This window comes from Photobacterium chitinilyticum (assembly GCF_004104355.1).
GTDB lineage: Bacteria > Pseudomonadota > Gammaproteobacteria > Enterobacterales > Vibrionaceae > Photobacterium > Photobacterium chitinilyticum.
In genome coordinates this window covers 1-57,671 of record NZ_RJLM01000014.1, presented here as the reverse complement: position 1 = coordinate 57,671, position 57,671 = coordinate 1, and the positions used below count along the sequence as shown (strand labels likewise).

Here is a 57,671-nt window from a genome sequence, read left to right as displayed (position 1 = left end):
ATTGAATCCGGGATTAATATTGGCGACCGTATTGTTGTGCAGGGGCTGGTTAATATGCGGGACGGAGCTAAAGTTGATGATTTAGCGGACCAGCAGCTACTTGCCTCGGGAGACCGTGCCTAATGTGGTTATCAGATGTCTCCGTTAAGCGTCCGGTTGTGGCTATTGTTTTAAGCTTGCTGCTGTGCGTTTTCGGTATTGTTTCTTTTACTAAGTTGTCTGTCAGGGAAATGCCGGACGTCGAAAACCCGGTGGTCAGTATTTCGACCAGCTATGAGGGGGCGTCGGCGTCCATAATGGAAAGCCGGGTGACGACGGTACTTGAAGATCAGCTGTCGGGGATCAGCGGGATTGACAGTATTACCTCGACGACCCGTAATGGTATCTCTCGGATCAAGGTGGAGTTTGAGATGGGGTGGAACCTGACCGAAGGTGTCAGTGATGTCCGAGATGCTGTTTCCCGCGCTCAGCGTCGCTTGCCTGACGAAGCCGATGATCCTGTGGTGTCAAAAGACAACGGCTCTGATGAACCCGCGGTCTACATCAATTTGACCTCAAGCACCATGGATAGAACTCAGCTGACGGACTATGCCGAGCGGGTTCTGATGGATCGATTCAGCCTGATCAACGGTGTCAGCTCGGTGCAATTAAGCGGAGCCCTTTACCGGGTTATGTATGTGAAGTTGCTGCCGGAGCAGATGGCCGGACGAGGGGTGACAACCAAGGATATCGTTGATGCACTCAATGATGAAAATGTTGAGCTGCCGGGTGGCGAAGTGCGTAATGATACCACGACGATGTCGGTGCGAACGGCACGCCTGTACCGCACGCCAGATGATTTTGCCTATCTGGTGGTACGGACTGCCGATGATGGAACCCCCATTTACCTGAAAGATGTCGCCAAGGTGTCGATCGGGGCCCAGAACGAAAATGCCACCTTCAAAAATAACGGAGTTTCTAACCTAAGTCTTGGCATGGTCACCATGACCGATGCCAACCCGTTGAATGTGGCTTCGGATGTGCATGACGAAGTTGAGCGTATGCAGCGGTTTGTTCCCGAGGGGACCTCGCTGTATGTCGATTATGACTCTACCGTGTTTATCGACCGTTCGATCAGTGAGGTTTACAGCACTCTATTTGTAACTGGTTTGCTGGTGGTGTTGGTGTTGTACATCTTCATTGGGCAGGCAAGGGCAACTCTGATCCCGGCCATTACCGTACCTGTCTCGCTGATCTCTGCCTTTATGGTGGCGTACTTCTTCGGTTTTTCGATTAACCTGCTGACCCTGATGGCGCTGATTTTGGCTATAGGCCTCGTGGTCGATGATGCCATCGTGGTGGTAGAGAATATCTATCACCATATTGAAAATGGCGAGCCACCCTTGCTGGCCGCCTATAAAGGGACGCGTGAAGTCGGGTTTGCTGTTGTGGCAACAACAGTTGTACTGGTAATGGTTTTTCTGCCTATTTCCTTTATGGATGGCATGGTTGGTCCGCTGTTTACTGAATTTTCGGTGTTGCTGGCGGTATCGGTTATCTTCTCGTCTCTGGTTGCCCTGACTCTCAGCCCGGTACTGGGTAGTAAGCTGCTGAAAGCCAATGTGAAGCCAAGCAAGTTTAATGTTTGGGTTGATGGCATGTTCGGCAGGCTGGAAGCGCGTTATCGTCAGGTGGTGACGTTTTCGGTGCGCTACCGATTTGTCGCGCCGCTGATTGTACTGGCATTTATTGGCCTGAGCTTCGTGCTGATGAAATCCGTGCCGTCTCAGCTGGCGCCGCAGGAAGATCGCGGGGTGATTTTCGCCTTTGTCAAAGGGGCTGAAGGAACCAGTTATAACCGCATGGTTGGTAACATCGAGGAAGTCGAGAGTCGACTGCTGCCGATGGTTGGTCAAGGTGTAATTAAATCGGTGTCTATCCAGACCCCGGCCTTTGGCGGCCGGGCAGGGGATCAGACCGGTTTTGTGATCATGCAGCTTGAGAACTGGGAAGATCGTAGCGTTGGGGCTTCCGATGCTCTGGGTATGGTACGCAAGGCGCTACAGGGGATCCCGGATATTCGGGTTTGGCCATTTATGCCAGGTTTCCGTGGCGGCTCTTCGGAGCCTATCCAGTTTGTTCTGAACGGGGCTGACTATGAAGAGCTCTTTCAATGGGCAAGCCAACTGATGGATATCGCAGAAGCCAGTCCGATGATGGAAGGCGCCGATCTGGATTATGCTGAAACCACTCCGGAACTGGTTGTGACGGTGAATCGTCAACGTGCGGCAGAGCTGGGTATTCCGGTGTCAGAAATTGCCGAGACACTTGAAATCATGCTGGGCGGTCGCAGCGAAACGACGTTTGTTGATCGCGGTGAAGAGTATGATGTTTATCTGCGTGGTGACGAAAATAGCTTCAATAATGCAACGGATCTAAGCCAGATTTATGTCCGGGCCCGTTCTGGCCAGCTGATCACTCTGGAATCCGTCGCAGAGGTTGAGGAGGTGGCATCCGCACAGAAGCTAAGCCATAACCAGAAGCAGAAATCGATCACCCTAAAAGCGAACTTAATGCCCGGTTATACCCTGGGTGAGGCGCTGGAGTTCCTCGATGCCAAGGCATTGGAAATGTTGCCGAGTGATATAGTGATTGACTATGCCGGAGAGTCAAAGGATTTCCGCGAAAACCAGAGCAGCATCCTGCTGGTGTTTGGTCTGGCATTGCTAGTGGCTTATTTGGTACTGGCTGCGCAGTTTGAAAGCTTCATTAACCCGATGGTAGTGATGCTGACGGTGCCGATGGGGATCTTCGGTGGCTTGGCGGGATTGTTGATCTTGGGCCAGAGCCTGAACATTTTTAGCCAGATCGGGATGATCATGCTGATCGGTATGGTGACCAAGAACGGTATCCTGATCGTTGAGTTCGCCAACCAGTTGCGTGATAAAGGGGTTGCTTTCGAGCAGGCGATTATCGATGCCTCCGAGCGTCGTTTGCGCCCGATTCTGATGACGGCCTTCACCACTTTGTTCGGCTCGGTGCCGCTGATCCTGTCGACGGGGGCGGGTGCCGAAAGTCGGGTTGCTGTTGGTACGGTTGTCTTCTTCGGTATGGCTTTTGCCACTTTCGTGACCTTGCTGGTGATCCCGGCAATGTACCGTTTGATGTCGGAGAAAACAGCATCGCCGGGCCATGTTGCCGAACAGCTGGAAAAGGCACTTCAGCACGATTATATCGGTCGTTCGAGTCATGGTAAGTTGCCAGCAACAAAAGAAATCTAATATTAGTTAGAAGCAGGCGCTTGTATGAAAGAAAACCGCCTATTGGGGCGGTTTTTTTCGGTATTAAACATAATTCCTTTTCCAGTACCCTATGGGATTGTTAGAATTAGAGGGTAATACCAAACTGAATAATTAACTGACCTTGATCGCGTTGCGAAACGCTCATTATAGAAGAACACCATGTCTCAAAATAAGCCTCAGATTTCAACTGACAATGCCGACCAGAATCAGGCAAAAGCAGTACGTTTAAACAAATTTATCAGTGATACGGGCTTTTGCTCACGCCGTGAGGCGGACAAGCTTATTGATCAAGGCCGAGTGACCATCAATGGCCAGGTGCCTGAAATGGGCACGAAAGTACAACCGGACGACGAGGTGCTGGTGGATGACAAGCCCCTGCGTGCCAAAGAGAAACCCATTTATATAGCGCTGAACAAGCCGACCGGCATTACTTGTACTACTGAGCGTCATATCCAAGACAACATTATCGACTTCATTGGTCACCGCAAGCGCATCTTCCCTATCGGTCGTTTGGATAAGCCGTCTGACGGCCTGATTTTCCTGACCAATGATGGTGACATCGTTAACAAAATCTTGCGTGCGGGCAACTCGCATGAAAAAGAGTATGTGGTGCGTGTTGATAAGCCTATCACTCAGGAGTTTATCGATAAGATGGCCTCTGGTGTTGAAATTCTGGATACAGTGACATTGCCATGCAAAGTCACCAAGGAAACCACCTATTCGTTCCGTATTGTGCTGACACAGGGCCTGAACCGTCAGATCCGCCGTATGTGTGAAGCTCTGAGCTATGATGTATTCAAATTGCGCCGTGTTCGCATCATGAACATCAGCATTGATGGGCTGCCAAATGGCAAATGGCGTTACCTGACGGATGCAGAGGTTGCTGAAATTCACAGCATGATTTCTGATTCGAGTGGTACGCAAGAAGCGTCACAGGTTGATAGCAAAGGCCAGTCAATCCAGAAAGCCACCGATGCCAAATTATTCGACAGTCGCCAGCAAGAGGCGGATGAACGTAACAACGGCAAGATCCAGTACAAGACCTATAAAGGCAAAGGCGAGTTTAACCGCAAGCGCCGTTCGGATGATCGTGACGAATCGCGTACCGGTGATCGTCGAGGTTCTCGTCCTAATCGTGGTAGCAAACCAAGCCACAGTAAGCCCGGCCACAGCAATTCTAGCCGAGAAAATAGCCGCGATAATGATTTCTCACGTAGTCAGAACTCAGGTTCGAGCGGTATCAAAAAGTGGAAATCTAAAAAAGAGTCTTAATACTTTTGCTGTGTTTGTGCTAGCGAGAGAAGGATCTCTCGCTATATCTATTCTTCATTCATATCCCGAACCAATACATATTTCCCGTACCATTGTTTTCGCGTTTCCGACGTCAGCTGCCTCCCGTTGCCCCAATCAGTATTAAGATAATTACCCCCTTGCATTCCCTGCGACTAATTTGCACTATGTACTCATTAACGAAGTCACAAATTTGCACATACCAGCTTGAAAAACGTGAGCGGGTATATAAGAAGCATCGGAAAAACACAGAGGAAGTAATGGCAGGCAATACGATAGGACAACTTTTTCGCGTCACTACCTTTGGTGAAAGTCATGGCTTGGCCTTGGGGTGCATCATTGATGGCTGTCCTCCGGGATTAGCGTTGACTGAAGCTGACATGCAGCATGATTTGGATCGTCGCCGTCCGGGCACTTCAAAATACACGACGCAGCGTCGTGAGCCGGATGAGGTCAAAATCCTGTCTGGCGTGTTTGAAGGACAGACGACCGGCACCTCGATTGGCCTGCTGATCGAAAATACAGATCAGCGTTCGAAAGACTATTCAAATATCAAAGATACATTTCGTCCGGGTCATGCTGATTACACCTACCATCAGAAATACGGTGTACGTGACTACCGAGGCGGCGGTCGTTCATCGGCCCGAGAAACGGCGATGCGTGTGGCAGCCGGTGCTGTTGCCAAGAAATACCTAAAGCAAGTGCATGGTATTGAAGTACGTGCCTATCTGTCTCAGATGGGGAATGTCACCATTGATAAGGTCGACTGGGATCAGATTGAGCAGAACGCGTTTTTCTGTCCGGACGCCGATAAAGTCGATGCATTTGACGAGCTGATCCGCAAACTGAAAAAAGACGGAGATTCAATCGGTGCCAAGCTAACCGTTGTAGCCTGTAATGTGCCTGTGGGGTTGGGAGAACCTGTTTTTGATCGCCTTGATGCTGATATTGCCCATTCACTGATGAGCATCAATGCAGTGAAAGGGGTTGAAATTGGTGATGGCTTTGACGTGGTAGAACAGCGCGGCAGCGAGCATCGTGATGCGATGACACCGGAAGGTTTCAAAACCAATCATGCCGGTGGTATTTTGGGGGGGATCTCTTCCGGTCAGGATGTGGTTGCACACATTGCCCTGAAGCCGACATCAAGTATTACCGTTCCGGGTGAAACGATTACCCGTCAGGGCGAGAGTACGGAAGTGATCACCAAAGGGCGCCACGATCCCTGTGTCGGCATTCGTGCGGTGCCTATTGCCGAAGCAATGCTGGCTATTACCCTGATGGATCATTTGCTGCGCCACCGTGGTCAGAATGCAGATGTGGTAACGGAAACACCAAAGATTTAAGAGCGAAGAACTCGATTCTAAATTCTGGTCGGTGAACCTATTCCACAGGATCAAGAAAAGCGAGAGGCTTTCACCTCTCGCTTTTTGTTTGTCTGATTGTTTCCAGTAAAATTTTGATGCTGGTTGTCAGGATTTTGAGTCGAGTTCTTTTGGCTCGGCTTTTACAATTTCTTCGAATTGAAATATCGGTAGCCTCCAGCCAAACTGAACAGCTGCGACACGTACCGTAAAGCCAACGACCAGAGTCACAATGGTCGTGATTGTTTCAGGTACGGCAAAATACATCATCGCGTAATATATTCCCCCGGCCATGAATGCAACAGATGCATAAAGCTCTTTATGCAAAACCATCGGTGGACGACGACAAATCAGATCTCGCAACAAACCGCCAAAGACACCGGTAACAACCGCTGCCACGATACAGATCAGTGGCGACAAATTCATATCCATTGCCACCCGGCACCCGATAATACTAAATACTATCAACCCTAGAGAGTCGAGCAGGATGAATACTTTATGGAAGCGAACGACCTGAGGGGCCACTATGGTTGTAAACAGACCTGCTAAGCAAGTAATAACAAGGTACTGGGGATTTGCAACCCAACCGAGCGGGTAGTGTCCAAGTAGTATATCTCGTACCGTTCCGCCGCCAATAGCCGTGGCGCTGGCAACCAGCATGACTCCAAACCAATCCATATGACGTTTGCCCGCAGCAAGCGCACCAGTCATTGCCTCGGCAGTAATACCAATAATATATAGTGTTGTTAAAAGCATGAGAAAAATCGATGTATGTAAATGAATGCAAGAGAAAGTGTGAGTTTAGTCGGCATATTATGCATCGTCGAATGAATTGTTTTATTCTATAGATGAATTGAATTCATGCTTCTGGTGGCGGTAATAAAAAAGAGAGTGCATATACATACACTCTCTCTATGGACGAGGCTAAAATCTAGTTTCTAGTTTCTAGTTTCTAGTTTCAGTCTGTCATTAAAACTTATAGTTCGCCTGTACACCGACTAGCCATATGTTGCCAGAGGTCTCACCTTTAAAGGTACTATCAGCGACTTTATCGCCATTTAGATCAAGCTCTTCTGACATAGAAGCATCTTTGGCGAAGATGTATGTGAAGCCAGCATCAAGCGTTAGGTTGTCTGACCACGCGTAACCTGCGCCAATACTTAGCCATAGACGGTCGGTTTCAGGGATTGTCTGGGTACGGTGCTCGTCACTAACTGCTGACGTATCGTATGCAATACCAGAGCGAAGGGCCAGCTTACTGGTATATTGATAGGTTGTACCTACTGCCAGGCGGTAGTTGTCTTCCCAGTTTTCTTCTTTGATTAGATCTGGCTTGGAAGAAACTGATGGGATATTCGCTTCAAGCTTCTCGAAACTGCTCCAGTCGGTCCAGTTGAAGCTTGCATGAACTGCTACTTTATCTGTGAGCTGGTGGAAGCTGGCAATCTCGGCAGTGGCCGGAAGCGTTAAGTCCAGGCTACCAGCATAATCTTTGCTAGGTGTTTTACCTTGCATAGCAGAGGCTTTATCATAGGCAAGGCCTGAAGCTTTGCCTTCAAGGGTTAGATCAACTGCAGAGCGGTAGTTTACACCAATACGGTGGTCCGGATTAATCTGCCAAGCAGCACCTAGCTGCCAGCCCCATGCCGTATCATCGCCTTCCATATATTTAAGATCAGCACCGCCGGCAGATTTTGGTAAAGCCGCACCGAAATGGCCTTCACCCATTACATAGCGAACACCACCACCAACACTGAATTGCTCATTAATTTTGTAAGCAAGGTTCGGGTTGATTTCAATTGTTTTAACCATTGCCTGGTTACCGAAAGCTGTTGCTTGGTAGTCGCCCCCTAGCTCTGTTTCCATGCCATAGTTAGTGCCAAACGCTAGGCCGATAACCCATTGGTCATTTACTTGGTGAGAGAGGTACAGGTTAGGGATAACAGCGGAGTTCGCAATATCACTTGCTTTAGTCTGGGCTACGCCATTCACTTTACCTTCGACATCAATATTCGGATCGACATAGATTGCACCGATAGAGATCTGAGTGCCTTCCAGGTACGTCATCATCGCCGGATTACGGAACTGTGCGCTGGCATTGTCGGCCATCGCAGCTTCACCGGCAAAAGCGCGGCCAAGGCCGGTAGCTGAGTATTCTGCAAGCTGGAAGCCTGCTGCCATTGCATTGGCGCTCATGCCTAGTGTTACTGCTGCTGCCAAAGAAAGCGTAATTTTGTTTTTATTCATCAGTCTATATGTTCGCTGAAATGTAATGTTGCGAATCATACGCTTTAGAGTAAAAGCTTTAAGTAAATCTTTATCACAGCTAGCTATAAAGTGTTTTATTTTGTTTTTGTGTTTTTTGGTGATTTTATATCTGGTAAAAAGTGACCTTGTTATTCTGGTCGGATGAGATTTCAGCGTACACTTGTATATGAATATGGCTGTTTCAGCGACGTGGTGTTCACTGAAAATAGCGAAGAGAAAATAGCTGAAATTAAGGATTGCTATAAATGACAGTGGATTAGAGTTAAAAGCAAAAAAGGGAGCCACTGGCTCCCTTTTATATAATCAAACGAAACAATTCGCTGAATTAGAATGAACGGCTGTACTGAATACCATATAGCAATGCGTTAGCACGGGTAGTTGCTGTAACGGTTGATATATTGCCAGGACCAAAAGGATTCGGTGTGCTTTCAGAGGCTGTTACATCTTCACCCATCAGGTAAGTAAGACCAAAATCAATGTTAGACTTGGAATCGATGTGGTAGGTGAAACCACCTGAGAACCACTGACGGTCTGAATCCGGAACAGAGATGGAAGTGACTTCATCCTGGGCACTGGTGTCATACATGTAACCGGTACGTAGCGTCCAGTCATTGTTTAGGTAGTAAGTGCCACCTAGAGCGTAGTGCCAGCCATCTTTCCACTCATAGTTATTGAGTTCTTTGCTACCGCTGGTTTCCAGCTTGTCAAACGTGCTCCAGCCAATCCACTGAACACTATAGTGGACCGCAAATTTATCGTTCAGTTTATGGAAACCAGAAAACTCAGCCATATCAGGCAGAGGTATCTTTAGTTTCTCGTTACTGATATTACCGCCGCCTGGCTGGTAGTGCATATCGCCTTCAGCTTCCAGCTCAGGGCTGTAGCGGTAAGAAAGTCCGAAGCGGTTATCATCATTCAGCTCGTAAACCGTACCGATGTTCCAGCCTAGGGCAAAACCGTCGGCATCAACATCTAGAAGAGGGCCGGATACGGTTGTTTTTTGCTCGATAGCACCTTCGATAAATTTGTCAGAACGCTTTAGCTTTCCAGAACCGTAGATTACATCCAGACCACCACCAACACTCCACTGTTGGTTGATACGGTAAGAGGCGCTCAGAGCAAAGTTGATGCTTTTCACATCAGTCATGCCGCCGTATTCATTGGCCGCGTAATCATTGCTAAATTCAGTTTTGGTTCCAAAGTTAGAATAGATGCCGGTACCAACCGCCCACTTGTCGTTGATTGGGTGGATATAATAGATATTTGGTACGTAAGAGGTATCGCCAACAGATTGATCACCGATAGAGCCTGACTGTTGGGTCAGCGCATTGGTGTACTTGGCATTTTTAACTTCAATATCAGTATCAATTGCATTGATACCCAGCGAGATTGCCGGTGCATCAAACAGTGACATGGCCGCAGCGTTACGGGCCATTGCCGATGCGTTATCAGCGATAACAGCATCACCGGCAAATGCACGGCCAAGGCCGGTTGCAGATTGTGCATTTAGCTGAAAGCCAGCAGCTAGAGCCTGCTGGGATGCCATGGTGATTGCCACAGCAACCACAGATTTTGTAAACAGACGCTTCTTATTCATATTTATTATTATTCCTAATCATATACTGCATTTATCTGCTATTTTTTGCAGATTGCGCACGATTGTAGGTGGGGAGCCTGAAGTATCAAATCAGACCAGTTACTAACTTATTGGTTGTTATTGCTAAGTTAATAACTCGGGAAGGATTTTATCGAATATCAGCACTGAAAAGGGATGAGAAAATACGAAATATGCAACCGAGGTAACAAATTAAATTGCTTTATTTTTCAGGGAAATAAAAGCGATCAATCCTATTATTTAGGGGAATGATCGCTTATTGGTGGTAAGAGGGCTAAATTTCCCAGTTAAGATCAGATTCTAGGCTCTTGGCAATTGGCGCGACGTTTTGGCCCTTTTCGCCAACGACAATTAAGCTTGCGTTTTGGATCGGCATAACGACCCCTTCCAAGCTATTGTCACTAAATGATGACATTTTTTGGCTGTGCTCTGGCACGACGAAAACCGTTACTTTCCCGTTCTCAGTTGCCATTACCATATGCAACGCATTCTTATCTCCAAAACCACAATGGTTCACATAGTAAACATGGCCGGGTAAATCTGTCAGCTCAGAGCCAAAGGGAGTTAACTTGGCATTAACCTGACGAAGAGAAACCGATTCATCAATACTGTCGACAAAAGGTGCCTCGGTATAAACATGATCCATTGCGACCTGGGCAATTTCACTGGTGGCGCTGGTCGGTACAATTTGCGAGTTAAACTGACCGACAAACAAACCAAAGACAAAAGCGACAGAGGCGGCTATAGCAAGGTGGAATCGCGTTTTATTCCGATTCTGCTCGGGCTGGCCGGACTGATGAAACAAAATACGATCTGCCAAATCGTCGGGTACATCGACTTTTAAAGTGCTTTCAAGTTTTGCATCGAGCTGTAATAGTTCATCAGATAACTTTCGGTTAGTTAGTGATGCATTTTTTGCTGTGATCATTTCCTGACTATTGTCGTTAGGATCTGCCAGGATACGACGACGGAATTCAAGATCGTCCATTTTGTTGGCCCCTCCGCTCGGATTGCTTTTCAATTTGCTCTTTTAATTGATTTCTGGCGCGGAACAAGCGTGTCATCACGGTATTGCGGTTCAAGTCGAGGATTTCGGCAATTTCATCACCGCTAAATCCTGCCATGACCTGCAAAACCAATGGCTCTCGGTACTCAGGTGTCAGCTTCATGATCTGTTTATGCAAGATCTGCTGCTCGACATCCATTTCGGCACCCTGATGCTTGGTATCTGCGATGGCATAGTCATCAATATTTACTAAATCCAGCTGCTTACGCTCAAAACGACGTGCGTTTTCCCTGCGTAGTATTGTAATTAGCCAAGATTTAGCGGCTTTGTCATCTTGAAGGCTATCGAGAGAGCGCCATGCACGTAAACAGGTTTCTTGCACCAAATCCTCGGCAATATGAGGATCGTGGCATAACCAGTAGGCGTAGCGGTATAAGTCCCGATGCCAGGCCCTGACAAGGGCTTCGTACCGTCTTTGCTTATTCATGTCTACAGAGACCGAGGCATCCGGCTTTTTCTTGCGAAAAAATTGCTTAATCATAAATTTGCCCATCAAAAAAGGAAATCGCTGTCTCGTTTTGGGTTTGTTTTATTCAGCGATTGCATGATTCATCGGATTATCAGCACTAAAATTGATCTGGTTCAAATTCTGTCCCCGTGAGGAAGCTATAGTAGTTCATGTCATCTGATAGTAAGCATTGATTTCGGCTCTGTGGAACAGGTCTGTTTTTTTTGAATACTATCTGTTGAGCAAGATGACAACTTCCTTTTGAAGGCTGACTTTACTTTCTCCTATCAGGCTATGCCTGATTTGCAATTGGCTTTATGTTAATTGACTTATACCTTGCATGGATTTTTATCCGTGTAAATTATAACCATACCATATCGGTATGGTTTTTTTTTGCAATTTTTCCGGTGATGAGCAACGTGTTGTTTATGTATGCTGATGATATAAAATTGCATTACCTGCCATAAATCTCCATATGCTTCTCGCTTCTTGTAAATACTTAAAACAATTGTTTGAAATAAGTAACAAGTTGATTACAATTGATGTGGTCAGACCTCTACCGTGCACACTGAGTGCCCTGCAAACCATAATAAGGAGTAGCGATGACACGTCTCCAGAATCTCACCACACATCAGGGTGAGCGCATCGCAGTTGTAAGTGGATTACGTACCCCGTTTGCCCGTCAGGCCACCGCCTTTAATGGCGTTCCTGCATTGGACATGGGGAAAATGGTGGTCAATGAAATGCTGCAGCAGATTGACCTTGACCCGCAAGTGATTGAACAGGTGGTATTTGGCCAGGTTATTCAAATGCCAGAAGCGCCTAATATTGCGCGTGAAATTGTCCTGGGCACCGGCATGAATATCGGTACTGATGCCTACAGTGTCACCCGGGCCTGTGCGACGAGTTTTCAGGCTGCGGCCAATGTTGCCGAAAGCATTATCTCGGGTACTATCGATATCGGTATTGCCGGCGGGGCCGATTCCTCTTCGGTATTGCCTATCGGAGTATCGAAGAAGATGGCGGCCACGCTGTTGGCATTGAGCAAGGCCAGAACAATGAGCAAGCGTTTAAAACTGCTTAGTAAGCTCAGTATGAAGGATTTGATGCCGGTTCCACCAGCCGTTGCCGAGTATTCAACGGGCATAAGCATGGGGCAAACCGCCGAGCAGATGGCAAAAACGCATGGTATTACCCGCCAGGAGCAAGATGCGCTGGCCCACCGTTCTCATACCTTGGCTGCGCAGGCATGGAAAGATGGTCTGATCCAGGGGGAAGTCATGACGGCTTTCCCGGAACCTTACCGTCAGTGGATCGATAAAGATAACAATATTCGTGAAGACTCTACCCTGGAATCCTATGCCAAATTGCGTCCGGCTTTCGATCGCAAGTTCGGCTCGGTAACCGCGGCCAATGCGACGCCGTTGACAGACGGTGCAGCTGCGATACTGCTAATGCGAGAGGGCAGGGCAAAAGAGCTTGGGTTGAAACCGCTGGGCTATATCCGCTCGTATGCCTTTTCTGCCATCGGCGTAGAAAAAGATATGTTGATGGGACCGTCTTATGCGACGCCAATGGCGCTTGACCGTGCTGGTTTGAGTCTGTCTGACCTTACTCTTATTGATATGCACGAGGCCTTCGCTGCGCAGGCCCTGGCCAATGTGAAGATGTTTGGTTCGAAGAAATTTGCCGAAGAAAAGCTGGGGCGTAGCCAGGCTATTGGCGAAATTGATATGGACAAGTTCAATGTGCTGGGGGGATCCATTGCTTATGGTCACCCGTTTGCCGCGACAGGGGCGCGTATGATCACCCAGACACTGCGTGAACTGCAGCGTCGTGGCGGTGGTATTGCATTGAATACCGCTTGTGCGGCTGGTGGCTTAGGTGCAGCAATGATCCTGGAGGCAGAATAATGACCCAACAAGAATCCGCATTTTCTCTATCTTACGGTGATAACGGTGTTGCTTGGCTGAAAATCGATGTGCCGGAAGAAAAAATGAATACGCTGCAGTCAGCGTTTGTCGAACAAGTTTCAGATGTATTGGCAGAGCTAAAAGGCCGACAAGACATCAAAGGCCTTGTCGTGCACTCTGGCAAGCCGGACAACTTTATCGCCGGTGCCGATATTCGCATGCTGGCGGCCTGCACGACAGCAGAAGAAGCACAGCAGCTGGCTGCCAAGGGCCAAGAACTGTTTGCCGAGCTGGAAGCACTGCCGTTCCATGTCGTCGCGGCGATCCATGGTCCATGTCTGGGGGGCGGCATGGAGCTGGCACTGGCCTGCCACAGCCGTGTTTGTTCCGATGATGACAAAACCCGTTTGGGCTTACCTGAAGTACAGCTTGGATTGTTGCCGGGCTCGGGCGGAACCCAGCGTTTGCCTCGTCTTGTCGGAGTGGCGAATGCGCTGGATATGATCCTGACCGGCAAGCAATTGCGGGCCAAGAAAGCAAAAAAACTAGGTGTTGTCGATGAGGCTGTCCCGCAGAGTATTTTGCTCGATATCGCCGAACAGCAGGCCCTGAAAGCCAAGCCGAGCCGCAAGCATTCGTTTCAGGATTGGGCGATGGGCGGTAATGCGCTTGGGCGCTCTTTGGTATTTGATCAGGCCGCAAAGAAAACCCGCGAAAAAACTCGCGGCAATTATCCGGCAGCAGATGCCATTCTTGAAGTCATTAAATTTGGCCTGCAGTTTGGGATGGAGAAGGGGTTACAGCAAGAAGCCAAACGCTTTGGCGAGCTGGTGATGTCATCCGAATCCGCAGCGCTGCGCAGCATTTTCTTTGCCACAACGGCGATGAAAAAAGAAACTGGCTCAGATGCTAAGCCGGGCACAATCAAACGAGTTGGTGTGCTGGGGGGCGGCTTGATGGGGGGCGGTATCAGTCATGTTACTGCGACCAAGGCAGGATATCCTGTCCGGATCAAAGATATAGCCAATGACGGTATTTTGAACGCCGTTGCTTATAACTATAAGCTGCTGGATAAGAAACGTAAGCGCCGCATCATCAGCAAAGCTGAGTTGCAAAAGCAGATGATGAGCATTACCGGGGGGATTGACTATACCGGTTTTAATCACGCCGATGTGGTGATTGAGGCCGTATTTGAAGATCTGAACCTGAAGCATCAGATGGTGAAAGAGATCGAGGAAAATGCAAAAGCGGAGACGATTTTTGCTACCAATACTTCTTCGCTGCCGATCCACCAGATTGCTGAGGCGGCTCAGCGTCCGCAAAATGTCGTCGGTCTTCACTATTTTAGCCCTGTCGAAAAAATGCCGCTGGTTGAGGTGATCCCCCACGCAGGAACGTCGCCTGAAACAGTTGCTACGGTCGTGGCATTGGCGAAGAAGCAAGGCAAAACACCGATTGTGGTGGGTGATAAAGCCGGCTTTTACGTTAACCGTATTCTTGCTCCTTACATGAACGAAGCCGCATCGGTGTTGCTCAGTGGCGAACCGATTGAGCACTTGGATACGGCATTGCTTGACTTCGGCTTCCCGGTCGGGCCAATTACCTTGCTTGATGAGGTTGGGGTCGATATTGGTGCCAAGATCATGCCTATTATGGTCGAGGAGCTGGGTGAACGATTCAAGGGGCCGGATGTATTCGATATCTTGCTCAGTGATGGTCGCAAAGGGCGCAAGAGCGGCAAGGGCTTCTACCTGTATGACAGTAAGAAAAAGGCTGTCGATAAGACGGTCTATAAGCTGTTGAACATTAAGCCGGAGAAAAAAGCAAACGGCATGGATCTAGCCATGCGCTGTATCCTGATGATGCTCAATGAAGCCGCCCGCTGTCTGGATGAAGGTGTGATTCAGTCACCACGAGATGGTGATATTGGCGCAATCTTCGGTATTGGCTTTCCGCCGTTCCTCGGGGGACCTTTCCGTTATATGGATCTGCTGGGGATCAAGCGAGTCGTCGAGCTGCTCGATGAGCATGCTGATAAATACGGTGAGCGCTTCAAACCATGCGACAAGCTAGTAGCAATGGCCAATGAAGGGCAGAGCTTCTATTCAGTCTAAAGCGGTAAAGAGAGTGATAACAAGAGAAATGGCCTGCTAATGCAGGCCATTTTTTATTCACTTCTTACTGCTTTTTCGCAGAATTAGCGGGCTTTTTTCTGAAACTCATCGATGGACTCAATTGGCTGGCCAATATTGAGTGTATCGAGGTTACTGTGGGCCTGGCCCTTGCAGTGCATAACCAACCGGTTCGAGGTGCGCGGCTTGATGATATCGACAATGAACCGCACCATATCGGCTCGGCTGAGATTTTGCAGCTCCTGCACGACTTTCTGACGCTGGTTGAACTCAGTATCTTTGTTGCCGATGCTGACCCAGAATCGCTGTGCCCGGGCTCGCAAGTTGGTGTCAGGTTCAGAAATCTGGGCGATAAGTCCTTGTTTGCTGGCCTGCCATTGTGCCTCGTTGAGTTCCAGCAGGACGAGAGCGAAGGCATTGGTGAAATCATCAATGGCCTCGGATAGCTGGGCGGGGGCAGCTACCGGCGATTGGATATACAAAATCAGCCCGGGGTGTCGATTGAGGGGCAGGTTTGCGGTTCCGACCATATACCCTAGCTGTTGGCGGGTACGTAGCTCATGGAAAAAAGTGGTCGACATCAGGTGATTGGCCAAGGTGTAAACAGCAATTTTTCTCGGTGTCGTTTTTCGTGATTGGTAGTACATCAAAATGGCCGAGTCTGCGTGGTTACAGTTCACCTCGTGGCGCAGGGTACCAACTTGGTCCAAGCGAACCAGTGGTCGCTGCGATTCGCCATAGAGTTGGTCGGTCACACGGAAAGCATCTTTGAGCAACTCTGCCAGTGCGAGAGCATCTTGTTTCTGCCAGTTTCCGTAGATGAACGTGTCGATGTGCAGCTCGGCAAACATTGCCTCGACAAATTCAGGAAGCTCATCGACCTCGATTGACTCCAGAGCCTCGATAAGAACCGGATACGGTGGGTTATTGGGCTGCAATACACCGGTCAGTTCATTGAATAGCTGAGAGATCGGCTTGTCCTCAGCGGCATTACGCCAGTTGCGAAGCATCTGCGCCTTGATGTTCTGAAACCTTTCCGGGTTAAATGTCCGGCCTGCAAAACGGTCAAGCAACAGTTTCATTAACAGAGGCTGCTTTTCGCTAAACCCAGATAACTGGAGGGTGACTCCACCTTGATGAGAATACAGGTTGTATGACATCCCCGCGATCTCTGCCGGGTAGGCCGATTCATTGATGGCCTCCAGCAACATCTCGACGCAGAGGCGAGTTTTTACAATATTTCGTGGCGTATCGACGGCATGGGGGCTATCAATCGCCACATATACCACGCCTTTGGGAACGCGGAACTCATGTTCCTGCTTGTACCACAGACGGAAACCAGGAAGATCCTGGATCAGCTGGGGTGGCTGTTCGGATCCCTGCGTCAGCGGATGCGGATCAAGCTGCTCACAGATGTAAGGGTTTATTTCGGGCAGGCTGAATTCAGGACTTACCTCAACCTGTTGCCAGCGTGTTAGTTGCTCGTCGGTAAAGGGAGTGACGGAATACGGTGTATGGTACCACTGAGCAACCTGATCATAATTCTGCCCCTGAGCAACCAGAACCAGCCGCATGTTGTCTGGCGTGAGGGACTCAAGCAGTTCACGCTTTAGTGTCTCATCATACCCTGCCATCATGTAGTCACCGTAGATAACATCTTCCGGTGCGTAGTGAAACATATTCATGACCAGATAGCTGACCGTATCTAACGGACGGCTTTTTTCCTGATACCGGAACGCTTGCTCTAGCACGGCCTGTTTTTCTTTGTAGCGCCACTCATCAAAGCCTTGTTGCTCGATGAGTTTGATATATTGAAAAACAGCGGTGACGATATCGTCAATATGATCCATTCCCTTTGGAGTCAGGTTCAGGCTAACCGTAAATTCGCGGAAATTGCTGCCGTTGACTCCGCCGCCGGCCGCTAGCGTGTTGATCAGTCCACGACTTTTCAGCACCGACATAAGGCTGCCACTGCCTTCATTACCCAGCAGGTGAGCAATATATGAGAGCGGTTTTTGGCGATAATATTGATCGACAGAGGGCATCGCAAAAGACAGGGTGAGCTTTCGAACTTCTTTTATAGGCTCAATGCATATGAATTTTGCTGTTTCGTTGGCGGTAACCAACGGCTCGGTAATTGCCGGCCTGGTAGTGTCTGAATTCGGAATGTGAGCAAAAAATGTTGTGGTATAACTTTCAAGCTCGTCCAGTGACTGCGGACCGAGTAGTACCAGGCTCATCAGATCAGCAGAATAATGGGTTCGATAAAAGTCGATAAGTTCGTCACGAATAGAAGTGTCATCTCTGTCGTCTAATGTTGTCAGATCGCCGACAGAAAACTTGGCAAAGGGGTGCGCTGGGTTAATGGTTTCCTTATGGACCTGATATAGACGACGAACATCGTCTTTTATTTTTAATTTATATTCGGAATTAACAGCTTGGCGTTCTTTGTCAACCGCTTCCTCATTAAAGAGCGGAGCGGTAAAAAACTGACCGAAGCGATCAAGCCCTTCACTAAAGGCATGGGGGCTGACTTCAAAAAAGTATGTCGTATTCTCTGTCCCGGTCCAGGCGTTATTACTACCACCGCTTTGGTTGATAAATGTCTGAAACTCACCCACTTTGGGATACTTTTCCGTGCCGAGAAATAGCATATGCTCTAGAAAGTGCGCCATGCCCTGTCGTTCAACCGGATCATCAAAATGACCGACATTGACTGATAATGCAGCGGCAGAACGGGGAGCATCAGCATCATGTACCAAAAGAACCTTAAGCTTGTTGTCTAAAGTTAGGTAGCGGTACTGCTTAGGATCATTAGGACTAATATGCACGTGAAGAGCCTATTTTCTTAGGAAATTAAGCTAATTATGACGCTCAATATAAAGGGTGGCAAATTAACTTCACCGTGATTCTTATTCGCATCAAACCCTCGGTGAGCCGGGGGGGAGGGCTACGGATTTATCATACCAAGTTGCGGATTTTTTTGCTTAGGCGTTTCATCGGTCACGGAACGGTAACAGAATGTGCAGAATGGCTATTCAGCTTCGGCAGGACTTGCTAGCATAGCGGCTGATTGGAAGTACTCTCTAGTCGTATTGACTCACTGCAGATTGTAAGTGCTTGCTTGTTTAGCAAGATAACCTGGTGCTGACGGTCCGGTTAGTTAATAGGACGAGTTTATTGGATAGGCTATATGCGAATTTATATCATGCGTCACGGTGAGGCACAGAACTTTGCTCCCTCTGATGCGGAGCGACCTCTGACAGTACGTGGTGAATCACACTCCGAACAGATGGCACTCCAGCTAACAAGCCAGCTAAAAGATGGGCTTGATATGGTATGGGTAAGCCCTTACTTACGTGCCCAGCAGACTTGGCAGGCGATGGCTGAACAGTTGCCGGAGCCTAAGCGTTTGATGACTGTCGATGAGATAACGCCTTACGGCGAAGCAGAAGAAGTCGCAGCCTACCTGAAGGCGGTTATTGCTGTAGAACGTCCAGAAACCGTCCTGATTGTTTCGCACCTGCCGCTAGTCGGTTATCTAACAGCAGAGCTTGCTCCGGGGCTTCAACCCCCAATGTTCCGCACATCCGCGATTGCCGCCCTTGATTACCAACCCGATGGTGAAGAGGTCGAGTTTTTGTGGCAGGCCAACCCCGAAGGATAATGAAAATTAGGTGCTAAGGATTTAGGCACGGCTGCCGATATAGTTCTGGAGCGTTGATTTAGTGCTCAGATTTAGTCAATTGAGGTTTAATCCCCAGAGGATTGAGTATCATTCATCGAACGAGAATTAACAAAGCTACTGTTATGAAAGGTAAAATTTTTGCAATCCTCAGCACTGCACTGTTAGCTGGTTGTATCCAGGGGCCTCGAAGCCCGAGCATTAATGCTAATGGCGCAATAAAGTGGGCTAACGGTGTCAGTGAAGAAATGCACATCTCTGCATCTGGCAGCACCTTGACGTTTGCAGCACCACAAAGCATTTTCAGATCAGGTGGGATCACTATTTTTTCACGTATAGATAGCGCCCGAAACGGAAACTGCGAGCACTACTACAGTGAAGGCGCAGTGAAAACCCGCATGCAGATCTGTGACAGCGGGGAAGTGACGCTGATTGTGGAAGGTCAGGTGATCAATGTGGGCGCGTTGGCGAAATATGTTTACTAGAAAAGTGGTGAGAATCTAGTCGTTAAGTGATGAGCAATAAACTGCATTATGTTTTCTCTCGACACTCGTACCTAGGCTCTCGCCTCTTCAGTCTATCTCTCCGGTATATCAATTAGCACCAATAGTGCACCATTACCACCGAACTCCAGCGGGGCTTGGTGAAAGGCCATTACGTCAGGATGCTGGGCCAGCCATAACGGGGCTTTCTGCTTCAGAATGTGCTTGCCAATGCCGTGCATCACACAGGCGCAGGACACACTTTCTTTAATGCAGGCGGCAATCATTGCAGCTAGCTCGCGTTTTGCTTCTTGCTGGGTCATCCCATGCATGTCCAGATACATATCAGGTACATACACCCCGCGGCGTAACTTCTTCACTTCATATTTCGACACCCCGGTGCGCGCATACTGAGTTGGTCCATGCTCGTTGAGGTGGGGTTCAAACTCATCAGAGAAGTAAAACTCGTGATTTTGGGTCTCTTTTTCTGAGACTTTGGGCTTATCACTCTTTGGGCTCTGTCGGCGTGGCGTGATTATGGTATCATGCGACAACTTTTTTACGCCTTTAACCGCATCCTGAAAGAGTGCCAGGTCATCTCCCAGGGTAAGATCTTTTTTACTCATAATGATATTCCAACAACTCTATAGCGGTATTGTAGCGTCATCCGGAGGCTATTTTGGATAAGATTTTTGTCGACGAAGCCGTCAACGAACTTCACACTTTGCAGGACATGCTACGTTGGACGGTAAGCCGTTTCAATGCTGCAGGTCTTTTTTATGGTCACGGCACGGATAATGCGTGGGACGAAGCGGTACAGTTGGTGCTGCCAAGCCTCTACCTGCCGTTAGATGTTCCATCGGAAGTTCGCTTTTCGCGCCTGACCAGCAGCGAACGTCTGCGCATTGTTGAGCGCGTGATCCGCCGTATCAACGAGCGTACACCAGTGTCCTACATGACCAATAAAGCATGGTTCTGTGGCATGGAATTCTTTGTGGACGAGCGCGTATTGGTACCACGCTCACCGATTGGCGAGCTAATTGAGAATGGTTTTGAACCTTTCTTGGCCGAGAGCCCGACTCGCATCATGGATCTGTGTACCGGCAGCGGCTGTATCGGTATTGCCTGCGCGCATGCCTTCCCGGAAGCCGAGGTTGATCTGGTCGATATCTCGACGGATGCGCTGGAAGTTGCCGAGCAGAACATTCAGGATCATGGCCTGGAGCAGCAGGTGACCCCTCTGCGTTCTGATCTCTTGCGCGATGTACCAAAAGATCAGTACGACCTGATTGTGACCAACCCGCCGTATGTTGATCAGGAAGACATGAACAGCCTACCTGAAGAGTTCCGCCATGAGCCGGAGCTTGGTCTAGCTGCGGGTACGGACGGCCTGAAGCTGGTTCGCCGCATTCTTGCCAATGCACCGGATTACCTGAAAGAAAACGGTGTCTTGATCTGTGAAGTCGGTAACTCGATGATCCATATGGAAGAGCAGTATCCGCACATTCCATTTACCTGGATTGAGTTTGAGAACGGTGGCCACGGCGTATTCATGATGACTCGTGAGCAACTGCTTGAGTGCCAAGAGGACTTTTCACTCTACCGTGACTAAGTCGCCAGTCAGCTTGAGCGAGATATAAAAAACCGGAGTATGTACTCCGGTTTTTTTATGGCAATAATCTTGTCGGTAGTTAACCGTCAGATGATTAGGCTCTGCCCTTGGCTTGCTTGGCCTGTAGCTCTGCCATTACCGGCTGTTTATTGTTCAGGTAGTCTTCCAGACCGGCACGACGCAGATCGCAAGACGGGCAATCGCCACAGCCATCGCCAATGATGCCGTTGTAGCAGGTTAGAGTTTGCTCGCGAACGAAATTCAGTTTGTTGTACTGATCGGCCAGAGCCCAAGTCTCAGCTTTGTTTAGCCACATCAATGGCGTCTCGATGTTCAGCGGACGATCCATGCCAAGCACCAGAGACTGATTGAGCGATTTAACGAATTCGTCGCGGCAGTCTGGGTAGCCGGAAAAGTCGGTTTCGCATACTCCGGTGATCACGGCGTCAGCGCCAATTTGGTAGGCATAGATCCCAGCCAGAGTCAGGAATAAAATGTTTCGGCCGGGAACAAAAGAGTTTGGCAGACCGTTTTCCTGCAATTCATGCGAAACGGCAATGTTGTCTCGGGTCAGCGAGCTGATAGCTAGCTCGTTGAGTAAGCCGACATCCATTACTTTGTGCGCTGTTACGCCGAGCTCTTTGGCAACCGACTGGGCGACTTCAATTTCCAACTTATGGCGCTGGCCATAGTCGAATGTGATGCAGTGAACTTCATCGTAGTTGGCCAAAGCTTGGATCAGGCAGGTCGTGGAGTCTTGACCGCCACTAAAAACGACAACGGCTTTACGCATACTTTGTATTTCCTGTGTTGTAGCCTTACCGAAAAACAGTCGGTGGCTTGAATTAAGATACCAATCAGCAGGTTCTCTGTTGGCAAGGCAATGCTACCTCAGAGTAGTATGCGAGAAAAGTTTCTCTGGTCTGAAGATGAAAAAAAGCCGCAGGCAGGCTGCGGCAAACGTGTAGATTTCAGGGTAGAACAAAAATTACTATTTATAACGAACCAGTTTTCTCGAAAGATTCCAGTTGGCTAAGATAAGCAGAGATATCACCGATGTTGTCGGTAACCCACTGCTCATTGAAATAGGTATCCAGATAGCGCTCGCCACTGTCGCAGAGAAGGGTAACTATCGAGCCTTTCTCGCCACGGGCTTTCATTTCACAGGCAAGCTGGAGCACGCCATAGAGGTTTGTGCCTGTCGATGCGCCGGCTTTTCGTCCCAACAGCTTTTCCAGCCAGTGTACGGTGGCGATACTGGCGGCATCGGCAATGGTACGCATTTCATCAACCACATCAGGAATAAAGCTTGGTTCAACGCGCGGGCGGCCAATTCCTTCAATACGGCTACCGACAGTACTGGTCAGGCTGAGATCGCGAGTCTTAAAGTAGTCATGGAAGACCGAATTCTCGGGATCGACGACGCAGAGTTTTGTCTGATGCATCTGATAGCGGATATAGCGCCCGATAGTCGCAGACGTACCGCCAGTTCCCGGACTCATCACAATCCAGCTTGGAATTGGATGCTCTTCGAGCTGCATCTGCTCGAAGATGCTGTTGGCGATATTATTGTTACCGCGCCAGTCTGTTGCGCGCTCGGCAAAGGTGAACTGATCCATGTAATGGCCATTTAGCTCTTTGGCCAGACGACGTGACTCGGCATAGATTTCACTTGTGCTGTCGACGAAGTGCGCGCGGCCGCCATAGAACTCTATCTGTTCGATTTTTTTCTGCGCTGTTTTGCGCGGTACAACCGCAACAAACGGCAGGCCAAGCAGGCGGGCAAAGTAGGCTTCGGAAACTGCAGTGCTGCCTGACGAGGATTCGATCACTGTCGTATCCTGACCAATCCAGCCATTACACAGGGCATATAAGAACAATGAGCGAGCCAGACGGTGCTTTAGGCTGCCTGTCGGATGGGTGCTTTCGTCTTTCAGGTAAATATCAATACCCTCAAGACAAGGAAGCTCCAGCTTGATTAAATGGGTGTCCGCAGAGCGCTGGAAATCCGCTTCTATCTTACGGATAGCACTGTTAATCCACTGTGGGTTATGGTTCATGTCTCTACCTTCTTCCTTTACAACTCTGGCTGTCTAGCTGGCAAAACCAACTGATCACTCTTGTTTTGAATAGTAAGCATAGTACTGGAAGAGGGTGAAAAATCTTTGCTTTGTTTGCTTTTATATCGATAATATGGAGAAAAATTTTCTCTATGCTGTAATTTAGGGGTAATACATTGGCTGATCTAGATAACACTGACAGAACATTGCTACGTTTGTTGCAACAGGATGGTACCTTGGCGCTGGCTGAGTTGGCCGAGGCGGTAAATCTAACGACAACGCCGTGCTGGAAGCGTTTAAAGCGGTTGGAAGAAAACGGGATCCTCAGGCAGCGTGTAGCCTTGCTTGATCCGGTAAAGCTCGGCGTGTCATTCACCGCTTTCGTGCAGATCAAAACCAGTAATCATTCCAAAGAGTGGTATCACTGTTTTGTCGCAACGGTATCGGATTTTCCCGAAGTGATGGAGTTCTACCGTATGGCCGGTGAATACGATTACATGATGAAGGTACAGGTGGCAGATATGGCGGCATTTGATAAGTTCTACAAGAAGCTGGTCAACAGCATCGAAGGGCTGACCAATGTGACTTCAACATTTGCCATGGAGCCATTGAAATATACTACTGCTTTGCCAGTTTAAAGTGCGGTATAAAAAAGCAGATATAACTAATTTATAAATTGTTATAGACAATGTGATTGTTTTAATTGTCACTATTTCTATTTGGTTGATTTATTGGCCAATTTTCCGATAATGGCTTTGTTTGCAAAGTATTTTTCAACAAAGCCAGAACGATACAATAGCCTTTCTTTTCGCATTGCTTTCTTTTCGTGTTGATTGGTACCACTCCCCCTGCAAATTGCACCGACGGTGCAATTGCTGCTCTGACTGACTTTGATTCGTCATAAACTATGGCTATGCCTGTTTCTGTGGAGGGATTATGCAGATTTTTTGGCAATTAAGATGGTATTTCCGCCAGCAGTGGCGCCGTTATGGTGGCGCAATATTCATTTTGATCATCGTATCTCTGTTTGAACTCTTACCGCCGCGGGCAATCGGCTGGATTGTTGATGGTGTCGTCACTGGAGATATTGGCCTGTCGGTCATGCTGGGCTGGCTGGCAGCAATTGGCGCATTGTGGTTCGTTGTTTATATTCTGCGAATTATCTGGCGGGTCTGGCTGTTTGGTGCTGCGGCTGAACTCGGGACTGTGATGCGAAACCGCCTTTACCGACACTTCTCATCTCACCCGCCGGTGTTTTTTGAGCGCTACAAAACCGGTGATCTGATGGCGCGCTCCACCAATGACGTCAATGCCGTGGTGATGACCGCCGGAGAAGGGGTGCTGACTGCCGCTGATTCGCTGATCATGGGTGTTGCCGTCTTGTTTGTAATGACGACAATGCTGAGCTGGGAGCTCACCATTCTTGCGTTGTTGCCTATGCCCTTTATGGCGTTGGCAGTATTCCGCTTTGGCCGTCAGTTGCATACCTGTTTTTCTGAATCGCAGGCAGCATTTTCTGATCTTACCGATAAAACACAGGAAACCCTCAATGGTGTGAGAATGATCCGTGCTTTTGGCCTGGAGCAGCGCCAGCAAGCCGATTTTTCCGCAGTTGTTGATAGGGTCGGGGAAAAGAATCTCGCAGTGGAAAAGGTGGATGCCAAATTTGATCCGGTGATCCAGCTGACGATTGGCATGTCTTTCTTTCTCAGTATCGCGGGCGGCGGTTATATGGTGTCGCAGGGACGTCTAACGCTGGGCGATCTCACGGCATTTACTTTGTATCAGGGCTTGATGATCTGGCCGATGCTGGCGATGGCTTGGTTATTTAATATTCTGGAGCGGGGTTCGGCTGCCTGGAAACGGCTTCAGCATATCTTTGATGAGGCACCGGAAATTGTCAGTGGAGATACTGCGTTGGCATCAACACAGCAGGCGTTGCAGATCAATATCGAGGCGTTTCACTGGAACGGACAGGTGCAGCCGGCGTTGAGCGGAGTGAATTTCACCCTGCAACCCGGCCAGATGTTAGGTATGGCAGGGCCGATTGGCAGTGGCAAGTCTACCTTGCTGTCATTGTTGCTACGCCAGCAGGAACTCGACCAGGGGAGCATTAGCTACGGCGGGATCAGTATTACACAAGCCAATCTTAGCCATTGGCGCAGTCGTTTTGCGGTAGTCAGCCAAAGTCCATTTTTGTTCTCACGGTCTATTGCCGACAATATTGCCCTTGGAATGCCGGATGCCAACCTAGAACAAATTCGCGAGGCGGCGAGAGCGGCCTGTATCGATGACGATATTGTCCAGTTCCCGGAAGGCTATGACACCTTGGTCGGCGAGAAGGGGATCACATTGTCGGGGGGACAAAAGCAGCGAATTTCGATTGCGCGTGCCTTGTTGCTGGAGGCGGAGATCCTGGTATTGGATGATGCGCTGTCTGCGGTTGATGGTAAAACCGAGCACCGGATCCTGGCAAACCTGCAACAACAGCAGAAGCAAACTGTGATAGTCATTGCCCACCGCCTGACCGCGCTGGAGCAGGCCGATAATATTCTGGTACTGCAACATGGCCAGATTTCGGAGCAGGGCGATCATCATACCCTGATCGGAGCGGGCAACTGGTACGCCGAAATGTACCGGTACCAAAAGTTGGAACAAGCGATTGAGGGGGCTAAATGACAGGGAAAGCCGTGAACAAAGCCGTACTCGGACGGTTGCTGAGTTATGTACTGCATGACAAGAAGAGATTGGCTATTGCCGTTGGTTTGCTGCTGATGGCGTCGTTGGCAGATGTTTCCGGCCCTTGGTTAATCCAGCATTTTATCGATAGCTATATTGCCAAAAACGAGTATCCGCTGGACATGGTTGCTGGGCTGGCACTGGCTTATATCGCGTTGATGTGTACTGCGGCCTGGTTTAAGTATATTCAGGCTCTGCGGTTTAATGATATCGCGATTGGTGTGGTCCAGACGGTACGTAAACAGCTGTTTGGCAAAGTACTTAATCAGCCATTGTCCGCCTTTGATTATATGCCGACTGGCAAGTTGATCTCCCGGATCACCAACGATACCGAGTCAATCAAGGACTTTTATGTGCTCGTGATTGGAACGGTACTCAAAAATGTTATTTTTATCAGTGTGATGCTGGTGGTTATGAGCCTGTTGAGCTGGCGTCTGACAGCGGTTGTGCTGGTCTTGCTGCCAATTGTGGTCGCTATCATGGTGCTCTATCAGCGCAAGAGTGCGGATGCGTACCGGAAGATGCGTGACTTGCTGGCTGATATCAATGCCTCGATGAGCGAATCGATCCAGGGTATGAGCCTGATCCAGCTAATGCGGCAGGAACAGGCATTCAGCAAGCAGTTTTCTAGCTTGACCCGTCGCCATCTTGAGTCGCAGGTCGGGGTCATGAAGCTCAATGGTCTGCTGCTCAGGCCGTTGATCGACTTTCTGTCGGGGGTTGCTTTGCTTTCGATCGTCGCGCTGTTCGGTATTAGCGGTGTCGAACTGGTGGGGGTCGGGGTTCTGTATGCCTTTATTAGTTACCTAGGTCGGGTTACCGAGCCATTGATCGAGCTTACCCAGCAGCTTTCCCTACTTCAGCAGGCGCTGGTTGCCAGTGAGCGGATTTTTGGATTCATCGATGCCAAACAGCAGAGCTATGGTGATGACGTCCAGCCTCTGCGAGAGGGTAGGCTTGAGTGCCATGATGTGACATTCAGTTATGACGGCAAACAGCAGGTACTGACGGGAATCAATGTCGATCTGCCGCACCGTGGATTCTTGGCGCTGGTCGGCCATACCGGCAGCGGAAAAAGTACCTTGGCTTCCCTGATGATGGGGTTCTATCCGATCAGCCAAGGTGAGCTTAAACTGGATGGTAGGCCACTGGCATCTCTTGAACAGTCGGTATTGCGTGAGGGGATTGCGATGGTACAGCAAGACCCGCATGTACTTAGCGATACCGTCAGAGAGAATGTTTGTCTGGGACGAGATGTCAGCGACGATGTTGTCTGGCAGGTGTTGGCGAAGGTTGGTTTAGACGGGCAGATACTCGCTTATCAGCAGGGGCTGGATACCCGCCTGGGAAGTGGCGAAGCCAACTTGTCGGCAGGGCAGAAACAGTTGCTGGCGATGGCGCGGGTACTGGTTGCCCAGCCCAAAATCCTGATCCTCGATGAAGCCACCGCGAACATTGACTCGGGGACCGAGCATCAGATCCAGAAGGCACTCCATACCTTGCGCCAAGACATGAGTATTGTGGTGATAGCCCATCGCCTGTCGACCATTATGGAAGCGGATGAAATATTGGTACTCAGCCGCGGAGCCGTGACAGAGCGGGGTAACCACCAGCAGCTGCTCGCCCACCAGGGACATTACTGGCAAATGTACCAGTTGCAACAGGCCGGCGAGCAATTACATCAGATGGAAGAGCTTGCCGTCGCCGAGTCTGCCGTACAGGAAAACTGACCGTACTCTGCCGATTACTGACCTTGGCGCATCAGGCCTTCTTGAACCGCAGAGGCAACCAGTTCACCTTTTTGGTTGTAGATCTCTCCGCGTACCAGACCTCGGGCACCACTGGCTGACGGACTGTCTATGGCATAGAGCAGCCACTCATCCATGCGGAACGGACGGTGGAACCACATTGAGTGATCAATCGTGGCAACCTTCATTTTTGGCGTCATCAGTGTCACACCGTGTGGTTGCAGCGCCGTAACCAGAAAACCCCAGTCGGAGGCGTACGCCAGCACGTATTGATGAATTCGGGGGTCATCGGGCATCTCGCCGTTGGCCTTGATCCACAAATATTGCTTAGGTGCCTCTGGCTTTGGTGCCAGCGGATTGACAACCGTAACCGGCCGGACTTCTATCGGTCTGTCCCTGCCAAAGGTTTCGACGGCTTTCTCTGGCAGGTGTTCGGCTATTGACTGAACCAGTGCTTGCTCTGACATCAGAGATTCGGGCGGCGGCACATCCGGCATGGTGGACTGGTGGCTCAAGCCATTTTCTTCGGCTTGGTAAGATGCGGTCAGGTAGAAAATGGGTCGGCCGTATTGAATTGCTTTTACCCGGCGGGTGCTGAAACTTCTGCCGTCACGTAGATTTTCGACATCGTAAATGATCGGTTTTTGTGGATCCCCCGGGCGCAGGAAGTAGCTATGAAATGAGTGAACCTGACGGTTTTCGTCAACCGTTTCTTTGGCAGCAGACAAAGACTGTCCAATAACCTGGCCACCATATACCTGCGGTAACCCTAAATGTTCACTTTGGCCGCGGAACAAACCTTGCTCCAATTGCTCTAAGTGTAACAGAGTGAGAAGTTCATTCAGTTCTTTGCTCATCGGGGCTCCTATTTCCATGGTATTATTACGTGATTTTTACGGATACTTAGGCATAAATTCAAGTGTAATTAACGGGTAATTGCAATGTTATGGATTTGTGTCTAGTCAAAAGGGGAGTGGGATGAAAAAGATTTTTACACTGATTTCAGCGTTGGCCGTTGTATTGGTTATTTCGGCTTGTACCAACCTGATTCAGCAAGATGCTGGTCTGGGAACAGTGGAAGGCTCTTTGGCATACCGTGAACGTATAGCATTACCGGATAATGCCCGTATTACAGTAACGCTGTCGGATGTTTCTAAGATGGATGCTCCTGCTGATGTGATTAGCAGCCAGGCTTTTATGGCTGATGGCAAGCAAGTTCCTTTTGATTTTCTTCTTAGCTTCATGAAAGAAGAAATTAAGCCGAACCATACCTATTCTGTCAGTGCCCGTATCGAAGTGAATGGTAAACTGGTGTTTATTACGGATACGGCCAATCCGGTGATCACCGATCCGTCCTTGACCACCAAGCTTAATTTGATGCTGATAAAAGTGCAGTAAATACTTGAATCCTCCATAGCCAAGCTGTGGAGGAAATCTTCCTACCTTCCATCCCAGCGGTATCTCGCCAGCTTTAGTTTGCCAGACTCTGCAATCTCAATGCCTTCTTGAAGTAATCGTTCGCGCTGACGATGTAAATCATTACCGGAAAGTGAAATCATTCCTTTGGCATTAATTACCCGATGCCAGGGTAGCTTTGAGCCTTCGGGCAAGGTTGCCATTAAGCGTCCAACCTGTCGCGCATAGCCGGGAAACCCTGCAAATTTGGCAATATCACCGTAAGTTGCCACTTTGCCATGGGGAATTTGGTGAACCTGGCTATAGATTTGACTCGCAAAATCGTCCATATTTATACCTGAACCAAACAAAACATCCCGATAGTTGATGAATTCATTTTCTCCTTCGCACTATCGGTTAACGCAAGGAGGTGCTGCCATGTTGTATGCCGCGTTACTTGTTGTGGTTAGCATTGCGCTGACCGTGTTGGGTGTCAGTGCACTAGGCTATAGCCAAGGAGAGCTACCTGCACTGGCATTGGCCATACCTGCCTTGTGGTTATTACCGCAAGGTGGCATTTATGCCTGGCTGTTATTACTGGGCCTCGGCGCGTATGGGGCCGTACTGCCAGAGCAGCCTTTGGCCCTGTCGATTAGTATCTTTATGATGTTACCTGTTTTTGCCGTTAGTTTCTCGCCCAAGGGGGGCTGGCAACTGGCTGCTTTGCTGATCTCGATTGTGCTCGCCATGGATGTGGGCCTGATGGCGCTACAGGGTGAGGGCAAGCTACCTGGCTATGCCTCTTATACGTTGATCCAAATTCTGGCAGTAACTTTGATTTGGTATGTGTCCCGAAGCTGGCGCCCGGTTAAGGGTAATACTTGGTGGCCGCTGTTTCTGGTTATCCCGCTATGGGTTGGCGGCATGGAGCATGCGGCACTGGTGGCTCTGTGCGTTACCGGTCTGATAGCTTCCATGCAGGAGATGATGAAAGGCAAACTGCGGGAATGGGTGCCTCGTCTTGCCTGGGTCTTACCAGCCGTAGGATTTGCCACCTTGGTGATCGTGCCATATTTTGAAGTGCCTAACCCGGTACTGGTCGCCTGGCTACTTGTTTTAGGCGGCGCTTTGCTGGGTGAGTTCTTGTTGGAAGAGCCGGAAGAAGAGTTGTAAAGTCACTTTTTTTCAGCTGGTTATGTTGCTTATTTTACCGAAGTGAAAGTTTTTGGGTAATAAAGCAGCAGTCGGTTTAATAAGGCGTATTGCCTCTTGCATTGTCTCAGGCGTTAGCGGATAATCTCTCCCGTTCTCGAAATGAGACAACGAATCTATGGAGGCCCCCATTGGTCCTCCCGCAACACTAACCTGTGAACTCGGCCAGGCCCGGAAGGGAGCAACCGCAGCGGGTGACGTGTGTGCCGGGATGTGGCTGGTGGGGGCTTCCACCCATCTAGCGTTTTGTAATCTGCACCATATCCCTGCATATTTTCCTTAATACCTTGCATAACTGGCATGATAAGCGTACATAAGCTATTTTTGTTGTAGTTTAACAACAATACGGGCGAGGTCATCATGTACCGTCGTCAGCTAAAACACTCACGCGTTAAGAACCTTTTCAAGTTCGTTAGTGCCAAGATGAACCAAGTATTAACGGTCGAATCATACCTTGAGTTTGACACTTGTTTCCATCTCGAATATTCCACATCCATATCTTCATTTATTGCTCAACCTGAAGGTTTTTCCTTTCGCTTTGAAGGGCGCGAACGTTCTTACACGCCTGATTTCCATATTGTTGAAAATAATGAAGTTAAGTGGATAGAAGTAAAACCATTTAGGAAGACTCAGAATCCAGAGTTTTTAGAACTTTTCAGAGCAAAACAGCTCAAAGCTCAACAAACTGGCATTCCTTTACTGCTAGTGACAGAGAAGCAGATAAGAGTTAACCCTGTTCTAAATAATTTGAAGATCTTGCACCGCTACTCAGGATTTCAGTCCTTCACTGATATTCATATCAGGCTACTGTCGCTAGTAAAGTTAAATGGGAAAGTAAGCATATTTGATGCTGCTAGCTATTTGAATATCGATTTAGGTTTGATGATTAAAGTGGCGTTTAGTTTAGTATCGCAAGGGGTGTTGCACACTAATTTGGTAGATGAAGAACTTAGCTTTTCTTCGCTCATATGGAGTAAATGATATGAGTATGAACAAACCGCAACAAACTTTTTGGAATGAGATGCATGGCGAAGTAGATAGCCACAATGAAACTAATGACCTTGACCGTAAGCCAACTGAGTCAGAGTCGTTTGAAAGAGATTTAGCGACATATCTTGATGATGTTCAAGTTGAAGTTCGACGCCGATATGAATATCTCACTTGGATAGAAAAGCATCTTGTTGGTGGTTGGACGCAAAATAATTTAGAGCCATTGCTGGTTGAAGCTGCCAAGGAAATAGAATATCCACCTCCCAAGTGGAGGACATTAGCGAAGTGGTGGGGTTCATACTCTTTATCTGGAAAAAAGATAACGTCTCTAGTACCAAAGGTGCATCTAAAGGGAAATCGAAATCAAAAAGTAGAGAATGATACTGTTTTCTTTGAGCGTGCTGTAGAACGTTATTTAGTACCTGAGCGCCCCTCTATTGCTGCAGTTCATGAATACTATTCTGACCTTATCCGCCGCGAGAACCAGCAACTTGTTGGTGAGCAGATTCAAGCTCTCTCTTATAAAGGCTTCTACAATAGAATTAAAAAACTGCCAGCCTACGAAGTCGCTGTCGCTAGGCATGGAAAGTATCTCGCTGATATGGAATTCAATAAGATTGATGCCCATTTACCACCAAGCCGTGTGCTGGAGAAAGTTGAAATTGATCACTCTCCTTTAGACCTTATTCTACTTGATGATGAGCTTGATATACCGCTGGGGCGTCCGTATCTCACTCTACTTATCGATCAATACAGTAAGAGTATTGTTGGGTTTCATCTTGGTTTTAAGGATCCAAGCTATTACTCAGTCATGAAAGGGATATTAAATGCGATAAAGCCAAAAATGGATATCCATGAACGCTTTCCCAGCATTGAAAATGAATGGTATTGCCAAGGAAAGATGGAATCGTTGGTTGTCGATAATGGCGCTGAGTTTTGGAGTAAGAGTTTAGAACAATCTTGCTTGGAAGTTGGGATACATATTCAATATAACCCAGTTAGAAAGCCTTGGCTTAAGCCCTTAGTAGAGCGGTTGTTCCGGACAATCAGCAGTAAGTTGTTAGTCTCTATTCCCGGCAAGACCTTCTCTAATATTTTAGAGCGTGAAGAGTATGATTCACGCAAAGATGCCGTTATGCATTTCTCAACGTTCAATGAGCTATTTCATAAGTGGATTATTGATGTTTACCACTATGACTCAGACTCTAAGAAGCGAGCAATTCCGTATCTAAAATGGCAAGAAGGCGTTTCTGTTATGCCACCGATAACTTACAGCCATGATGAATTAGAAAAGCTCTCAGTCATTTTAGGCTTGAAAGAAAACCGTAAGCACCGCCGAGGTGGTATTCATCTTCATGGTTTACGTTATGACAGTGAAGAGTTAGCTGACTATCGTCGGATGAACCCAAGTGATATTGAAGTACTAACCAAGACAGACCCTGACGATATATCAAGTGTTTATGTTTACCTAGAACGAGAACAGAGATACTTGAAAGTACCCTGCATCGACCCTGTTGGATATACCAAGAAGCTATCTCTGACCCAGCATAATATCAATAAACGCCTGTGTCGGGACTTTATCAGTGACAAGTTAGACCTAGACGCGTTAGCTCGTGTGAGGTTATATATTCATGATCGTATAGAGCAAGAAGCTGAAGAGATAAATAACCTGAGTCGAGGAGCAACCAAGTGGAAAACAAAAGGAATGGCACGGCTAGCGAAGCATAACGGTGTTGCCAGCGATAGTAATGCTAATTGCGAACCTGAAGTGTTACCAGAGCTATCTTTAACCCATACAAAACCAGACTCTAAATTTTTGCCCGGTTCAGATGACTGGGATGAGTTTATATCAGAATTGGATCCTTATTGATGGCCTTATTGTCACCAGATAATGAATTTAAGTATCAACAGTTTGTTGATGTTTTTGTCGAAATGCCAATTGCTACAACTATCATGGCTGACTTCGACAGACTGAGGTATAACCGTAAATTTGGTGGTGATCAGCAATGCATGCTGTTGACTGGGGATACTGGTTCAGGCAAGTCATATCTAGTTAATAAATATTGTGAACGTATATCTAAATCTGCTCCTAATAAACGTTTAGTGCTATCCACTCGTATCCCAAGTAAACCAACTATAGACTCAACGATCATTGAGTTACTTAAAGACATAGGACATTTCTCTGCAACATATCGGAAGGGAATAAGCAGAGATCAATTTCTGACAGAATCGCTGATTAGATGCTTAAAGTCATCAGAGGTTGAGCTGATTATTGTTAACGAGTTTCAAGAGTTAGTGGAGTGTAAATCTGGACAAGCCCTTAATGATGTAGCGACTCAATTTAAATACATTAGTGAGGCTGCCACAGTTCCAATCGTGCTTGTCGGAATGCCTTGGTCTAAAAAGATTGCTGAAGTACCTGAATGGGCTTCAAGGCTCCTGATTCGAAGGGCTTTATCATACTTTACTCTTTCTAAAGAGCCAGAAGCTTTCATTCGTTTTGTTAAGGGGCTTGCGATGAGGATGCCTTTTGAGCAACCCCCAAAGCTAGATAGTAAACATACAATATTAGCTTTGTTTGCAGCATCTAAAGGACAAATTAGAACCCTTAAGCATTTGGTGAACGAAGCGGTAAAACAAGCTTTAGCTCAGAACTCACCAACACTATCAAATCAACATCTTGCCGATGCTTATCATCTGATGTTTTCTGATGCATCGAATCCGTTCCTCCTATCTATCGATCAGATTGAAGGGCAAGAGGTCAGTGAAATTTCATATTATGACAGTGGTGCTGATAACGAGTTTGATGCGGTTATCCCAACTCAGTACACAGATCGCCTTCCGTTGTCACAGCTATTACGTAAAACTAGAAAAGCTAAGTAATCCTTAGTATATTTAAGAGGCTCATACTAAGACAATCTTAGCTCAATCATGATTATGCTAAGAGCTTGCTATGACAAACCCAATTCCTGTTCGCCTTAAATCAGCAAGAAAAGCAGCAGGATACACACAACAACAGTTAGGTATGGCCTTGGGTATGGAACCGAATACAGCAAGTGCAAGGATGAACCAGTACGAGAAGGGCAAACATACGCCTGATTACCAGACGATGAAGCGCATTGCTGATGAGCTGGGTGTGCCTGTCGCGTACTTTTATAGTGATGATGATTTATTGGCTGAGTTGATTTGTGCTTTAGGTAAGCTGAATATAAAGGAAAAAGAATATATATTAGGACTCATTTATCGAAAAATTGAATAAACAAAAAGTAAGGCTAAGGAGTAATTAACTTACCTTAGCCTAAATATATATTATATTGGCATTTCTTTTTGTATATTTTTGCTTGATTTACTGTGAGGGGATAACGCTTGGTTAAACTTCACTCTGTCATGGCCTAAATAATCAAGAATACAGCCAATAAAAGCTCTAACTTCAAGAGATTTTTCTGTATGAGTTACAAAATTATTATTGTAGGCTAATGCTTCTAACTCATTTGCAACTATAAATAAGTTTTTGGCTACATCTGGCTTGGAAAAAAATACTGCAAGGGAACCAGAATCTAGAGATGATAATTGTTCATCGATGGCTTTTTGTATTTTGGCTGAAATTGCTTTTCCATTGTCATGATAAGCAGAAATTAACTTTGTCGCATTTTTTAGGTTGTTGTCGAAAGCTTCTGTTCCTTTATCACCAAAAGTAAAGCCTTCAGCTAGTCGCTTAGTTCTTAAATCTACGGTTAGAAACGCATAGTCTTTGAGTATATAATCAACAGCAATAGCAATAAATGAGCATAAAAGATAGAAGCATCGAGCAGATAAATCAGTATGTTTAGTACCGATGAATACTTGCTCTGAGAAAAAAGCAGCTTGTTCTAACCATGATAAGCTGGAGTTAAACCCCAATCCATCTAAGAGTAATGCTTTCGACTTACTTATTCGATTTTTCCAATCACCATTAAGCTTCTCAAATTTGTAATTTTTAAAAAGTAAATCAAACTCTTCATCAGTTAATCGATCACTATTTTCTTTATTACGAAGCCTAGATAAAAAATCCCCATCTAAAACAAATACACCATGACTTTTACCAAAGTCAGTAACTTCTTTTCTTCTATCTGTTGTCGCAATAATTGCTTTATCTGCGCCAATACAATCTTTCAATCCTTTAATCCAGAATATTCTTTCGATTGCTTGAGGTGTTTTTTTATTTTTAATATCAACAATTGAAATTTCTCGAGACATTGATGATGTTCTAGCATAAAGCCATAAATCAATGTCTGTAACATCAAAGCCTTTATATTTAAATGGAACACCACGTACAACATAGTATCCATTTTGTTGTAAATAATGCCTTAAGACTTCTTCCATAAGGAATCCTTTTTGTAATTCATGAGTAGCCATGTGTATTCCTCATTGTCTTAAAATCATTAGCATATCATTGGTGGATTTTTTATTGTCTCTTATTTGTTTTTTTCTAATAGTAGTTCTATTTATTTCAGGAGATAGATATTTTGTTATTGAGGCAGATGGGAAGTTCTCTAATGATTCTGCACTAACATCACAATTTCTAATTGCTTGAAGAGCTAGTTCACCAACCTCAGTTTTCAGTAGCCTCATACAATATCCATACCTTCTACCATAAAATGTATCATTCCACCTTTCATCTATTTTTACAACATTCTTATATTCTAGGATTTTATAGTCGCTTGCAATTGCGTGAGCTGGCCCTACATACTTCCCATCAACTAGTTTCTGTAATAATTTTTCCACCATGGTTATTTGACCTCTTGCATGAGAACTTTTAGTCATACCGTAAGTAAGAGAGCTTACAAAAGCTTTAACAAGGTCAAAGGCATCTTCAACATTTGATGTGCTATATTTTGAAAATGCTGATGGTTTAGTGATATATCCTGAATCTTCTTTTTCATTGCTAACTACATTTAGATCATAGACTCCAACAGACATTACTTTACTAAAAAGGGCTCTTCCAAGAATATTTTCTACAACTTCTTGTTCAATACAAGCATTTTTATCCAGCATACAATTAACTTCAATTAATTTACTTTGTTCTGCCGAGCTTAATGACTCTAATATTTTATTGATTTTTGCAGTTTCGTCTTTTTTAAATAAATTACCATTAAATAAAAGAGTATATTTTGAATCAACGTGTTCAACCTCAACAAAACCAATGTCTTCAGCACTTTTAAATAGTTGCTTTTTATCATCACCATCCAAGTGATGTTCATCACCTAGTATTTCTATTATTTCTTCTTTTTCATAAGGTTTTTCAGAAGCTAGCTCAGCCAACTCTAACGATGCTTGTTCTAAGCCCGACGGTTCCTCTACGTCAAAAATATCAGAAGTATGCTGAAGAGCTGTTGTCGAAGTCACACCAAGAACTGCAACCTCTTTAGATGAAAAGTCAACCAGATCTCTTGAGCGTAAGATTTCAAGTAAAGGTTTTATTTCTAGTCTATTAATGTTGGATGCTCTAGCAAGAACATCTACTCTATCAAAGGGTAGCTTAGATTCTTCATGAGAAGCTGATAGAGCTGATAACAGAGTGCCGGCTTTACCTGCTGTTTCTGTGGAGGAAAAGCCTTGTGGTGACATGACTCGTTGTATTTTATTTGTGTGGTGGATTATCCAAGCACCAGTAACTTTTTTATCTGTAATCAAAGTATATAACTCCCGCCAATATGAACCGAGGTTATATTAAACTGAGTTAATTGCATTGTCTTAGATGTTCCTCATAGTATTATTTAAAGGTCGCACCGACTTTATGCCATACATAAACTAAGTAATTCTTAGTTTGAGTTGTCTATGTTTCTTATTACACCAGATAAGCAGTACCTTAATGAATCCCTTGAAAGCTTCTTAATTCGGCTTGGCGAATGTAATGGCTTTGAATCATTTCAATTGCTTAGTGGTGCATTGTGGGAATGGTTAGTAGACAATGATCACCGAGCTGCTGGGGCATTACCTCGACAACTGAATCAGTTCAACCTCTACCATGCTAAGCATTCAAGCGGCTTTAGAGTGAGAGCTTTTGAGTTGCTAGATTCGCTGTTTGATAGTGATGTCAGGCCATTAATGAGCCAAGCTTTATTGCGTTCTACGGTGACATTTTCCCCTAACCTAACATCTGTTTTCCGAGCGGGTGTACACATTCCACGTTGTTTTATTCGTAGCTCCCATACTCCGGTATGTCCTAAATGCTTAGCTGAATCTCCTTATATTCGGCAATACTGGCATTTTCAACCCTACCAATCTTGCCATCATCATGGCGTTAAACTGCTTTTTCATTGCCCTTCCTGCAAAGCCAATTTGAATTATCAAGAATCAGAACAAATTGAATTTTGTGAGTGTGGCTATGACCTGAGGAAAGCTGAGATTGCAGAGGCCGCTTTTGAACAGGTTGCGATTAGTAAACTTGTAGCTGATGGCGAAAGAGAGAAAGCACTATCGGTTACCAACTGGTTAGGAGCATTGCTTTGGTATTCAAGGTACAAGCAGAGTCTGATTATTAAAAATGAATTGGATGAGCAAGACTTTTCCCCTGCGGTTCAATATTTCTCAAATTGGCCTTCATCCTTTTGTCGTGATCTGGAAGGTGTTGTTCAGAATGCTGAAATGAAATTGCTAAAGAATTTTAACCATACTCGATTTTCAAGTGTTTTTGGTGAATTGCTTACTTCTGCTCGGAAGTTGCCATCAAAAGATCTCCGCCAGAACTTTGTCCTTAAGGCTGTGATTGGTTTTCTTTACCAACTGGTACGAGATAACCCAAAAACGATGGAAGCCAATATTGCCGATTTGAGGCTAACAGTGTTGGAAACCGCTGCATTGCTAACTACATCAACAGAGCAAGTCTATAGGCTCCATGAGGAAGGATATTTGCAATCCTCAAGAAGGCTTAAATTGCACTCGAAGCTAAGATCTGATGATGCCGTCTTTTTTCTGCGTCATGTTATGGAGTTACGCTGGTCAGGTATGGCATCTGATTACAGCACGAATGATGTTTACTTGCCATCATGGTGAAGCCAATGCACTTATCGGAGTTACTGCAAGTTCAAGATATAGGTGAACGCAATCAGTTATTGAGAAAGACATTGGCTGCTTATACGGATGTCGTGGATGTGACTGGCTGTGAACTTCAATTACTGATTATCGCCATTAACTTAACGTTGCCTAAAAAGGATGTAGACGACTTACTGGATAGGGCATTGGCAAGGTTATTACTAAAGAACCAAGAGCATCTTCAACACTGTGTTGATGAAGTGCAGTGGTTTCATTCCCATAACGTTAAGTACCCTGATTCTCGGGTGAAGGAGCAACGTATTATTGCCCAAGTGAAAAAGCCTGTTGATGGTGTTTTAAGTAGTCCAAATCTTCCTCAAGCTTTTGGTTGGTCTCATAATAGTTCTCAGGTTAATCCAGCTAAATTCTTCGCTGTACGTTTTAATTGGCAAAATCGAGAAACCTCATTACTAGAGGTAGTACTTGATAATGTTGCTGAGTGGCAAGCTGTGTTTAGTACTTTAGGGATGACACGAAAACAGCTATCAGATGTGAGAGCAACCCTTTCAGATCATCATGCTTCTAACCAGCTTCCGTCCGAAGTCAGTGATTACTCAAAGCAAATTCGAGTGCCGTATCTGGGAGATTATTACGCGTTAACTCCTGTAATTAGTCATAGCGTACAAGCACAAATACAGAAGATGGCTTTTAACCGAAAGGTTAGAACTGCAAATATTGAGCATAGTCATCCTGCAAATGTTGGCAGTTTGGTGGCTTCACTGGGTGGCAATATTAGGGTACTGAATTATCAACCTAATGTTACTCAGAAAACATCAGAGTCATTTGCTGAATATCGATATGGCAGTACAAAGAGTGTCTTTGACCATTCGGTGATTAAAGATAAACGCTTCTTGCAGGCTTTGAGTAGAATAGCCGGAGAGAGATCGGCACCAATGTTGAGGCAGCGACGACAGTTACGTGTTTCTGCATTACGTTTTGTTCGAAAGCAGCTTGCCTTATGGTTAGCGCCGATGATGGAGTGGCGAGATAGTATAGAGGCGAATGCGCTTCACAGTAGGCCTATTGAAACACTGGAAGAGCAGTTGTTATATCTTCCGATAGATAATTTGCCAGATGCACTTAGTGACTTGAATGCTCATTTCCATCAGGCATTACAATATCATCGCTTGGGCGGTCGGTATGCTTTTCACCCAGAGATTATTCATCCCATTAAACAGCAACTGAAATGGTTACTGAACTACATAGCGAATCAAGAAGATCCAGCCGTTGAGTGTCAATCAAACTGCGTGTTCCTGCATCTTCAGCAATTGAAGGTTCATGACGCCTCGTTACTTTCTAACCCCTATGTATCTGGTATCCCATCATTAACGGCTTTGGGAGGTTTAATGCATAACTACCAGAGAAAGCTCTGTGCATTGCTTGGTAGTGAATGCTCAATTAAACGAGGTGCTTGGTTCATTGCTCAATACCACCGACAGGCAGGTAAGAAATTACCTGAACCTGACAAGGTGAGGTATCGGAAGAAAGCGTCGAATGTTCAGCATCCAGGCATAGTTGATGGGGTATACGGTGATTTAACAATGGATTTGGTACTTGAGTTACAGTTGCCAGAATCAGCATCAATACCCGATCTCATGCTTTTACAGGCAGCATTTCCGTCACGTTTTGCAGGGGGAACGCTTCATCCTCCATCACTTTTTGAGTTAACTAATTGGTTATCGGTATATCCAACACAAAGCGAACTATTTTCTGTGTTATCGCGCTTACCTCGTAGTGGTTGCTGGATTTATCCTGACGATAAAGGGGCTAATTCATTTGAAGAGCTTGCCGTCCGTTTAGATAGTGAATTAGACCTAAAGCCAATAGGGCTTGGTTTTTTACCACTTGAAAAACCTCAGGTTCGTGCTGGTAGTGTGGCTCCTTTCCATTGCTATGCAGAACCTTGTATTGGGGTTATTCGATGTATGAACCCCATTAACGTTAGATTGTCAGGTAGTAAGCAGTTTTACCAGTCAGCCTTTTGGCACTTTGATATTGCAAATAACGCTATGCTTATGAAAAAGGCAATATGAGGTAGCGGTATGCAGATCTGCCGACATTTAAACTATGTACGCTCCCTTTCGCCGGGTAAGGCTGTGTTTTACTACCAGACCCCAGAGTGTGACTTTGTGCCGATTCAAGTCGAAACGAACAGGATCAGAGCGGCAAAAAGTGGTTTCACGGAAGCCTATGATAAAAATCAGAAGCTCAAAAATTTGGCCCCTCAAGATCTCGCATATAGTAACCCTCAATGTATCGATGCCTGTTATGTCCCGCCTAATATTCCAGAAATACATTGTCGCTTTTCACTCAGAGTTGAGGCTAATTCATTGCAACCTGATGGCTGTGAAGATGAAAAAGTAAGACGGTACTTAGCAAAGTTAGCAACGATCTACGCTCAGGTTGGTGGTTATCAAGAATTGGCTAGACGCTACTGTAAAAATATTCTGATGGGTACATGGCTATGGCGAAATGAACACACGCTGGGTACACAGATTGATGTACTAACCTCAAACGGTAACAACTACGTGATTACAGATGCTCGTCGCTTGGATTGGTTTTCTACATGGTCTGAAAAAGAGAAGGTAATACTAAATAGTTTGGCGTCAGAAATGGCAATGGCACTGTGTGAGCCTAAGCAGTATTGGTTTGCAGATATTAAAGCAACATTGAAAACAGGGTTCTGTCAGGAGCTACACCCAAGCCAGAAGTTTATTGATAGCCATGAGCAAGGTGAGTCTTCTAAGCAGTACGCAACAGTGGGATGTGCTGATGGTAATCAGGCTGCGTGCTTCCATGCAGAGAAAGTAGGGGCAGCATTGCATCTGATTGATGATTGGTGGGATGATGATGCAGATAAGCGGCTTAGAACCCATGAATATGGTGCAGACCGAGGTTATCTTATTGCTCGTCGTCATCCCGTGAATAAGCAAGATTTTTACTCATTATTAACCCTAACAGCAGTGTTTATCAGGCAGCTTCGAAACGTAAGAGATCATGCAGGTGAGATCCCCCCTCAGATTCATTACGTTATGGCTGTATTGTGTAAGGCTGGGCTGTTCCAGCGAGGTGGCCGCTGATGGGAAAGCGTTTCTATTTTTTTATTCGTTATTTGCCAGATGATGTCGATGACGGGTTATTAGCTGGCCGATGTATTAGCATTCTGCATGGTGTGTTGTCTTCAGAGCAGAATGATATTGATGGTGGTATTGGGGTTGCTTTTCCGCAATGGTGTAAAGAGTCTTTAGGACGAAGTATCGCATTTGTTTCAGAAAATCAGCAGCACTTAGAGCAGCTAAAGCAGCAACAATACTTTAAAGTCATGAAGGCGGATAACCTCTTTGATATATCTACGGTTAAAGCTGTACCAACTAATGTGCCAGAGATACGTTTCAAACGAAATCAAGGGATAGCTAAGTGTTTCGCAGGTGAAAAACGCAGAAGGCTAGCTAGGGCAAAGCGCCGAGCGGAGGCTAGAGGGGAAGCTTTTAATCCACAATTGTGTGAATTAGAGCGAGAAGTTGATCACTTCCATCGAGCATTCATGACAAGCAAGAGTAAAGAAACAAAGTTTCTACTTCATATTCAGAAAGATATCAATATAGCTCAACGTTCAAGTCAGTATTCCCAGTATGGTTTTGCAACGAATGATGAGCTTGAAGGAACCGTACCAGACTTAAAAATTGTGATACCCCTTTTTTAGCGTGTGATAAATTAGCTTTTAAAATTAGTGGGTTGAGACAGGCTGAAGAAAAAGGGTATAACGGTTATTTTCACCCTAACTCGCTGTAAGTTAAATAAATATCTACTAAACTTTACAGTGACCTGCCGCATAGGTAGCTGAGAAATTATGCTGCGGAAGAGCTGACTTCAACATTAAGTGACCTGCCGTATAGGCAGTTGAGATAAGGCCAAGAAGTGAACATCCGTAACAGGCAAAATTAGACCTGCCGAAAAGGTAGTATATAATGTAGGCACCCCAGTGATTACTGGGGTGTTTTGTTTGTATATCTGCGAGTGAGATATACCAAGTAAACTCGAAAATGCTCAACAGTTTTTGGTAATCGAAGACCTCTAACTTTGTTAGATTGTCAGTTAACCAATGTTTACTTATGTCTGTAATGTGCTTAAAACAATGACGGAAGAGAATACATAGCTATTCAATTATGTTTTCAATTTGTTTTATTGATAGTGTCGGAAGAATTGATAATGTTCAAAGATTAGCTTAATGCGCATGCTTTCAAAAGTGATTTCTTAAAAAAGGAAATTTTCATTTAAAATGGTGACATGTATATCATTGATGGTATACATGGTGTTTACTCAGGAGAGAGGATTAACTTAACGCTATCATCGATTCAGAGGTTGGTGTGAAACAGTCGAATACAAAATAGCTTAGCGAATAGGAGTAACCGGTATTTATTGAGTAATGGAAAAGTTTGAATGGTAGAAAGCTGCAGAATAGTTGTTAAACATTAGATCAAGTGCTTCTTTTTTAGCAATAAAAACGCTTTGTATATTATTTGTTAGTCGTGTAGTAAGTTGGCTCCTCAATGAATATGTTAAAGAGCATGATAAGGGAGCAAGACTGTCACAGTTATCAAACCAGAGTAACCGTGGTTTAGTATCATCTTCAATAGCGTGAAGAAAGTTCATATTGTCGGGATTTTTTAATGCCTCTTCTGGACTATCATAACGACTAAAGTCAAGATATTGCACATCAACCCCCGCTTTTCTCGCTAATTCTGATGCTTCTTCAATAAATCCACTTCTCAGTAAGTAACTATCAGCTGATATAATCTGAAGGTTCATATCCCAAGCATATTCAATGAGGCATTTAGCTGTAATTTTCATTGGAGGAGTTGGGTGTTCAGTAAATGGAGGAGACAAAGTAGAATCCTTAAAGGTAACAAGATCAGCTGTTTAACATATTATCATTACAACAGCCTTGGCACCATAGATATTGTTCTGTATTAAATCAATAGTATAATTACTTATTCAGGTTGTTGAAATGATAGAGCTTAGCGTTCAATTAATACTCAATGGGGTAGTAAAGGTGTTACTTTATATTTTCTGAAATTTAAGCTTATGTTTTATAATAAAATTTAGTATCTATCCAATTATTCAGGCGTATATGCGTTATAGATGCATGCGAGCATATGCAATTTTGCGAATCCAGCCAGATTGTTGGTATACCAAGCTTGTTTTTTATCCAGAGTTGTTACGATAATGTAACTGTCAAGTATGCCATAATCAGTGGCATTGATTTTTGCTTCTGCTCCGGAGCGATTTAGTATTGATATAAGTGAAAGTTATTGGTCACGGATTTATGATAATTAAGTGGCCAGACAATTGATTAATAAAAGAATTTTTGCGTGAGATAAGGGAGATGACTAAGTAGTTAAGTTATGTTGTTGTACTTTATGGAAGTACGGGGGTTGCCGTCCCAGCTTACGAGATACTCGCAGCAGTAAAAACCAAGCAGAGTTAATCGTTAAAGTTAATGCATCATCAGTTCGAGTTGGTAACACATGAAACTTCAAGTCAATAAGTAACATCAGGAAAGACATAATCTGACGAAACAGTGTTATGGTATGTGGAGGCTGTGTTGCTATACCTCTTCGTTTCAATGAATTTCTTCTAGGTATATAACGCACTTCGGGATCACACCCCAAATTGCCAATTAGAATTACCTTATTAACACTAAGATTGGTCATTCGTTTATTCTTCGATCCTTAACTCAGCTTCCACTCGTTTGCACCCATACTGCACGGTACAGTTTTCATTTCAGGTGAACATTGGTTCATCCTCGATTGATGTTGTTAAGCTGCTATAGTTTTATGTTTATAACTATTAATCATAAATCCCCTTACAGATTTATCGTGCTTATCCACGAAAAGAAATCGTGAACGTAGTGAGTTAAGCCCATTAGTGAACAAAGCAAAAAATTAACACTTGCAAATCGCAATATGTACCTTATTGCCTCTTCTTGATCTTTGGTTAACGTACCTCCCTTTAGTAATTTTTTTAGAGTTCGAATATGTTTGATGTAGTTAATAAGTGTGGAAGGTCTCATAAATCATTTTCTCCGATAAATGAGGATTCCACCAACTATCAATCGCCATGAGTGGAATGGCATTTTTAGACTAACATGCAGATTTATATAAATAAAGATCAATCTTTGCGAAGTCAAAATCTATGCTAAGCATCAAGAGTAAAGTGGTTTCATATAGTGTCTATGGAAGATCACTTTGGTTAATGCGAACGATATAGTTTTACTATAGCTTTATGCCCGTTTTCGCATTTACCAAGCCTATAGGTACAGCTGGGCATAGCTGGAACCTGGGCTTGTTGAGCGATTTACGAAACAGCTTGTTTCGTAAATCAATGCCTGCTTTTTTATTCTGGCGATAAGCTATAGCCAAATTGAATCCACCCAATTGTGCAATAACCTGTTGCATAATTGGAAACAAACAGACTTAAGACGTGTTGAATCTAAAAAGGAATGTGCAAAAAATGCACATTCCTTATCGCCAAGATCTGTTTATGAATGCTTTGCTGTCAGTGCTGGCGGCTCATCAATCAACTACCGAGGTTTTCTCGGTAGTTGAACTGTTGCAAAATGTGCAACAGTTAAACTCAGTTGCGCAACAAGCTGTAGCCAAATTAGATATCCCTAATTGTGCAACAGCCTCTGCACAAACTACTTAAAACACTTCTGCCCCATTATTGGTTAGAGTAAAACCTCTTCCATTTCCTAATTATGCTGTTTTGCCATATCTTAGCTAATGCAATGAGCGAAGTGCACGGCAATATACACCTTCTGATATTTTCGTTATTGATCAAATCTAACGTGCTGATTTTGTTTTAAAATCGACCGCGATACATCGAGACCAGTGTATTGCGAAGCCTACTAGGAGCTTGAAGAGCTTTCGCAATGAAATCTGAATGTTAGATAACTCTTGTCATTGGGTTGGATTGGTTTCATAATTCGAGGGTTATTCAATTTGTTGCGTGGAAAATTTATAAATGTTTGAACAAGAAATCGATATAAGTGAGATAAGAGGCACTTATGATATTAACGTTGTAATAATAACAGCGACCCCAGTTGAACTAGAGGTTGCGAAATCTTTCCTTAAGCCAATTGATGATCAAATTTTAGTCTCTTATGATTCAGCAAATACCTATTACATTGGTATTTATGGAAAATTTCTTTGTGCTATCGTCAAAACAAATAATATGGGAGCAATTGCATCAGGAGCTGCGTTGCAGACGACTCAAGATGCAATAAATACTTTTAGACCCAAAGCAGTAATTATGGCGGGAATAGCATTAGGGAAGTCGAAAACGAAGCAAAACCTAGGTGATTTGTTGATTAGTAAATCTCTTGTGTTTTATGAGCAAGCAAGAATAAATAGTGATGGCACAGTAGAGTATAGAGGCATAAAACCAGAGTCTAATCGTACGCTTTTAAATCGTTTTACTCAAAGTACTAATCATCAGTACCATTTTGAAGGTCATGATAAAAGCGCAGCTGTTGTCGCTGGTCCTCTTTTATCTGGAGAAAAGCTTATTGATAGCGCTGAGTTTAAAAAAGAGCTTTTAACTCAATTCCCTGATGCCATTGGTGGAGAAATGGAAGCTGCTGGAGTTTATTCAGCTTGTAATAATGATAATACTCCTTGGATTATTTTAAAGTCTATATGCGACTGGGCTGATGGAACAAAAGAGAAGTCTTTTCAAAAAGAAAGTGCACATATAGCCTTCTCTTTTCTTAATAAAGTTTTGGACTCAAGTCATGCTTTTACGAGCTTGAACATGTCCGCACATAAAAAAAAAAGGATCTACCAGAAGTAAATTTAGATGCAAGTAACATTCTACCGCTTTTGGTAAGTAGGCGAGATCTCGATAGTGTTTTAGACACTCAAGAGGTAATAAAGGTATACCAAAAGAAAATCTATTATGAATATTTTTATTTTGAAGATCGAGGCAGAGTTGAAGGTTTTTTATTTATAGGAAAAAATGTCACAATAATTAACACCTTAGATGACTTTGTGGCTAAGTTTAAAGTTCCTGATATTCTAAACTTATATGTTAATAAAAAGTATAACAACAATGGACAGATCGATAGGATATCGCACCTTGACAAAGAGTGTTCGAAAAGGGGGTTATCAAACAAGATATATGATGGTGTATCATATTTAGAAGAAATTATTTGGGATGCTACATTAAGATCTTACCTTAAAGAAGAACACCATCGAAGAAGTGACTATATAGATCAAGACTTGTTTACATACTCTCAAGAACCTGAAAACCTAGGCCAAGGAATCGATTATTTTAAAGGAGTGCTGTCAGATAAGTTTGGTAGTAGTACTTCTGTTATTTTTGGACGAGGTGGTGTAGGAAAAACAACTTTCTGTGATGCTTTAAAAAATGAAATCGATACAGGCGACAATAAAAAAGGTGTCTTTTTAATCAGAGGAGAGCAAATCAGTAATCTTGTAAACTTCAATGATTTATATATTGAATCTATTTTGGACCTGTTTGAAGCTTTCAAAGTTGAAAGCAATCTATCTAACTTATCAAAAAGTGATTTTAGCCTTAATTATTCCTGTGGAAACATATTGGTAATAATTGATGGACTAGACGAGATTGATAGTGCATTAGGTGAAAGGTTCAATTTAGAGAAGTTTTTTAGCTCTTTATCTGATCTAGATGACCGTTTTCATAATACCAAAATAATCCTAACTACACGTGACTACTTTGAGAAAAATATAGTTTCAGCATCCCCTTTGATACGAAAGTTCAAATTGAAAGGGTTTACTGAAAAGGATATAGAAAAATATAAGAAAATTAAATTAAGTAATGATAGTCAGAAAACAAATTTTGATAAATTACTAGAGATCAATAAACTTAAAAACAATGGGTTCTCTTTGCCAGTTATTATCAATCTCGCATGTCAAGCAGTTTTAGATAGTTCTGATGAACATATGGTACAAGGTTATGAAAGTGAATCTGATTACTTAATAGGTACTCACGTATATGATTCAATTTTAGAATACATGCTAGCTAGAGAAATCGATAAGCAAAAGCTAAATACCACAGTTGATGGCCTATTTCAGTTACTTTCTGAAATAGTTATCGACCATAAAAATAAAATGAGCATTGATGATCTTAACGAATATGTAGAGCTTACTTTTAACGAAAATGGTGATAAATTTCTAAAGAATCCTCTTTTTAATGTCAGAGATGATTTTCTATCAATAAAAGAAGAAGCGTTGACATCGTTAATTAAAAGTCGATATCTCATTTACTTATTAAAGAATGATATTTCTCGGTATGAAAAGATCAGTAACATATTGAAAGATTCTTATAAAGGATCTGGAGATACTTATAATACTGTATGCGAATTTGTGGGTACGACTGATTCGGATTTTGAGTTGAATGCTACTAAACTTATCAAGAAACTAAAAGAATCCGAAGTTAACACGGAATTAACTTATGATAAAGCTAAATATAGAAAAGCCATATCTTCGTTGTTGTATGCTTTGTTAAGTAACAAATCATCATTTGATAAAAATGAAAGGTCTAATTATATTTATAAGTTATTAGGTGGCAAGAACAACATTATAGATGGTCTGCATATATATGGAGACTTTTATTCACTTAGTTTTGATTCTTATAAGGTTATGAACTCTTCTTTTAGTGAGTATAATAAATTAAGTGACTGTCATTTCGGGAAAGAAGCTGAGGATGTATTTTTATTTTGTAACTTTAGTAACATAAATATAGCTAAGGTGGGACACTTAAAAAACTGTTTGTTTGAAAACTCCTGTAAATTTGATAAATGTAATATTATTAGTCTTTTAGATACTAAGTCTAATGCGAATGAGAAGAAAAAAGAGAACATTAAATCGAATATAATCTCGATAGCAAAGTATGTAGGTACTACACAAAGATCTTTAAACTTGATAAAGCTTAATACAACCGTTAATTGGAACAAATCGCATAAAGGTTTTATTGATGAACTAAAGAAACTTGGATTTATTCAGGTTGATAAAAGTGGATACTTTAGATTAAATAGCGATTACTATGATGATTTACCACACATTACTTTAGGAAGATTTCCAATAACTTTGAATAATATTGTAGATTGCTTAGCTAAATAGGTTAACTTGTAGTGGTTCAGCGAATTTGGCCATATTGATAGAGGTTTGGTCGCATGTTTTATGACATTTGCAATACCAAACCTTATCTAAAAGCTCATGATTAGATCAAAAATACTAACAAGGTTATGTCCAGAGGTGTGCTGACGGGGCGATGTAACACACCTTTGCCCCAAAATGTATATGGAATCCACGGATTTACAACGTGACTCTGCAAGAAAAGTTAAGATGCGTACGTATATTCGGCTTCTAATTGAAGGCGCTACCTTCTAGCCTCTGATGTTTGCGCACCTACTGTCCTCAACGAGTTATCAGCTTCTAAAGCGTTACATTTTGGTCAGGTTTTCAGTAGGTTGGTCTTACCTTTTATGCATCATCATTTTGTAAAATATAAAATTTTTGTAGTGTTACGCTGCAAGTAAAATAGGTTTGTATTCTGTTTCGTATCTAAGCATTGCCCATGCTGTTCTGACGGTTTTGTTTGCTAAAGCAATACAAGCTTTTTTAAAGCCTATTCGTTCAATAGCCTTGGCTAGCCAAGCATCTTTTTGTGTCTTAGGTATATCAGGCATTCTACCTATATAAGACATTGCACCAAGGTAAAGCAAGGAGCGGAGATCTTTTACGCCACCACACTTATCGATACCAATCATAATCACTTTGCCACCAGAGCTGTGCTGTTTGGGAGTTAACCCAACAAAAGCAGATGCTTGTCTACCATTTTTGAACTGCTTTCCATCTCCTAATATCGTATAGAGCATTAGTGCAGTTGATTCACCTACACCTTCTATCTGCATCAGGCGCGTACATGGTTCAATTTGATGAGTAACGGCATTTTTTGCCTTTTCTAAGGCCTTAAGCTCTGACTTTAATAGGTTGTATTGCTGCCAATATGCTGAGATCACTTTCACAACACTACTAGGAATATCAGTGTCACACTCCATTGCTATCGCAACAGTCGCTTTTAGACCTTTTTCACCACATGGTGTAGCAATACCATAGCCTAGAAGAGTTCCTCTGATATGTTGCCCAAGAGAGACAATGGCGCGTGATAAAAACCGACGGCTACTTTCTAAAGACTGCAATGCCTGTTGCTCAAGGCTTTTAGGTGCACTGTATTTTAAACCAATTTGCAATGCTGCATTTGCGATAGCAAGTGCATCGTTCTTATCAGTTTTATGACCTTCAAGGTATCGTTTGACCTTTTTAGGGTTAATTACTCTGACTTCATGGCCAAACTGTTGTGCGAAACGGCCCCAATAATGGCATCCATTACAACCTTCCACAGCAACAACTGCAGGTTTCGTTTTGGCTAAAAACTCTTTGGCTTTTTGTCTACTCATCGCTTTATTGCACAGCAACTCTCCATGCTTGCTGATATAACATACTTGTAGAACGTTTTTAGCCAAATCGATACCAATAATAGCTTGATTCATAATGGAACCCTCTCAGTCAAATATTCCCATTCACACTATGAAGCCTAGTGGTTTAGGGAGAGTGGATTCCATACATCACGTTAGAACGAACACTAGTTCACACCCTCTTGATGCGAGTTTGAATGACAATAAGTTATCCGAAGTAGTTCATAGATTGGCTTCAAATATTTAACCAAAAGGTATCTATCAATCCAGTGGCTATTCAGTTCGAGGTGTTCTTTGAGGATTGGTTGAAGCCTGATGATCGACGTATCAGGACATTAAATTTGAAATAATCGAAACAAGCCCTCAATAAACTTCCTCCTGGAGCAATAGCCATTGTGCTTTATATCACCAATGCAATGCTACATGTTGAGTATCCCCCTTAAAGAAGATAGTGTTAAGACATAACAAACACTATGCACAATCATTGGCTCTCTCAGCTCAAAAGGAAAAAGGAGATAGCTGATTCTAATAGGATAAATAAAGCAATGACTGGTCTTGAGACAATTTATAAAGAAAGAGCAAAGTTCATTATATTGGGACTTACAGGAAGAACTGGCTCAGGATGTACGACTCTATCAAAATTACTAAAACAAGAGTCGTTCTCAATGCTCAGCCCCCCTAAGCCTCATCGGGCATTATTCAGCAATGATGAAGAAAGAAAGTATAGAATCGTATACAACTATCTCTCAAAACACTGGTGTAAGTTCTACCACATTCGAATGAGTGATGTTGTTTCTACATTCTTATTGGATTTACCTTTTAACGATTTTGATAAGCTTTATAAATCAACCTTAGATGTAGAATTAGGAAAAAATAGTGAGGCACTAGATAAGAAGCTAAAAGAGTGCTATACCGATTACCACACCAAGAGAGCAAAAGCTAAGGGGTATGCTGAGCAGCATGAAGAAAACCTTTATAGCCAAGATATTTACCAATTTTACTTCAATGAGTTACCTGCGTTTACCGACAAACTAAAAAGAATTCTCCACAGAATTCAACCAGGCTCATTTACCAAACTGTACCAAACAGTAGGAAATAACATAAGAAAGTCTGGCACTGCAGAATCTCCCGATTACAATCCAGACAGAATCTACATATTCTCTCAACGAGTTAACAAACTCATAAAACTTTTACGGCATAAATCAAAAAGTTCCAAAGAGAACGTATGCGTTGTGCTGGACGCTATCCGTAACCCTTATGAAGCGTTTTTCTTCAGAGAAAGGTACTCCGCGTTCTATTTACTATCCGTAACTACGGAAAATGAGACTAGAATCAACAGGCTGTTATCGCAATCAAGCATTTCTAAAGAGGACATTAAGGATATTGACTCAAGAGAAAACCCTGACTCACTTAAAGGAGAAGATCGATTCTGGTCGTTAGATTTACAAAGATGTATCGAAATCTCTGACATACACTTATACAACCCTGATGATCATAATAAATTGAAGGCGTTAAAACGCCAATTGGTCAAATATATCTCTCTAATCATGCACCCTGGTCTTATTACGCCTTCTCAAGATGAGCGTTGTATGCAGATTGCTTACAACGCAAAACTTAATTCAGGTTGCCTTTCTCGACAAGTTGGTGCAGTTGTCACTGACTCTGATAACTCGATAAAAGCAGTCGGCTGGAACAATGTAGCCCAAGGTCAAACACCTTGCAATTTGCGCAGAGCAGAAGACTTGTTAGCAAACGAAGATGAGTCTGCGTTCAGCCTATTCGAACGAGAAAACTCTAAGTTCAGGGCAAGTCTTGGAGAAATTTACTCGTTTACAGGTTCGAGCGCTAAACCATTCAATGGTAAACCCGTCTCCTATTGTTTTAAAGACGTAAAAAATTCCATTGATGGAGAAAAGAACCAAGTTCATACAAGAGCTCTCCACGCAGAAGAGAACGCTTTTCTTCAGATATCCAAGCATGGTGGAATGCCAGTGAAACAAGGGTATTTATATACTACTGCAAGCCCATGTGAGTTGTGTGCCAAAAAGGCATATCAACTGAAGATAGATACCGTGATCTTCATTGACCCATACCCAGGTGTAGCCAATGACCACATAATTAATTGTGGTGTCGATATTCCTAAGCTGAAGCTTTTCTGTGGCGCTATAGGCAGAGCATATCAGCAATTATTTGAGCCTATCATCCCATACAAAGATGAGTTGGAGATAGGACTAGACCTCAATGTACCCAATAAGAAAAAAATTCTAGTCGAGCAAAATAAAAAGTTAAAAGAGAAAACTAAAGAGTTGGAAGAAGAACTAGCGAAGCTTAGAAACCAACTAAACCAAAAAGACTCAGAACAATCAGTTTTGTCACAGACTACTAACTGATTTCAATCTCAGAGCTTTGATTGGAGTTTAATTTATCACTCCAATAGCGTGGCTTTTTACAGCTTATATCTCATAAATACAAGGAATTAGATATGAACGAAGAATACATAAAAGAACTTAACCTCAACTCTGAACATGAGTACAAACTCATAAAATCCGAATCAAAGGATAGAGGCAGGCTTGATTCTGATTATGAAACTTACGAAGAGTATGACCAAGAAGGTAATCTGGTACGGACGTTTACCATTAAAGACGCAACTGAAAAATACCCACCATTTTCTAGGACGATTTCATTTGCATAAAAAATATGTGAAGTGTGAACATAAACCAAGGCAATTATATAAAATTGTTCACAGGGTCGCACTAAGATAGTAATTGCGGCGATAGACAGCCGCAATTACCGCTTTATTCGGCCACTGCAGGAGCGGTAATGCTACCAAACAGCAGAGCATCGACTTTTTGCCCAAATCCAACTTATCCGATGCAGACACCTCAGTATCCAATCCCTAACAGAAATTGTCCACAAATGAGTTAGCATATACTGAGGTAAAGTTCTTGAGCATTAAGCGGTTGTAAGAAAGTATCTTACAGGTCGAAATCTGAATTGATAAGATGCTAAAGTTTATGTCATCTTATGCTTCATTTTTATGCTAACTTATGGTGCAAAACAAGCGCTAACAATCTGATATGTAGTTAGCGCTTATGTCAGCTTATGGTGCAAGCAACACGTTTGGCAAATTAATTCAATACCTTACCTGAAATTGTCTGCTCCGGTGATCCACTTTATGTGTATTACTAGAGGCTGTCATGACGACAAATCTATGGTTATCTCCGCACGGTATCTGGTACTTCCGTAAAGTTTCTGGCAAAAGAAACCAAGAAAAGTCTGCGAACGCGGTGTAAGCAAACTGCAAAAGAGCAGGTGATCAAGCTGCTGGCTTGCGAGCCGTCATTACGCACTTCTTTTCAACCTTCGCTCCGTAGTCCGAATATTGTTCCCTCGTCACCAGTCACTATTACGCCTAACTATCTGTCTGAACACCTCGAATAATGAACTGGCCTAATTTTTTGCAACAGGCCCATAAATATTTATATTGAATCAATTCTGTTGTGTGCTCGAATCAAATGTGTAGAGGCACATTTGATTCGACTTTTTGCGATTGAGATCATTAGTTGACGTTAATGGTTGGGTCAACAACAAGTTTGGCAATTGGATAAGTCATTAATCCATGACTTGTGTTGGCCGGTCCTGACAACAACAAAATTTCAATATCATAATTGATAACTTTACCCTGCCAATCTGCAGGTACTGTTAAGTCAAGTGTGTATGCACTGTTGGTTTCGACTCTGACACCGTCTGAAGGTTCCTGATCGTAAATCCTACTGGCAAAATAGAAGCTGACATTGCCGTTTGTGATTTCTGGCGTGGTTATAGATGAATAATTTGTTGTATGCATATGGGATATACCCGAAATAATGCACTGGGTTGGATTCATTGCATCAACGGTATGCCCCCACCACCTGACCACGTCGCCAACAGATGCGGAAACTTGCAGTTCATATAGGTTTTTGATTCTGCCGTTTTCAATATCCTGAGGTGTAATCTTGTGACCATCAGAACTGTCTTTACTGGAAATAAGTCTGACATAGTCAGGAATTTGTTTGTAATCAGTCCATCCGAACAGTGGGGGGGTTCTGTTTTGCAAGATCTCAATAAGCTCTGGGTCTAGAACAGGCGAAGTGGGATCAAAGCCATAATGACTGATAATCAGCTCTTTGACCGTTTTTGTGCTGCCGTTTTTTTTGTGTGCGAGAATGCCATGTATATCAGCAGACATGAAGATGTTATGTGTTTTCATTATATTAATTCCTTGGGTTTTCGTATCAATTGAGGTTTCAATTGTCTCTGTTATGTTTTTCTGTATTCATTGATATAGCTTGGTTAGCTTTATTAATATATGCACTCATATTCATAGCAGCAAAAGATGCCGCCTATGTGAGCTATTTGGTGGAATTATGACAGAATTCACATTCTGTTATTTAGAGGAGGGGATGCGGCGGCTTTGTCGCAAAGTTATGCTGGAGCACAAACGTACTGATTTCCAGATGCAGTTAGGCTGCAAGCGCGTGTGGCTTTGGCTCCTTCCTCTGATTTCTACTCCAGGCACTGATGCATCTTGCTTTTCACTTTTCGGTGGCTTTGCTCGACGATTTTGTTCAAAAATCAACTTTAAGCACTTCAACTAGATTGAGCATCTTCCCCATCAACCACCGTACATTCCATTCTTTTTACTTTGATTTGTTTTGATTTCGCTTGATTAGAAAAAGTCGGTCAAGTATCCAGTCGTGATGTGTGATATCCCTACTGCACTGACAAGGTTTGGGGCAAATTCTTGTTAGCACACCGACTCGAAGTGACGGCGCAATGTCACAGCTGACAGGCTTCCGTCAGGGAAGTGGTTGATGTGAGTGCTGGGCTTATAGTGCTGCAATTCCCGATTTATCTATCGCTCTTCCAATCAAAAAAGGGGGAGTTATTTGGTTTCAAGATATTTTCCTCATAGGTTAGGGGAGAAGTCAGATGGATGCTTTAATTGCATTGTGTGTACAGCGAACTTGATTGGTGGTTTGTGGAAGAAAAAATCTTACATGTGACAGATATGTAGCTTCTTCCTCAGTGATGTTATGCCATATTATGGTTCATTTTCATGTCAATTTATGGTGCAAAGCAAGCGTTAACAAGCTGACATGGTTTTTAATTTCGTCAGCCAATAATATTTCTGTCGATAAGGGTTCTTCTTGCCTTTATGTGTCCTTAAACGACTCTGCGTCTCTTGTATTGCAATAACTTAAAATTATTATCTTAATAAAAATTGATAATTTTAAGTTATGGCAAGGGCGCCATATAATCACCTCATCGAAACAAATTACGAATTGATCATCTGAATTTGGGGTAAGTTATGAAAATGAATCATGTGGGCATCATGGTAGGCGATATGGATAAAGCTGTTGAGTTTTATACTAATGCTCTTGGTCTTAAAGTAGTAATGGGTAATACCAAAGTTGAAGAAGAGCGCGAAACAGCAATCGGTAGAATGTGTGTTGCAGTTTTTGGTGAAGGCTTTAAAGGTTTTAACATTGCACACCTAGTTACTACTGATGGTATTGGTGTTGAGCTGTTTGAAATGAAAGAGCGCCAAGAGCGTCATGACGTTGATTTTTCTCGAATTGGTATTTTCCATTTTTGCCTTCAAACTGATGACTTCCATGGTGTTATTGAGCGCACTGAAAAGTTTGGTGGAAAGGTACGCATGGATATTATGCGTTACCACCCAGAAGATGATAACAAACCAGCGAAAATGGTTTACCTAGAAGACCCATTCGGCAACCTATTTGAGCTTTACTCGCATACTTATGAAGAGACATACTCTTCTGAATATGAGTAATAGGTTATTAATAATAATTTCGAAAGGATGCTACTGGCGGGCTTTCTCGTCATGTAATAGTCTACTTTTTAAGAATTTTGTTTATTAAATTCTTTTATGGTCGCTTTGTATTATATACATTTAGATATACAAGATTATGTACATGAAACAGTTAGTTTTAATTTTATGCGCTTTGTCCTTAACAGCCTGCGCAAATCGACCAAACCCTCGCTGGGAAAAGCCTGGCACTAAGGCCAGTGTCGCTACAATGGATGAAGCAAAATGTAAATATGATATCGGGATGGCGAGGCTTTCTGAGGTTGAAAAAATGGAAATGGTCGATAACTGCATGATTATGAAAGGTTATCAGTGGATTAGCTGGTAAATCAAGAACGACAATTACCATAACGTCCGTAATGCGCCTCGCGGATAAACAAGCAAAAGGGCCATGTTTATGGCCTTTCCTCTAACAAAATTATGCCCCAAAGTTTTTGACGAAGAAAAGTATTCAGCTAATAAACTAAGCGTCATTTGGTATTTTTCTACTCCCGACTTAGTGTCTATGAAGTCGATAGTTATTGGTTTTCACTTATCGGCTCACCTTTAGCTCATGGTCATAATCACTCAATAGTTTCAAAGTGGAACTTGTATTCACGTACACCGTCTATCTGAACACCTTTATCTCTCAACTCAAGGTACTGCTGAATCTTAACTGTTCTGAAATCCATAGCCTTCAGCGCAAGGATTATCCGTAGTTCATCCATTGAACGTGACTTAGCTTCAGAACTACAAGTACCGCAGACAACATAAGCCTTTTGTTTAAAACCAATCTTATTAAGCCAATTCAGCTCTTTTGGTTCTTTACGTTTGCCACAAAAGTAGCAGCAATTCTTTTGCGTCAATGCTGCCTGTTCCCTTAAAGCTTTAGGGCTTGGTGATTTGATTGGTGGGGTAGTGTTAGTCTTCTTACTACCACTGAACATAGAGAACTGAACTACATTAGACATTTGGATTGCTCTTACAAATCAAGATATACAGCATATAACTGAACATTATTGTCATGTGCCTTTATATCCTATTTCTTGTACATTCAATTAGTCAAATTACCATTTTACGCACTGTACTGGTCAAGGGGCTTAGCCTGTGTTCGATGTGAGTACTACAAGAAACTTATCTAAGCGAGTTTTGCCATACTTCAATTAATTCATGTTCTGCTAAATTAGCAAAACCACTGACACGTTTCTGTCCGTGCGACCTGAGGTCGTATGAAGCGCTGTTCACCGCGATAAGAGTGAATTTGTATCACCAGATGACCCTAGGATCCTGAATAAAGCAGCGGATCCGACAATGTAATATGCTGAGCGGGAATGAAATTGTGAGAGGACGTTCCTCCTGATAACCACAAATCGGGTAAGTGCTAGGGTGTCGGTATGATGAACGTAAGTGAATCCATGTAAGGTGCGTTATATGAGGATCAGCGGAAGTGGTTAATACGCTGTGGCCAAAAGGCACGAGAGTAGGAAAGAGGTTGGACAGTACTCTTTCGTGATCGATACGCTCTTCGCATTATAGTGGGCATCTAACCCGACGTTGCGTGACATACGGAACAGGGTAAGCCTGTACTTCTCCCTATGGGAAAGCCGTCTGCGAAGACAGCCGATAGTGGTGCAGGTAAGGGAGGCTAGAAAAGCGAAAGCCGTGTTGTAATGATGCGGATACAGGTTGTTATCTGGCGCGAAAGCGAGCTGACTTCTAGCTGGTCTCCCGTTGCAAGATAATTTGAAGAACTTTATTCAAGGAGGAACGCAAATGGTAGCTTCAAACGACGTTAGTGCCTCTTCTAACGGTACTCAATGGCAAACCATTAACTGGAAAGCCGTTGAACAGCACGTATTAAAGCTTCAAATACGCATTGCAAAAGCAATCCGAGAAGGTAAACGCGGCAAGGCGAAAGCATT

47 protein-coding genes, 1 other RNA gene and 1 pseudogene (1 of these 49 running past the window's edge) are annotated in these 57,671 nt (G+C 44.1%); 31 read left to right on the top strand and 18 right to left on the bottom strand.

Translation table 11 applies throughout. From position 1 onward, the window contains the following. The 4 genes from EDI28_RS21570 to aroC all read left to right on the top strand — a co-directional run. On the top strand, window positions 1-123 hold the end of the coding sequence (locus EDI28_RS21570; protein ID WP_128785952.1) for an efflux RND transporter periplasmic adaptor subunit. It extends 963 nt beyond the left edge of the window; the window shows 123 of its 1,086 coding nt (coding positions 964-1,086); its start codon lies off the left edge, out of view; it ends in the stop codon at window positions 121-123. Beyond that, on the top strand, window positions 123-3,260 hold the full coding sequence (locus tag EDI28_RS21565; protein WP_128785951.1) for a multidrug efflux RND transporter permease subunit: 3,138 nt from the start codon (window positions 123-125) through the stop codon (window positions 3,258-3,260). Before EDI28_RS21570 ends, EDI28_RS21565 begins: the two co-directional genes overlap by 1 nt. Window positions 3,261-3,440: 180 nt before the next feature. After that, a complete protein-coding gene (rluF, locus tag EDI28_RS21560) occupies window positions 3,441-4,553 on the top strand; it encodes a 23S rRNA pseudouridine(2604) synthase RluF (protein ID WP_128785950.1) in 1,113 nt (370 codons plus the stop codon). Window positions 4,554-4,831: 278 nt separating this feature from the next. Continuing rightward, window positions 4,832-5,917 (top strand): chorismate synthase, encoded by a 1,086-nt coding sequence (gene aroC / locus EDI28_RS21555; protein WP_128785949.1) that lies wholly within the window; start codon window positions 4,832-4,834, stop codon window positions 5,915-5,917. Window positions 5,918-6,043: 126 nt separating this feature from the next. Here the strand turns inward: aroC and EDI28_RS21550 are convergent, their stop codons facing one another. The 5 genes from EDI28_RS21550 to EDI28_RS21530 all read right to left on the bottom strand — a co-directional run bounded on the left by EDI28_RS21550 (window position 6,044) and on the right by EDI28_RS21530 (window position 11,365). Continuing rightward, window positions 6,044-6,691, bottom strand: coding sequence for a trimeric intracellular cation channel family protein (locus tag EDI28_RS21550; protein WP_128785948.1), 648 nt, complete (start codon window positions 6,689-6,691; stop codon window positions 6,044-6,046). A 213-nt stretch (window positions 6,692-6,904) separates the two neighbouring features. Continuing rightward, window positions 6,905-8,182, bottom strand: a complete 1,278-nt coding sequence (locus EDI28_RS21545) for an outer membrane protein transport protein (protein WP_128785947.1) — start codon at window positions 8,180-8,182, stop codon at window positions 6,905-6,907. Window positions 8,183-8,528: 346 nt separating this feature from the next. Then, a complete protein-coding gene (locus tag EDI28_RS21540; protein WP_128785946.1) occupies window positions 8,529-9,800 on the bottom strand; it encodes an outer membrane protein transport protein in 1,272 nt (423 codons plus the stop codon). A 292-nt stretch (window positions 9,801-10,092) separates the two neighbouring features. Further along, a complete protein-coding gene (locus EDI28_RS21535) occupies window positions 10,093-10,806 on the bottom strand; it encodes a DUF3379 domain-containing protein (protein WP_128785945.1) in 714 nt (237 codons plus the stop codon). Beyond that, a complete protein-coding gene (locus EDI28_RS21530) occupies window positions 10,793-11,365 on the bottom strand; it encodes a sigma-70 family RNA polymerase sigma factor (protein ID WP_128785944.1) in 573 nt (190 codons plus the stop codon). The genes EDI28_RS21535 and EDI28_RS21530 overlap by 14 nt, the downstream gene beginning before the upstream one ends. A gap of 569 nt (window positions 11,366-11,934) precedes the next feature. Here EDI28_RS21530 and fadI point away from each other — a divergent pair. Together fadI and fadJ are read left to right on the top strand one after the other, a co-directional pair. Continuing rightward, the gene (gene fadI, locus EDI28_RS21525; protein ID WP_128785943.1) at window positions 11,935-13,245 is read left to right on the top strand and encodes an acetyl-CoA C-acyltransferase FadI; all 1,311 of its coding nucleotides are present in this window, start codon (window positions 11,935-11,937) and stop codon (window positions 13,243-13,245) included. Further along, a complete protein-coding gene (gene fadJ / locus EDI28_RS21520; protein WP_128785942.1) occupies window positions 13,245-15,359 on the top strand; it encodes a fatty acid oxidation complex subunit alpha FadJ in 2,115 nt (704 codons plus the stop codon). The genes fadI and fadJ overlap by 1 nt, the downstream gene beginning before the upstream one ends. Window positions 15,360-15,442: 83 nt before the next feature. Here fadJ and EDI28_RS21515 read toward each other — a convergent pair whose 3' ends face one another. Beyond that, complete coding sequence (locus tag EDI28_RS21515; protein WP_128785941.1) at window positions 15,443-18,208, bottom strand: insulinase family protein; 2,766 nt, start codon at window positions 18,206-18,208, stop codon at window positions 15,443-15,445. Between the two features lie 362 nt (window positions 18,209-18,570). Between EDI28_RS21515 and sixA the strand changes: the two genes are divergently transcribed. Together sixA and EDI28_RS21505 are read left to right on the top strand one after the other, a co-directional pair. Further along, entirely contained in the window at window positions 18,571-19,044 is a 474-nt protein-coding gene (sixA, locus tag EDI28_RS21510; protein WP_128785940.1) for a phosphohistidine phosphatase SixA, read from the top strand. 143 nt (window positions 19,045-19,187) lie between these two features. After that, window positions 19,188-19,547 (top strand): hypothetical protein, encoded by a 360-nt coding sequence (locus EDI28_RS21505; protein ID WP_128785939.1) that lies wholly within the window; start codon window positions 19,188-19,190, stop codon window positions 19,545-19,547. A 92-nt stretch (window positions 19,548-19,639) separates the two neighbouring features. On the opposite strand, the gene smrB is transcribed toward EDI28_RS21505, so the two are convergent. Next, window positions 19,640-20,170, bottom strand: coding sequence for an endonuclease SmrB (gene smrB / locus EDI28_RS21500; protein ID WP_128785938.1), 531 nt, complete (start codon window positions 20,168-20,170; stop codon window positions 19,640-19,642). A 53-nt stretch (window positions 20,171-20,223) separates the two neighbouring features. Here smrB and prmB point away from each other — a divergent pair, with 53 nt between their 5' ends. Beyond that, a complete protein-coding gene (gene prmB / locus EDI28_RS21495; RefSeq protein WP_128785937.1) occupies window positions 20,224-21,156 on the top strand; it encodes a 50S ribosomal protein L3 N(5)-glutamine methyltransferase in 933 nt (310 codons plus the stop codon). Between the two features lie 94 nt (window positions 21,157-21,250). Here prmB and queC read toward each other — a convergent pair whose 3' ends face one another. After that, the gene (gene queC, locus EDI28_RS21490) at window positions 21,251-21,988 is read right to left on the bottom strand and encodes a 7-cyano-7-deazaguanine synthase QueC (RefSeq protein ID WP_325062648.1); all 738 of its coding nucleotides are present in this window, start codon (window positions 21,986-21,988) and stop codon (window positions 21,251-21,253) included. Between the two features lie 163 nt (window positions 21,989-22,151). Next, window positions 22,152-23,216 (bottom strand): PLP-dependent cysteine synthase family protein, encoded by a 1,065-nt coding sequence (locus EDI28_RS21485; protein ID WP_128785935.1) that lies wholly within the window; start codon window positions 23,214-23,216, stop codon window positions 22,152-22,154. 176 nt (window positions 23,217-23,392) lie between these two features. Here EDI28_RS21485 and EDI28_RS21480 point away from each other — a divergent pair, with 176 nt between their 5' ends. From EDI28_RS21480 to EDI28_RS21470, 3 genes are all read left to right on the top strand, one after another. Continuing rightward, window positions 23,393-23,854: an Lrp/AsnC family transcriptional regulator gene (locus EDI28_RS21480; RefSeq protein ID WP_128785934.1), complete on the top strand. Its 462-nt coding sequence runs from the start codon at window positions 23,393-23,395 to the stop codon at window positions 23,852-23,854. A gap of 298 nt (window positions 23,855-24,152) precedes the next feature. Next, a complete protein-coding gene (locus tag EDI28_RS21475; protein WP_128785933.1) occupies window positions 24,153-25,895 on the top strand; it encodes an ABC transporter transmembrane domain-containing protein in 1,743 nt (580 codons plus the stop codon). Next, window positions 25,892-27,685, top strand: coding sequence for a SmdB family multidrug efflux ABC transporter permease/ATP-binding protein (locus tag EDI28_RS21470; protein ID WP_128785932.1), 1,794 nt, complete (start codon window positions 25,892-25,894; stop codon window positions 27,683-27,685). Before EDI28_RS21475 ends, EDI28_RS21470 begins: the two co-directional genes overlap by 4 nt. Window positions 27,686-27,699: 14 nt before the next feature. Here EDI28_RS21470 and tesB read toward each other — a convergent pair whose 3' ends face one another. Continuing rightward, on the bottom strand, window positions 27,700-28,560 hold the full coding sequence (gene tesB / locus EDI28_RS21465; protein ID WP_128785931.1) for an acyl-CoA thioesterase II: 861 nt from the start codon (window positions 28,558-28,560) through the stop codon (window positions 27,700-27,702). Between the two features lie 121 nt (window positions 28,561-28,681). Between tesB and EDI28_RS21460 the strand changes: the two genes are divergently transcribed. Further along, window positions 28,682-29,101, top strand: a complete 420-nt coding sequence (locus EDI28_RS21460; RefSeq protein WP_128785930.1) for a YbaY family lipoprotein — start codon at window positions 28,682-28,684, stop codon at window positions 29,099-29,101. 41 nt (window positions 29,102-29,142) lie between these two features. On the opposite strand, the gene EDI28_RS21455 is transcribed toward EDI28_RS21460, so the two are convergent. After that, window positions 29,143-29,448, bottom strand: coding sequence for an MGMT family protein (locus EDI28_RS21455; protein WP_128785929.1), 306 nt, complete (start codon window positions 29,446-29,448; stop codon window positions 29,143-29,145). An 88-nt stretch (window positions 29,449-29,536) separates the two neighbouring features. On the opposite strand from EDI28_RS21455, the gene EDI28_RS21450 reads away from it, so the two are divergent. From EDI28_RS21450 to EDI28_RS21425, 6 genes are all read left to right on the top strand, one after another. Beyond that, on the top strand, window positions 29,537-30,271 hold the full coding sequence (locus EDI28_RS21450) for a VP0952 family biofilm-associated protein (RefSeq protein WP_128785928.1): 735 nt from the start codon (window positions 29,537-29,539) through the stop codon (window positions 30,269-30,271). Between the two features lie 168 nt (window positions 30,272-30,439). After that, window positions 30,440-30,536, top strand: an RNA gene (ffs, locus tag EDI28_RS21445) — signal recognition particle sRNA small type. A gap of 197 nt (window positions 30,537-30,733) precedes the next feature. Then, window positions 30,734-31,291 carry a TnsA endonuclease N-terminal domain-containing protein gene (locus EDI28_RS21440; protein ID WP_164918607.1) on the top strand — a complete coding sequence of 186 codons (558 nt, stop codon included), beginning with the start codon at window positions 30,734-30,736 and terminating at the stop codon, window positions 31,289-31,291. A 1-nt stretch (window position 31,292) separates the two neighbouring features. Beyond that, entirely contained in the window at window positions 31,293-33,170 is a 1,878-nt protein-coding gene (locus EDI28_RS21435) for a TnsB C-terminal domain-containing protein (protein ID WP_233353489.1), read from the top strand. Further along, window positions 33,170-34,183 carry a TniB family NTP-binding protein gene (locus EDI28_RS21430; protein WP_128785926.1) on the top strand — a complete coding sequence of 338 codons (1,014 nt, stop codon included), beginning with the start codon at window positions 33,170-33,172 and terminating at the stop codon, window positions 34,181-34,183. The genes EDI28_RS21435 and EDI28_RS21430 overlap by 1 nt, the downstream gene beginning before the upstream one ends. A gap of 70 nt (window positions 34,184-34,253) precedes the next feature. Beyond that, window positions 34,254-34,559, top strand: a complete 306-nt coding sequence (locus EDI28_RS21425; protein ID WP_128785925.1) for a helix-turn-helix domain-containing protein — start codon at window positions 34,254-34,256, stop codon at window positions 34,557-34,559. Between the two features lie 50 nt (window positions 34,560-34,609). On the opposite strand, the gene EDI28_RS21420 is transcribed toward EDI28_RS21425, so the two are convergent. Further along, window positions 34,610-35,695: a hypothetical protein gene (locus tag EDI28_RS21420; RefSeq protein WP_199287476.1), complete on the bottom strand. Its 1,086-nt coding sequence runs from the start codon at window positions 35,693-35,695 to the stop codon at window positions 34,610-34,612. A gap of 9 nt (window positions 35,696-35,704) precedes the next feature. Next, window positions 35,705-36,973, bottom strand: coding sequence for a hypothetical protein (locus EDI28_RS21415; protein WP_233353488.1), 1,269 nt, complete (start codon window positions 36,971-36,973; stop codon window positions 35,705-35,707). Window positions 36,974-37,117: 144 nt separating this feature from the next. Here EDI28_RS21415 and EDI28_RS21410 point away from each other — a divergent pair, with 144 nt between their 5' ends. From EDI28_RS21410 to cas6f, 4 genes are read left to right on the top strand one after another with little or no spacing between them, the layout of a single operon-like run. Beyond that, window positions 37,118-38,335 (top strand): TniQ family protein, encoded by a 1,218-nt coding sequence (locus EDI28_RS21410; protein WP_128785924.1) that lies wholly within the window; start codon window positions 37,118-37,120, stop codon window positions 38,333-38,335. Window positions 38,336-38,340: 5 nt separating this feature from the next. After that, window positions 38,341-40,407 carry a type I-F CRISPR-associated protein Csy2 gene (locus tag EDI28_RS21405; protein ID WP_164918606.1) on the top strand — a complete coding sequence of 689 codons (2,067 nt, stop codon included), beginning with the start codon at window positions 38,341-38,343 and terminating at the stop codon, window positions 40,405-40,407. Between the two features lie 9 nt (window positions 40,408-40,416). Further along, window positions 40,417-41,454: a type I-F CRISPR-associated protein Csy3 gene (gene csy3, locus EDI28_RS21400; RefSeq protein ID WP_128785922.1), complete on the top strand. Its 1,038-nt coding sequence runs from the start codon at window positions 40,417-40,419 to the stop codon at window positions 41,452-41,454. Further along, window positions 41,454-42,077 (top strand): type I-F CRISPR-associated endoribonuclease Cas6/Csy4, encoded by a 624-nt coding sequence (gene cas6f, locus EDI28_RS21395; protein WP_128785921.1) that lies wholly within the window; start codon window positions 41,454-41,456, stop codon window positions 42,075-42,077. The genes csy3 and cas6f overlap by 1 nt, the downstream gene beginning before the upstream one ends. A gap of 713 nt (window positions 42,078-42,790) precedes the next feature. Here cas6f and EDI28_RS21390 read toward each other — a convergent pair. Continuing rightward, entirely contained in the window at window positions 42,791-43,261 is a 471-nt protein-coding gene (locus EDI28_RS21390; protein WP_233353487.1) for a hypothetical protein, read from the bottom strand. A 1,626-nt stretch (window positions 43,262-44,887) separates the two neighbouring features. On the opposite strand from EDI28_RS21390, the gene EDI28_RS21380 reads away from it, so the two are divergent. The 3 genes from EDI28_RS21380 to EDI28_RS21370 all read left to right on the top strand — a co-directional run bounded on the left by EDI28_RS21380 (window position 44,888) and on the right by EDI28_RS21370 (window position 48,540). Beyond that, window positions 44,888-45,082, top strand: a complete 195-nt coding sequence (locus EDI28_RS21380) for a hypothetical protein (RefSeq protein ID WP_128785920.1) — start codon at window positions 44,888-44,890, stop codon at window positions 45,080-45,082. 318 nt (window positions 45,083-45,400) lie between these two features. Continuing rightward, entirely contained in the window at window positions 45,401-46,228 is an 828-nt protein-coding gene (locus tag EDI28_RS21375; RefSeq protein WP_128785919.1) for a 5'-methylthioadenosine/S-adenosylhomocysteine nucleosidase family protein, read from the top strand. A 197-nt stretch (window positions 46,229-46,425) separates the two neighbouring features. Next, the gene (locus tag EDI28_RS21370) at window positions 46,426-48,540 is read left to right on the top strand and encodes an NACHT domain-containing protein (RefSeq protein WP_164918605.1); all 2,115 of its coding nucleotides are present in this window, start codon (window positions 46,426-46,428) and stop codon (window positions 48,538-48,540) included. Window positions 48,541-48,944: 404 nt separating this feature from the next. On the opposite strand, the gene EDI28_RS21365 is transcribed toward EDI28_RS21370, so the two are convergent. Beyond that, window positions 48,945-49,973 (bottom strand): IS110 family RNA-guided transposase, encoded by a 1,029-nt coding sequence (locus EDI28_RS21365; protein WP_438942811.1) that lies wholly within the window; start codon window positions 49,971-49,973, stop codon window positions 48,945-48,947. 470 nt (window positions 49,974-50,443) lie between these two features. Between EDI28_RS21365 and EDI28_RS21360 the strand changes: the two genes are divergently transcribed. Then, window positions 50,444-52,288, top strand: a complete 1,845-nt coding sequence (locus EDI28_RS21360; RefSeq protein ID WP_164918604.1) for a hypothetical protein — start codon at window positions 50,444-50,446, stop codon at window positions 52,286-52,288. Between the two features lie 92 nt (window positions 52,289-52,380). Then, the gene (locus EDI28_RS21355) at window positions 52,381-52,590 is read left to right on the top strand and encodes a hypothetical protein (RefSeq protein ID WP_128785915.1); all 210 of its coding nucleotides are present in this window, start codon (window positions 52,381-52,383) and stop codon (window positions 52,588-52,590) included. Window positions 52,591-53,457: 867 nt separating this feature from the next. On the opposite strand, the gene EDI28_RS21345 is transcribed toward EDI28_RS21355, so the two are convergent. Beyond that, a complete protein-coding gene (locus tag EDI28_RS21345; protein ID WP_128785914.1) occupies window positions 53,458-54,147 on the bottom strand; it encodes an AidA/PixA family protein in 690 nt (229 codons plus the stop codon). Between the two features lie 302 nt (window positions 54,148-54,449). Then, window positions 54,450-54,559 (bottom strand): annotated as a pseudogene (locus tag EDI28_RS27395) (IS6 family transposase); the annotation flags it as partial. A gap of 689 nt (window positions 54,560-55,248) precedes the next feature. On the opposite strand from EDI28_RS27395, the gene EDI28_RS21340 reads away from it, so the two are divergent. Together EDI28_RS21340 and EDI28_RS21335 are read left to right on the top strand one after the other, a co-directional pair. Continuing rightward, on the top strand, window positions 55,249-55,734 hold the full coding sequence (locus EDI28_RS21340) for a VOC family protein (RefSeq protein WP_128785913.1): 486 nt from the start codon (window positions 55,249-55,251) through the stop codon (window positions 55,732-55,734). 142 nt (window positions 55,735-55,876) lie between these two features. Then, window positions 55,877-56,098, top strand: coding sequence for a hypothetical protein (locus EDI28_RS21335; protein WP_128785912.1), 222 nt, complete (start codon window positions 55,877-55,879; stop codon window positions 56,096-56,098). Between the two features lie 235 nt (window positions 56,099-56,333). Here the strand turns inward: EDI28_RS21335 and EDI28_RS21330 are convergent, their stop codons facing one another. Next, window positions 56,334-56,720 carry a hypothetical protein gene (locus EDI28_RS21330; RefSeq protein ID WP_128785911.1) on the bottom strand — a complete coding sequence of 129 codons (387 nt, stop codon included), beginning with the start codon at window positions 56,718-56,720 and terminating at the stop codon, window positions 56,334-56,336. 802 nt (window positions 56,721-57,522) lie between these two features. Between EDI28_RS21330 and EDI28_RS27670 the strand changes: the two genes are divergently transcribed. Beyond that, on the top strand, window positions 57,523-57,671 hold a 149-nt coding region (locus EDI28_RS27670; RefSeq protein WP_199287474.1), incomplete at its 3' end, for a reverse transcriptase N-terminal domain-containing protein.

Bases quoted from the DNA above. Each gene is read 5' to 3' on its own strand.
- EDI28_RS21380 (WP_128785920.1), top strand. From the start codon at position 44,888: ATGCACATTCCTTATCGCCAAGATCTGTTTATGAATGCTTTGCTGTCA.
- EDI28_RS21430 (WP_128785926.1), top strand. From the start codon at position 33,170: ATGGCCTTATTGTCACCAGATAATGAATTTAAGTATCAACAGTTTGTT.
- EDI28_RS21345 (WP_128785914.1), bottom strand. From the start codon at position 54,147: ATGAAAACACATAACATCTTCATGTCTGCTGATATACATGGCATTCTC.
- EDI28_RS21440 (WP_164918607.1), top strand. From the start codon at position 30,734: ATGAACCAAGTATTAACGGTCGAATCATACCTTGAGTTTGACACTTGT.
- sixA (WP_128785940.1), top strand. From the start codon at position 18,571: ATGCGAATTTATATCATGCGTCACGGTGAGGCACAGAACTTTGCTCCC.
- EDI28_RS21470 (WP_128785932.1), top strand. From the start codon at position 25,892: ATGACAGGGAAAGCCGTGAACAAAGCCGTACTCGGACGGTTGCTGAGT.
- EDI28_RS21360 (WP_164918604.1), top strand. From the start codon at position 50,444: ATGACTGGTCTTGAGACAATTTATAAAGAAAGAGCAAAGTTCATTATA.
- EDI28_RS21550 (WP_128785948.1), bottom strand. From the start codon at position 6,691: ATGCTTTTAACAACACTATATATTATTGGTATTACTGCCGAGGCAATG.
- EDI28_RS21485 (WP_128785935.1), bottom strand. From the start codon at position 23,216: ATGAACCATAACCCACAGTGGATTAACAGTGCTATCCGTAAGATAGAA.
- EDI28_RS21405 (WP_164918606.1), top strand. From the start codon at position 38,341: ATGCACTTATCGGAGTTACTGCAAGTTCAAGATATAGGTGAACGCAAT.
- EDI28_RS21505 (WP_128785939.1), top strand. From the start codon at position 19,188: ATGAAAGGTAAAATTTTTGCAATCCTCAGCACTGCACTGTTAGCTGGT.
- csy3 (WP_128785922.1), top strand. From the start codon at position 40,417: ATGCAGATCTGCCGACATTTAAACTATGTACGCTCCCTTTCGCCGGGT.
- EDI28_RS21375 (WP_128785919.1), top strand. From the start codon at position 45,401: ATGTTTGAACAAGAAATCGATATAAGTGAGATAAGAGGCACTTATGAT.
- EDI28_RS21425 (WP_128785925.1), top strand. From the start codon at position 34,254: ATGACAAACCCAATTCCTGTTCGCCTTAAATCAGCAAGAAAAGCAGCA.
- fadI (WP_128785943.1), top strand. From the start codon at position 11,935: ATGACACGTCTCCAGAATCTCACCACACATCAGGGTGAGCGCATCGCA.
- rluF (WP_128785950.1), top strand. From the start codon at position 3,441: ATGTCTCAAAATAAGCCTCAGATTTCAACTGACAATGCCGACCAGAAT.
- EDI28_RS21475 (WP_128785933.1), top strand. From the start codon at position 24,153: ATGCAGATTTTTTGGCAATTAAGATGGTATTTCCGCCAGCAGTGGCGC.
- EDI28_RS21450 (WP_128785928.1), top strand. From the start codon at position 29,537: ATGTTGTATGCCGCGTTACTTGTTGTGGTTAGCATTGCGCTGACCGTG.
- fadJ (WP_128785942.1), top strand. From the start codon at position 13,245: ATGACCCAACAAGAATCCGCATTTTCTCTATCTTACGGTGATAACGGT.
- EDI28_RS21365 (WP_438942811.1), bottom strand. From the start codon at position 49,973: ATGAATCAAGCTATTATTGGTATCGATTTGGCTAAAAACGTTCTACAA.
- EDI28_RS21545 (WP_128785947.1), bottom strand. From the start codon at position 8,182: ATGAATAAAAACAAAATTACGCTTTCTTTGGCAGCAGCAGTAACACTA.
- EDI28_RS21335 (WP_128785912.1), top strand. From the start codon at position 55,877: ATGAAACAGTTAGTTTTAATTTTATGCGCTTTGTCCTTAACAGCCTGC.
- cas6f (WP_128785921.1), top strand. From the start codon at position 41,454: ATGGGAAAGCGTTTCTATTTTTTTATTCGTTATTTGCCAGATGATGTC.
- aroC (WP_128785949.1), top strand. From the start codon at position 4,832: ATGGCAGGCAATACGATAGGACAACTTTTTCGCGTCACTACCTTTGGT.
- EDI28_RS21460 (WP_128785930.1), top strand. From the start codon at position 28,682: ATGAAAAAGATTTTTACACTGATTTCAGCGTTGGCCGTTGTATTGGTT.
- EDI28_RS21355 (WP_128785915.1), top strand. From the start codon at position 52,381: ATGAACGAAGAATACATAAAAGAACTTAACCTCAACTCTGAACATGAG.
- EDI28_RS21435 (WP_233353489.1), top strand. From the start codon at position 31,293: ATGAGTATGAACAAACCGCAACAAACTTTTTGGAATGAGATGCATGGC.
- EDI28_RS21420 (WP_199287476.1), bottom strand. From the start codon at position 35,695: ATGGCTACTCATGAATTACAAAAAGGATTCCTTATGGAAGAAGTCTTA.
- EDI28_RS21535 (WP_128785945.1), bottom strand. From the start codon at position 10,806: ATGGACGATCTTGAATTCCGTCGTCGTATCCTGGCAGATCCTAACGAC.
- EDI28_RS21340 (WP_128785913.1), top strand. From the start codon at position 55,249: ATGAAAATGAATCATGTGGGCATCATGGTAGGCGATATGGATAAAGCT.
- EDI28_RS21410 (WP_128785924.1), top strand. From the start codon at position 37,118: ATGTTTCTTATTACACCAGATAAGCAGTACCTTAATGAATCCCTTGAA.
- tesB (WP_128785931.1), bottom strand. From the start codon at position 28,560: ATGAGCAAAGAACTGAATGAACTTCTCACTCTGTTACACTTAGAGCAA.
- EDI28_RS21540 (WP_128785946.1), bottom strand. From the start codon at position 9,800: ATGAATAAGAAGCGTCTGTTTACAAAATCTGTGGTTGCTGTGGCAATC.
- EDI28_RS21530 (WP_128785944.1), bottom strand. From the start codon at position 11,365: ATGATTAAGCAATTTTTTCGCAAGAAAAAGCCGGATGCCTCGGTCTCT.
- EDI28_RS21565 (WP_128785951.1), top strand. From the start codon at position 123: ATGTGGTTATCAGATGTCTCCGTTAAGCGTCCGGTTGTGGCTATTGTT.
- EDI28_RS21330 (WP_128785911.1), bottom strand. From the start codon at position 56,720: ATGTCTAATGTAGTTCAGTTCTCTATGTTCAGTGGTAGTAAGAAGACT.
- EDI28_RS21455 (WP_128785929.1), bottom strand. From the start codon at position 29,448: ATGGACGATTTTGCGAGTCAAATCTATAGCCAGGTTCACCAAATTCCC.
- smrB (WP_128785938.1), bottom strand. From the start codon at position 20,170: ATGAGTAAAAAAGATCTTACCCTGGGAGATGACCTGGCACTCTTTCAG.